The sequence below is a fragment of the Pseudomonas sp. B37(2017) genome, assembly GCF_002112885.1.
In the GTDB taxonomy this organism is placed as follows: domain Bacteria; phylum Pseudomonadota; class Gammaproteobacteria; order Pseudomonadales; family Pseudomonadaceae; genus Aquipseudomonas; species Aquipseudomonas paraglycinae.
The window spans coordinates 57,672-113,537 of record NZ_NEIX01000005.1 but is presented as its reverse complement, the minus strand read 5'-3'; the positions used below and the strand labels follow the sequence as shown (position 1 = coordinate 113,537).

Below are 55,866 nucleotides of genomic sequence, written 5' to 3'. Positions count from 1 at the left end.
CGGTGTAGAGAGTTTGCATGATGTGAGCCTCATTAAGTGTGTATGTTGCGCTAATTGTTTGCGCGCTAACTAGGTGCGAGGTAAATGTACTTCGCTAATATTTAGCGCGCAAGATAAATTTTTGAAGAAGTCGGTAATCGGCATTTGGATCAGGACGAGCTGTGAACCCAAGTTTTTGATATAGAAGGTTTTTTTAAGGAAAAAACGAGAGGAAATTTTTTTGCGGGGATTAGCAGCGAACGGGCGATACGCCCGCAGGCGCAAGGCTGCGCCCACAGGGAAGGGGGAGTCTTAAGCGAGGCTGTCCTGCAAATGACCGCGCAAGGCCTGCAACTCGGCTTGCAGATTTTGCAGGCGCTCCAGCGTGAAGCCACTGGCACCGAGGATGCATTGCGGAACGGTTCGGGCCTTGTCTTCCAAGGCGCGGCCCTGTTCGGTCAATTCGACGATCACCACCCGCTCATCCTCGCGGCTGCGGGTTCGGCTGAGCAAACCTTCACCTTCCAGCCGCTTGAGCAGCGGGGTCAGCGAGCCCGGATCGGTCAGCAGACGCGTGCTGATTTCTCCGACGGTCAAACCATCCTTCTCCCACAGCACCATCATCGCCAGGTATTGCGGATACGTCAGGCCAAGCGCTTGCAACAGTGGCTTGTAGACCTTGGTCATCATCAGCGAAGTGGAATGCAGGGCGAAGCAGGCCTGATTGTCGAGCAGCAGGTCTTCGCAGTGATCGGTGGTGTCGCGGGTGGTGGTCATGTCGGTGCCTTGAACGGTAATGCAGATGAATCTAGCGCTCGAATCTTTAATGCGCCAGACAATTGTGCCCGGTGGCGAGTCGGTCAGTGCCGGCCCAGTTCCCGTTGCAGGGCCAGATCCCACGGCGGTACGGGGCTGAACCGGGTCTTGAGGTATTCCAGCAGCAGGCGGCTGCGGGAACTGGCCTGTTGCTCCAGTCGCAAAGCATAGATGCCGGTGCTTTCCGGTTTTGGAAGGCCGTTTTCACAGAACAGCGGCAGCAATTCGCCGCGTAACAAGTATTCGCTCGCCAGCCAGGTCGGCAGATGCGCGATCCCGAGTCCTGCGAGCGCACCGCAAACCAGCGCCTCAGCATTGTTCGCGCTCATGCGTACCCGCGCCGGGCGGTGCAATTGCATCTGCCCGTCCTGTTCGAAACGCCAGGCGAAGGGCGGGGCGAGGCCATCCCAATCCAGACCGTCATGTTCACTTAATTGCGCTGGCTCGCTCGGCACACCCCGGCGCTTGAGATAATCGGGGCTGGCGCAGGCGATGCGCACCATGCTCGCCAACGGTGTGGCCACCAACCGGGTGTCAGCCATTTGCCCGGCGCGCAACACCAGATCGACCTTGCCCAGGTTCGAACCGTCCATATCGACGAAGCTGTCGATCAGATGCAGTTGCACATCGAGGCCCGGATATAGCACCAGAAAATCGGCAATCACCGGCGCCAGATGCCGACGCCCGAACGCTGCCGGCGCATCGACCCGAATCAGACCTTCCGGCGCGCTGCTCAGGGACACCGCTTCAGCCCGTGCCAGTTGCAGTTCGGCAACGATCCGTCGCGCCCGTTCGGCAAACGCCAGGCCGGCCGGCGTGGCGCGCACCGCGTGAGTGCTGCGTATGAACAACTGGCTGCCGACCGCGCTTTCGAGACTGTCAATGCGCCGGGCAACGGCAGAGGGCGTCAGCGGATGCCGGCGCGAAGCCGCAGAAAAGCTGCCGCTCTCGAGTACATCGAGAAACAACCCCAGTTGGTCGGTCAATTGATTGGGATTCATAAATCAGCTCAGTGCCTATGCGGATTTGGCACAGCCATTGTGCGTTGCTGTGCGTTTCCGTGCCAGCGCCGACTGCGTAGGATGAGTCGCCTGACGTATGAGGAATTCTGCTGTGATCGAGTTTTTGCTGTACCTGTTGTTTGGCGCCGCCCTCGGCACGCTGGGTGGGATCTTCGGCATCGGTGGTGGCTTGATCGCCATTCCGCTGCTGGGCGTGTGGTTCGGGCTCGATCAGCAGATAGCCCAAGGCACGGCGCTGGTGATGGTGGTGCCGAACGTGATGCTGGCGCTGTGGCGTTATCATCAGCGCAACCGCATCGAACTCCGCCATGCGTTGCCGCTGGCAGTGATGGGATTCTGTTTCGCGTGGATCGGCTCGATCTGGGCCGTGGGCATCGACGCGCAAACCATGCGCATCGGGTTTGTCGCGTTCCTCGTGGCGTTGTCGGCCTACAACCTGGTGCGCATGTTTGGCGCGCGTCCGGCAGCGACTTCCGAGATGCGTTATTCGTGGCCGTGGCTGGGCGTGCTCGGCGCGGCGTCGGGCACCATGGGCGGCTTGTTCGGTGTCGGCGGGGCGGTGGTGGCGACGCCGGTGCTGACCAGTCTGTTCGGCACCACTCAGGTGGTCGCTCAGGGGCTGTCGCTGGCATTGGCGCTGCCGAGTACCGGCGTCACGCTGGTGACGTACGCGGTGCACCACGAAGTGGACTGGATGATCGGCCTGCCGCTGGCCATCGGCGGTCTGGCCAGCATCAGCTGGGGCGTGAAAGTGGCCCACGCGATGCCGGAAAAACTCCTGCGCGGGCTGTTCTGCGGGTTCCTGGTACTGTGCGCGGTGATGCTCGCCTTTAAAGTTTGAAGCCTTCGACGATGTGCTCGGCCAGGCATTCAGTGATCGGCGACGGATTGTTGAGATTGCGGATCAGCATGATGCTGGCCTCGGGCAACAGCGGCAGATCTTCGGCGGCGCCGAGAATCCGCAGGTCCGGGGTGATCAGGCTTTCCAGTTGTGCGGTGATCGCCAGACCCGCGCTCACCACCGCCATCAACGCCGACAGGCTGGTGCTGTTGTAGGCGATCCGGTATTCGCGGCCCATCGCGTCCAGCGCATTGCAGGCCCACAAGCGGCAGAAACAATCACTGTTGAACATCGCCAGCGGCAACGGCGTCTGCTCGTGGGCGCTGAAATTCTGCGCCTCGGCCCAGACGAAACGCTCTTTGCGCAGCAGTTGGCCGATTTCATTGCCCGGTTCGCGGGTGACGATCGACAGATCCAGATCCGTGCGCTGCAGCAACTGTTTGGTCGACTCGCAGTGCACTTCAATCTGGATCAGCGGATAGAACTGGGCGAAGCGCGACAGGATCCCCGGCAGGAACCGCATCACGTAATCGTCCGGCGTGCCGATCCGCACCGTGCCGACCATGTGCGGCTCGCGCAGGGTGTTGAACACTTCGCTGTGCAATTTCAGGATGCGCCGCGCATAGCCGAGTAACACCTGGCCCTCGGCGGTCAGGCGCACCTGACGCCCGTCGCGCTCGAACAACTGGCGCTGCAACACGTCCTCTTCCAGACGCTTCATCTGCATGCTCACCGCCGATTGGGTACGGTTGACCATTTCGCCGGCGCGGGTGAAACCGCCCTGATCGGCAATCGCGACAAAGGTGCGCAGGACATCGGTATCGATACTCGGGTAAGCCGACAATTGATGAATCTCCGTGATGCATGCCATCAGAAACATTCGTTGGATTGATCGTAGCCCCGGCGCGAGACTTGAGCCATCCCTAAAGGAGGGCAACACGATGAAAGGTCAAAAACTGTATGTGAGCGATGAAAGAGTGCCGGTCCATCTGATTTCCGATCTGCTGCACAAGTTTAGCCGCTGGTACGAACTTCACCGCGAACGCGAGTTGCTTGCCAGTCTGAGCGACGAAGCGTTGAAGGACATCGGGGTCAGCCGTGCCGATGTCGAGCACGAAGCGATTCGGCCGTTCTGGGACGATCCGATGCATAAATGATGAGGCCATCGCTACACAAACCCCTTTGTAGTGAGGTAGGTTGCGAGCAGACATGGAGGTACACATGCCCGCGACATTGTCCTTTTCCCTTAAACAGGCTCGACGTCTGGCACTGGCTGCCCAAGGGTTTCACGGGCGCCAGCCGCCGGCTGTCAAGGCGATGCACGTCAACCGGCTGATCGAACGTCTCGGCCTGTTGCAGATCGACTCCGTCAACGCCGTGGTGCGCTCGCACTACCTGCCGCTGTTCTCCCGTCTCGGTTCCTATTCTGCTGACTTGCTCGACCAGGCTGCCTGGAGTTCGGGGCGACGTCGTTCGCTGTTCGAATACTGGGGCCATGAGGCGTCGTTGCTGCCGCTGTCGATGTACCCGTTGATGGGCTGGCGCATGCAGCGGGCCAGGCGCGGTGAGGACATCTATCAGCAACTGGCGCGGTTCGGCCGGGAGCAACAGGACACCATTCGCCGGGTGCTGGCGTCGGTCGAAGAGCAGGGCGCATTGGGCGCTGGCAGCCTGTCGACCCGCGAGGAAAAGGCCGGGCCATGGTGGGACTGGAGCGCGGAAAAGCACGCACTGGAATGGCTGTTCGCCGCCGGCGAAGTCACCGTCGCCGGACGGCGTGGCTTCGAGCGTTTGTATGACTTGCCGGAACGGGTGATTCCGGTTTCCGTGCTGCAACAGCCATTGCCCGATGAAGCCGAGGCGCAGCGCGGTTTGCTGCTGCATGCAGCGCAGGCGCTGGGTGTCGGCACGGAAAAAGACCTGCGTGATTATTTCCGACTGAATCCTTCCGATGCCCGCCCGCGTCTGGCCGAACTGGTCGAGGACGGACAACTGCTGACCTGCGAAGTCGCCGGTTGGCGCCAGATCGCCTATTGCCTGCCCGAGCCGAAAATCCCGCGCAAGGTCGAGGCCAGTGCATTGCTATCGCCGTTCGACTCACTGATCTGGGAACGCAGCCGGACCGAGCGACTGTTCGATTTCCGCTATCGGCTGGAGATTTATACGCCGCAGGATAAACGCGTTTACGGCTATTACGTGCTGCCGTTCCTGCACAACGAACGGATTGCCGCGCGAGTTGACCTGCGCGCCGAACGGGCGGCGGGGCGACTGGCAGTGCATGCGGTGCACGAGGAAGAAACCGGACTGGATGACGCGGGGATGTTGGCGCTGGCGCTGAACCTGCGGCGCATGGCGGACTGGTTGGGGCTTGAGCAGGTGCAGCTCAATTGCCAGCGGGAAAGTGCAGGGAGGTTGCGGATGGCCCTGGCCCAGTTCGGCGTTGACTGAACTGGCCTCATCGCCAGCAGGCTGGCTCCCACATCGAATCTGTGCCGTACACGAGTGGGAGCTAGCCTGCTAGCGATAGGGGCGACGCGAATTAGCGCCGAACCTGTTTCAGGGTTTCAGCAATCAAGAACGCCAGTTCCAGCGACTGATCGGCATTCATCCGTGGGTCGCAGTGGGTGTGATAGCGATCCGACAAGCCATCTTCAGTGATCGGCCGCGCACCACCAATGCATTCGGTGACGTTCTGCCCGGTCATCTCGATGTGAATGCCGCCGGCGTAGCTGCCTTCCGCTTCGTGAACCTGGAAGAACTGCTTCACCTCGCCAAGGATCTGCGCGAAGTCGCGGGTCTTGTAGCCGCTGCTGGCCTTGATGGTGTTGCCGTGCATCGGGTCGGAGCTCCACAGCACCTGCTTGCCTTCACGCTGCACCGCGCGAATCAGCGCCGGCAGGTGATCGCCGACCTTGTTCGCGCCCATTCGCGCGATCAGGTTCAGACGGCCCGGATCGTTGTCCGGGTTGAGCACGTCGATCAGGCGGATCAGGTCGTCGGGGTTCATGCTCGGGCCGACTTTCACCCCGATCGGGTTGTTCACCCCGCGCAGGAATTCGACGTGGGCGCCGTCGAGCTGACGGGTGCGGTCGCCGATCCACAGCATGTGCGCCGAGCAATCGTAGTAATCGTTGGTCAGGCTGTCGCGGCGCACGAAGGCTTCTTCGTAGTTCAGCAGCAGCGCTTCGTGGGCCGTGAAGAAACTGGTCTCGCGCAGTTGCGGCGAGCTGTCCATGCCGCAGGCGCGCATGAAGGCCAGGGTTTCATCGATGCGGTCGGCGAGGTGGCTGTACTTTTCGGCCAGCGCCGAGTTGGCGATGAAGTCCAGGTTCCACTTGTGCACCTGATGCAGGTCGGCAAAGCCGCCCTGGGCGAAGGCGCGCAGCAGGTTGAGGGTGGCGGTGGACTGGTGATACGACTGCAGCAGACGCTCCGGATCCGGTACGCGGCTGGCCGAGTCGAAACCGATGCCGTTGACGATGTCGCCCCGGTAGGCCGGCAGGGTCACACCGTCGATGGTCTCGTCGTTGGCCGAGCGCGGCTTGGCGAACTGACCGGCCATACGCCCGACCTTGACCACCGGGCAGCCGGCGGCGAAGGTCATGACGATCGCCATTTGCAGCAACACTTTAAAGGTGTCGCGAATCTTTGCGGCAGAGAACTCGGCGAAGCTTTCCGCGCAGTCGCCGCCCTGCAGCAGGAACGCCCGGCCCTGGGTGACTTCGGCAAACTGACGACGCAGCTCGCGCGCTTCGCCGGCAAACACCAGCGGCGGATAGCTGGCCAGCGTCTGCTCGACCTGGCGCAGATGCGCAGCGTCGGGGTATTGGGGTTGTTGCTGGATCGGCAGGGCGCGCCAGCTGTCAGGGCTCCAGGGTTGGCTCATCACGGTCTCTAAGGTTCTACGCACGGACGGCCATGTTAGCAGCAATTAGTGCGTGACCTGCTCCCGCCGCTTCGCCGACAATCGCCGCTTTGCCACGGCACCACAGCGGTGCCATCGCGTCACCGCGCCCGGTGACCACCAGGAGACGAAATGACTGAGGAGCGCGTCGAGCTGTTGCTCGCCGAGGTACAGGATGAGTTCGGCGTGATTCGCGTGCTGGAAGTGGCCGACTACCGCTTTCTGGAGTTCGGCGATGCCATCGAGCAAAGCTGCGTGTTTACCGCCGACCCGAGCTGGCTGGAGTACGACTACACCCGGGCGATGCTGATCGGCGCGCTATGCCACGAGCAACCGGAGAGCGCACTGTTTCTCGGGCTGGGCGCGGGAACGCTGACCCAGGCCTGCCTCAAGTTCCTGCCGCTGGAAGACGTCGAAGCCATCGAGCTGCGCCCGGATGTACCGCGTCTGGCCATCGAATACCTCGGGCTGGATGACGATCCACGGCTATACATCCGCGTTGGCGATGCCCTCGAACTGCTGCCGACCGCTGAACCTGCGGATCTGATCTTCGTTGACCTGTACACCGATGTCGGCCCCGGTGCCGGGCACCTTGCGTGGAATTTCCTCGGTGACTGTCAGAAGCGTCTGAATCCTGGCGGCTGGCTGGTGATCAACCAATGGGCCACCGATGACGGTAAACCCTTGGGCGCGGCGCTGCTGCGTGGCCTCTATCACCGGCATTACTGGGAACTGCCGGTGAAGGAGGGCAACGTGATTCTGATCGTGCCGGCGGATCTCGATCAGGTGCTGGACATGCAGGCGCTGACCGCCCGGGCTGAAGCGCTGGCGCCGAAGCTCGGTTACTCGTTGCAGACGCTGATCAACTGCATCCGTCCAGCGACCTGATCTTCAAAGACCTTTGAAAACCCCCGGTCTGCGCTCCACCAGCGAGCGCACACCTTCCTTGGCGTCTTCAGTGGCCAGCAACTTCTTCACCAGCGGCGGCAAGCTTTGCGCCGCTGCGGTCTCGCCTTCATAGCGCGCCTGACGCGCCGACATCAGTGTCGCCTGCACGCCCAGCGGCGCCTGTCGGGCAATCCGTTCGGCCAGTTCGATGGCACGCGGCAGCAGATCCTCGCTGGCCATGACTTCCTGCACCAGGCCCAGGCGTAGCGCATCATGGGCATCGAACTCGTCACCGGTCAGGAGCCAGCGCATCGCGTTGCCCCAACCGGCGATCTGATGAAACCGCAATGTCGCACCGCCGAACGGAAAGATCCCGCGCTGTACTTCCATCTGCGCAAATCGAGTGTTGCTCGCGCACAGGTTGATGTCGGCAGCGAGCATCAATTCGATTCCGATGGTCAGGCAATAACCCTGCGCCGCCACGATCACCGGTTTGCTGACCCGTGGCCCGACGAACACGCCCCAGGGATCGCAACCACCGGGGGGAACCTGCCAGCCCTGGGCGAGGGCAGAACTGGCATTGACCAGATCGAGCCCGGCGGTGAAATGCTCGCCATGCCCGAACACCACCGCTACCCGCGCGTCACTGTCGGCCTCGAATTCGCCGTAGGCCAGGGCCAGGTCGTTGAGCAGGTCGAGGTCGAAGGCATTGCGCTTGGCGGCGCGGTCCAGGCCGATCAAATGCACGTGACCGTGGCGCGCACGGCTCACGCGGCCGGGGCAGGGCTGATTCATGGGTGTTTCCTCGCGGGGAAGAAAGGGTGCAGCGACCAGATGCCGCACGTCGGTGAATCGTTTAAGCGCCATCGCCCGCAGGGCCGGGGTCTTTGAAAAATAGACCTTTGCCCGATTATCCGCAAAACCCCGTTACACAGCGGTGACAACTGTATTTCGCCGATAAAAAAAGCTCCCTTTTTGGGCAAATTCCGGTATAGTGCGCGCCGGCCTTTAACCGGGCCGCGTTTAGGTAGCGCAATTCCCCGAAGTCAGCTTCGGCTGCACGTCCGCACTGCGGGCTCTTCCTTGACGATTCTTTTTCATTCATTCGTTTTCGCAAATCCCCGCCGACAAAGCTGCCAGGGCGACTCTTGAGTCTCAACACGGCATGTGCAGCTTTGGAGCATGGGTCTTTGCGGATGCACTTAGAGGCAGACCCATGACCCAGGAAATCGGCGGCTTCGCCGCTCTTGAACTTCATCCCAATATTGTCGCTGCAGTAGTCGCTACCGGCTATGAAGAGCCTTCGGCCATTCAGCAGCAGTCGATCCCGATCATCCTCGCCGGTCACGATATGATTGGTCAGGCGCAAACCGGTACCGGTAAAACCGCTGCCTTTGCCCTGCCTATCCTGCACCGCATTGATCCGTCCAAGCGCGAGCCGCAAGCTCTGATCCTGGCCCCAACTCGTGAGTTGGCGCTGCAAGTTGCAACCGCTTTCGAAACCTACGCCAAGCAAATGCCGGGCGTGACTGTTGTGGCTGTCTACGGCGGCGCGCCGATGGGCCCACAATTGAAAGCAATCCGTAATGGCGCACAGATCGTTGTCGCCACTCCGGGCCGTCTGTGCGACCACCTGCGTCGCGACGAAAAAGTGCTGCAGACCGTGAACCACCTGGTTCTCGACGAAGCAGACGAAATGCTCAAACTGGGCTTCATGGACGACCTCGAAGTCATCTTCAAGGCCATGCCGGAAACCCGTCAGACCGTATTGTTCTCGGCGACCCTGCCGCAATCGATCCGTGCCATCGCCGAGCGTCACCTGCGCGATCCAAAGCACGTGAAGATCCAGAGCAAGACCCAGACCGTTACCGCGATCGAACAGGCTCACCTGTTGGTTCACGCTGACCAGAAGACTTCTGCCGTTCTCAGCTTGCTGGAAGTGGAAGATTTCGACGCTCTGATCATGTTCGTGCGCACCAAGCAAGCGACCCTGGATCTGGCCAGCGCCCTCGACGCCAAAGGCTACAAAGCCGCAGCGTTGAACGGCGACATCGCCCAGAACCAGCGTGAGCGCGTCATCGACTCGCTGAAAGATGGCCGTCTGGACATCGTTGTAGCGACCGACGTAGCCGCCCGTGGTCTGGACGTTCCGCGCATCACCCACGTGTTCAACGTGGACATGCCGTACGATCCGGAATCCTACGTGCACCGTATCGGCCGTACCGGCCGTGCCGGTCGCGAAGGCCGCGCGCTGCTGCTGGTGACTCCGCGTGAGCGCCGCATGCTGCAAGTGATCGAGCGTGTGACCGGTCAGAAAGTTGCCGAAGTGCGTCTGCCGGACGCCCAGGCCGTTCTCGATGCCCGCATCAAGAAACTGACCAACAGCCTGTCGCCACTGGTGGCTGACGCCGAATCGACTCACGGTGATCTGCTGGATCGCCTGACCGCCGACATCGGTTGCACCCCGCGTGCCCTGGCTGCCGCACTGCTGCGCAAGGCCACCAATGGTCAGGCGCTGAACCTGGCAGCGATCGAGAAGGAACGTCCACTGGTGCCGAACAGCGCTCCACGTGGCGACCGTCCTGAGCGTTCCGGTGATCGTCCGGACCGTGGTGACCGCGAGCGTCGTGCTCCGATGCCATTGGGCGAAGGCCGTGCCCGTTGCCGTACCGCGCTGGGCGCGCGTGACGGTATCGCGGCGAAAAACCTGCTGGGCGCCATCCTCAACGAAGGTGGTCTGGCACGTGAAGCCATCGGTCGCATCCAGGTGCGTGACAGCTTCAGCCTCGTCGAGCTGCCGGAAGATGGTCTGGACAAACTCCTGACCAAGCTGAAGGACACTCGCGTTGCCGGCAAGCAGCTGAAACTGCGTCGCTACCGCGAAGATTGATCCGCCTCTGGGCTGATTGATCGAACATAAAAAATCCCCGACTGGTTCGGGGATTTTTTTTGCCTGCGATTTAGGCATCAGCCGAAGCGATAGATGTCCATGCCCAGCGCGCCCATAGTGAAACCTTGATGCGCAATGCTGAATTCACCGCCAGCGCCGCGGGCGAAGTACAGCGGCAACAGGTGCTCGTCACTCGGATGGCTGCGTACGGCGTTCGGTGCCTGCTGGCGGTAATCGTGCAGGGCGGCTCCGTCGTTGGCGGCGAGCTTGTCGACTATCCAGTCGCGGAAATCCCGGGCCCACGGCTCGACGCTTTCCGGGCCGGCGTGCCAGTCCAGTTCCCGCAGGTTGTGGGTGATGCTGCCGGAGCCGATCAACAGAATGCCCTGTTCGCGCAGACTGGCCAGCGCTTGACCGACGCGGTTCTGCAACGCCGGGCCGCCACGGCTGGGCAGGGAAACCTGGACCACCGGGATGTCGGCTTGCGGGTACATCAGCGAGAGCGGAACCCACACGCCGTGATCGAACGGTCGTTGTGGATCGAGACGTGCGGGCAGGTCGTTGGCGGTCAGCAGGTCGGCAACCTCGCGGGCCAGTTGCGGATTGCCCGGTGCCGGGTACTGAACTTCAAACAGCGCACGGGGGAAGCCACCGAAGTCATGCCAGGTTTCCGGTTGCGCATGGCTGCTGACCAGCAGCTCATGGCTTTCCCAATGGGCGGAAACGATGACGATGGCTTTCGGGCGTGGCAGTTCGGCCGCCAGCCGCGCCAGGGCCGGGCCGCTGGCGCCGGGCTCCAGCGCCAGCATGGGCGAGCCGTGAGAGATAAACAGGCTGGGAAACATGGAAGGGTTCCTGAGCGTTAAGATGGCTCATCTTCAGTCAGTTCATTGATCTAATTCCAATATAAGTTTTAACGCCTTTTGATCGAATTCTTAGGAGGATGCATGCAGCCGGAGTTTTGGCACAAGAAGTGGGAATCGAACCAGATCGGCTTTCACCAGCCTGAGGTGAACCCGTATTTGCAGCGGCACTGGCCCGATCTGGCCATCCCGGCGCAAGCGCGTGTGCTGGTGCCGTTGTGCGGTAAAAGTCTGGATCTGCTGTGGCTTGCCGGCCTTGGTCATCAGGTGCTCGGCGTCGAGCTGTCGGAAAAGGCCGTGGAAGACTTCTTTCTTGAGCAGCAATTGCAGGCGCAGGTGAGCGAGCAGGGCGACTTCAAGGTTTATCGCGCTGGCGCGATCGAGTTGTGGTGCGGGGATTTCTTTTCGCTGACGGCGGCTGATGTGGCCGGTTGCACCGCGCTGTATGACCGGGCGGCAGTGATTGCCTTGCCGCCAGCGATGCGCGAGCGTTATGCGGCGCACTTGCAGGGACTTTTGCCGATATGCCGAGGGCTGTTGGTGACGCTGAATTATGACCAGTCGCAGATGCCCGGGCCGCCATTTTCCGTAGACGATGCCGAAGTGCAGCGTTTGCTGGGCAGTACCTGGCGCGTCGAGATGCTGGAAGAGCAGGATGTACTCGGTGACAGCTGGAAGTTCGTGCAGGCCGGCGTTACGCGGCTGGAGGAACGGGTTTACCGGATTTCCGGACAGTAATCGACAGGCAAAAAAAAGGCCCGCATCACTGCGGGCCTTTTGGTTGGTGCGCCGGTTTGATCAACCGCGACGACGCAGGGCGTCGATACGCTCTTCCAGCGGCGGGTGGCTCATGAACATGCGGGCGAACCCTTGTTTGATGCCACCGTTGATGCCGAAGGCGTTCAGGGTGTCAGGCATGTGCACCGGCAGGCCCTGTTCGGCGCGCAGACGTTGCAATGCGTTGATCATCGCGCCCGTACCGGCCAGGCGTGCACCGGCATCGTCAGCACGGAACTCACGTTTACGCGAGAACCACATCACGATCGCGCTGGCCAGAATACCCAGCACCAGCTCGGCGAAGATGGTCGCGATGTAGTAGGCCATGCCCTGGCCTTCTTCGTTCTTGAAGATCACCTTGTCGACGAAGTTGCCGATGATTCGTGCAAAGAACATCACGAAGGTGTTCACCACGCCCTGGATCAGCGCCAGGGTGACCATGTCGCCGTTGGCCACGTGACCGATCTCGTGGGCCAGCACGGCCCGCACTTCATCTTCCTTGAAACGTTCGAGCAAGCCCTGGCTGACCGCGACCAGTGCGTCGTTCTTGTTCCAGCCGGTAGCGAAGGCGTTGGCTTCGTAGGCCGGGAAAATCCCGACTTCAGGCATCTTGATCCCGGCTTCCCGGGACAGTTGCTCGACGGTTTGCAGCAGCCATTGTTCGTGGCGGGTGCGTGGCTGGGTGATGATCTGGGTGCTGGTGCTCATCTTCGCCATCCACTTGGAGATGAACAGCGAGAACAGGGAGCCGGCGAAACCAAAGACTGCACAGAAGACCAGCAGCTGACTGAGGTTGAGATCAACCCCGTTGGCCGCCATGAACCCGTTGAAGCCGAAAAGGCTCAGGGTGATGCTGGCTATCAGCACGACCGCCAGGTTAGTGGCCAAAAACAGCAGGATGCGCATCATGGTTGTAGAAATCTCCTCAAGCTAAAGATGTAGCGTACTGCGGGGTATATAAGGTGCGGCACCTGGCGATTCAACCGAGTGACTATTTCAAACTGTGTCCTACACCGGATTCGTCGGGCATGGGACATTTCCCACCGCCGGATCCGCTATGGATGACAGGCACGCGGCACCCGGTCTCATTGCGTCAGGCACGCATGATTCGTATGAGTCGAAAGTGTAGAAGGTGCTGGAGGAGGGGCGGAGCAGAAGTGTTGCTGAATCAGACAGTGCGCAACGTTCGGGCCGTTGCGCACTGAGCGCCGGTTACTGGCGGTAGGACTTGAGGAAGTTGCCGATGCGACCGATGGCCATGTCCAGGTCATCGACCCGCGGCAGGGTGACCACGCGGAAGTGGTCAGGCCACGGCCAGTTGAACGCCGTGCCTTGCACCACCAGCAGCTTCTCGGAGAGCAGCAGGTCGAGCACGAACTTCTCGTCGTTGTGGATCGGGCAGACTTTCGGGTCGATCTTCGGGAACGCGTACAGCGCGCCCATCGGCTTCACGCAGCTCACGCCGGGAATGTCGTTGAGCAATTCCCAGGTACGGTTGCGTTGTTCCAGTAGGCGACCTTGCGGCAGCACCAGATCATTGATGCTCTGATAGCCACCCAGAGCGGTCTGAATCGCATGCTGGCTCGGCACGTTTGCGCACAGGCGCATGTTGGCCAGCATGTCGATGCCTTCGATGTAGCTGTGGGCGTTGTGTTTCGGCCCGGAAATGGCGATCCAGCCGGAACGGAAACCGGCCACGCGATACGATTTGGACAGACCGTTGAAGGTCAGGCACAGCAGATCCGGGGCCAGCGAAGCGGTGCAGATGTGCACGGCGTCGTCGTAGAGGATCTTGTCGTAGATCTCGTCGGAGAACACCACCAGGTTGTGCTGACGGGCCAGTTCCAGCATGCCGAGCAGCACTTCCTTCGAATACACCGCGCCGGTCGGGTTGTTCGGGTTGATGATCACCATCGCCTTGGTGTTCGGGGTGATCTTGGCCTTGATGTCGGCCAGGTCCGGGAACCAGTCGGCGCCCTCATCGCACAGGTAATGCACCGCGTTACCGCCGGCCAGGCTCACGGCAGCGGTCCACAGCGGGTAGTCCGGCGCCGGCACCAGCACTTCGTCGCCGTTGTTGAGCAGTGCCTGCAGCGACATCACGATCAGCTCGGACACGCCGTTGCCCAGGTAGATGTCTTCGATGCCGACACCTTCGACCTGCTTTTGCTGGTAGTACTGCATCACCGCCTTGCGCGCGCTGAACAGGCCTTTGGAATCGCTGTAGCCCTGGGCGGTCGGCAGGTTGCGGATCACATCCTGGAGAATTTCGTCCGGCGCTTCGAAACCAAAGGGCGCCGGGTTGCCGATGTTCAGCTTGAGGATGCGATGGCCCTCCTCTTCCAGGCGTTTGGCGTGCTTGAGCACCGGGCCGCGAATGTCGTAGCAGACGTTGGCGAGCTTGTTCGATTTGCTGAACTGCATGGCGATGTGATCCCGAAAATGAACGATCCAGGCGGCGGGTGGACAACCGTGCTGGGAATCCTGCGTCTTCACACAGGCAAGTGTCTCGAGCGGCGGTTTCCAACAATCCGTTTGAATGCGCAGGAACCCGCTGCCAGACTGGCGTGTGACGAGGCGCAATCATACGTGCCGCCCGATCCGTGGAAAAGGTACAGATCGGGCTTTTTCAGCCGCTGAGGTGTGATGATGGAAAAGATTGAAAAGACCCTGGAAGAATGGCGGGCGATGCTCGACCCCGAGCAATACAACGTGTGCCGTCTCAGTGCTACCGAGCGACCGTTCTCCGGTAAATACAACGCCACCAAGACTGACGGTGTCTATCACTGCGTCTGCTGCAACGAGCCATTGTTTGATTCCAAGACCAAATTCGATTCCGGTTGCGGCTGGCCAAGCTTCTACGCGCCGATCGGCGAGAGCGCCATGACCGAAATCCGTGACACCAGCCACGGCATGATCCGCACCGAAGTGAAATGCGCCAAGTGCGATGCGCACCTGGGCCACGTATTCCCTGACGGTCCGCCGCCGACCGGCCTGCGTTACTGCATCAACTCGGTGTGCCTGGACCTGGTGCCGCGCGAGTAACCGATACGGGCGATCCATGGGTCGCCTTTCGAATAATTAAATTGCACACAATTCAATTGCTCGCTATTTTTGCCGTCTACCCATTTTTCAAGAGTGCGCACCATGAGCGATAACCTGCTGAACATTCCGTGCACCACCATCAAAGGCGAGCAGAAGACCCTCGCCGATTTCGCCGGCAAGGCAGTGCTGGTGGTCAACACCGCCAGCAAATGCGGTTTCACGCCGCAGTACAAAGGCCTTGAGGAACTGTGGCAGACCTACAAGGATCAGGGCCTGGTGGTGCTGGGCTTCCCGTGCAATCAGTTCGGCAAGCAGGAGCCGGGCAACGAGGGCGCCATCAGCGAGTTCTGCGAGCTGAACTACGGTGTCAGCTTCCCGCTGTTCAAGAAGATCGAAGTCAATGGTAACGGCGCGCATCCACTGTTCGTGCAGTTGAAGAAACGCGCGCCAGGCGTGCTGGGCTCTCAGGGCATCAAGTGGAATTTCACCAAGTTCCTGATCGGCAAGGACGGCCAGTTGGTCAAGCGCTTCGCCCCGGCCACCAAGCCGCAGGATCTGAGCCGCGAGATCGAAGCCCTGCTCAAATGAACAGCCTGTCCGCCGATTCGCTGAAGCTCGACAGTCAGCTGTGCTTCAAGTTGTATGCCGCATCGCGGGCGGTGATCCGTGCCTACAAACCGATGCTCGATCAGCTTGGCCTGACCTACCCGCAATACCTGGCGATGCTGGTGTTGTGGGAATGGCAGCAAACCGCGCCGGAGCAACCGACGGTCAAGGCGCTGGGTGAGCGTCTGGCACTGGATTCCGGCACGCTGACGCCGTTGCTCAAGCGTCTGGAGCAACTGCAACTGGTCCAGCGTCAGCGCTCGGCCCGTGACGAGCGTGAGGTTCATCTGAGCCTAACGCCGCAAGGGCAGACGCTGCGTGAACAGGTCGGGCCGTTGAAGGCGCGGCTGTTGTGCGACAGCGGGGTGGATCTGGACCGGCTCAATGACTTGCGCGACGGTCTCGATCACCTGCTGGGGCAGATCAAAGCACTGTCGTAGTCGGAATCCACTGGTCCAGCAGCGCCGCCAGCTCTTCACGGCGGAACGGCTTGGCCAGGTAGTCGCTCATGCCCGCCGCCCGGCAACGTTCGCGTTCCTCGGACATGGCGTTGGCGGTCAGGGCGACGATCGGCAGATGCGGCCAGCGTCCGCTTTGGCGGATCTGGCGGCTGGCTTCGTAGCCGTCCATCACCGGCATATTGCAGTCCATCAGCACCAGATCGAATTCGTCGTGTTCCAGCTGATCCAGCGCTTCCACGCCATGGGCGGCGACTACAACGTCGCAGCCGAGTTTGCCCAGCATGCCCTTGGCCACCAACTGGTTGACCGGGTTGTCCTCCACCAACAGCACCCGACCGCGCCGCTGCGACGGCACGTTTTCGAGGCGTGCGCGGTCGATGGTGGTGAGGTCCGGCAACAGTGTCCGGCGCAGATTCTGATACAGCGCGTTGCGAGCCAGCGGTCGGGCCTGCTGCTGCAACGGGGCGAGGGCGGTGGCTTCTTCACCCGGCATGAAGCTGCCATAAGCGGTCACCAGCAGAATCGGTGCCGTCATCGCCGGGCGCAGGCCGAAAAGGCATTCCGGGCAGTCGGTGATGATGACGTCGGGGGACAGGCCGAGCAGTGGGTCGTCGAGGGTTCGTTGTTCGTAGGTCAGCCCCCAGACCGGCAGCAGACTTTCCAGCAGCTCCGCCAGCCCGCTGACCGCGTTGGTGATCGCCAGCACCTTGCCGTGCAACGGTGGCGGAATCACCGCGCGGGTGTGGCAGGGCAGTGGCAGTTCGGCGCAGAACTGACTGCCGAAACCCACTTCGGAGCTGATGGTCAGGCGCCCCTGCATCGCTTCGCAAAGGTTGTAGGTCAATGCCAGCCCGAGCCCGGTGCCGCCGTATTGGCGGGTGATGCCGGCACCCGCCTGGGTGAACGGCTGGAATATCTTCACCTGCGCTTCCTGGGCGATACCGATGCCGGTGTCGCAGACTTCGATCCGGACGCCGTCCTTCCAGGTGGACAAGCGCACATCGACCCGACCGAAACGGGTGAATTTCAGCGCATTGGACAGAAGGTTGCTGACGATCTGCCTGACCCGGGTCGGATCGCCGAGTACCAGCGCCGGGAAGTACGGATCGATCAGGCAAGTCAGTTCAACGCTCGGCGCTGCGTTCTGCGACAGCAGGTTGGCGGTGTCTTCGATCAGCGAGCCGAGATCGAACGGAATGTGTTCGAGTTCCAGTTGCCCGGCATCGAATTTCGACAGGTCGAGAATATCGTTGAGCAGCTCTACCAGCACTTTGCCCGAGTCGTGGGCGATCGACAGTTGTTGCTGCTGTTCGGCGTTGAGCGGGCCGTCGAGCGACAGGGCGATCATCCCGAGCAGGCCGTTGAGCGGGGTGCGGATCTCGTGGCTCATGTTGGCGAGAAAGGCCGAACGCGCTTCGGCCATGTCCAGTGCCGTGCTGCGGGCCACTTCGAGTTCCTGGTTGGACTGGCTGAGCCGCGCGTTGATCGCCTTGAGCTCGGCGGTACGCGCGGACACGATGTCTTCGAGTTGCGCGAGGTAGTCGGTGAGGCGGTTTTCCGCATTGCGCCGCTGCTGGATTTCCGTGGCGATGTTTTCGAACTGCTGGTTGGCAACTTTGACCAGCACGCCGATCTCGTCGTTGGCGTGCCCCCCCGGACATTCCAGGGTGGTCGGCTCGGCGCTGCGCGGGTCGCGGCCGCTGAGTTCGCGAATCACCCGCACCAGCGGTTTGGTCAGCATCACGTAGAACAGCGCGAGCAGGATCCCGGTGAGAATCAGGCTGCGGGCAAACCCGTTGAGCAGCGTGACCTCGGCCCGGCGCAGGAAGCGGCTGCCGAACGCGTAGGTGTCGACTTCCAGGCGCAGGGTGCCGAGGGATTCGTTGGGCAAGTGATCGAGGTAGAGGCGGTCTTCGAACTGGCGTTTGGCGCCGAACAGGAAGTCGCTGATCATCCGGTAGCCGCTTTGCAGCTCCGGGCGTTTGACGTTGGCCAGCACCGTCTGATTGTTGTCGGTCAGTTGTGCGGAAATGATCGCCGGCGAGCGCAGCAGGCCCAGGGTCAGTTCCTGCGCCAGTTCGGCATCGATGTTGTAGGCGATGCGCGAGGCCGGGTTATGGCTGATTTCCAGCAAAGACAGGATTTCACGGTTGATGGACGCGTCTTCACTGGCATAATCGATGCCGATTTGCAGCAGGCTGAGCAGCGTGCCCAGAATGAACCCGACCAGCACGGTAAGCCGGGCCTGTTTGTACGACAGCCGGTGGGTGAATTTGATATCCATGGGGTGTTGAACCACTTCCGTTTCCCTTCGCTGCTCAAGCATAGTCGATCATGCACGGATTCCGGGGTTCCCGAAGCGCCTTGTAACAAGGCCCGGGACAGGTTTCGGACGCTGTCTGTCGTCGCTGCACCGCCATCATCACTGTGAACGAGCCCGAGGAGAAGACGTGGATTCCCGATTGAATGCTTTTCTTGAGCGCGCCGAGTCGGTTCTGGCGCGAATCGAACCACTGCTGCCGGCTCCACGCCCGGTCATCGACTGGGGTACCTGCCTGGCCGCACGCTGGCAGCGTGACGGTCGCAGCGGTTATTTGCTGCCGCTGGAAGTCAGCCTCGACATGCGCCTGTCGGACCTGATCGGCGTCGACCGCCAGCTGGAGCAACTGGGCCGCAACACTCAGCAATTCCTCGATGGCATGCCGGCCAACCATGCGCTGCTGTGGGGTTCGCGCGGTACCGGTAAATCGTCGCTGGTCCGCGCGCTGCTGGCAGAGCATGCCAAGGCCGGTTTGCGCCTGATCGAAATCGAACGCGATCACCTGGCAGACCTGCCACGGGTGGTGGAGCAGATCGCCAAGCTGCCGCAGCGTTTTGTGCTGTTCTGCGACGACCTGTCGTTCGAGTCCGGCGAAGGCGACTATCGCGTGCTGAAAAGCGTGCTGGACGGTTCGCTCGAACAGGCGCCGGACAACGTGTTGCTGTACGCCACTTCCAACCGTCGCCATCTGGTGCCGGAAAAGGAAAGCGACAACGAAAACTGGAAGCGCGTCGATGGCGAGCTGCATCCGAGCGAGGCGGTTGAAGACAAGATCGCGCTCTCGGATCGCTTCGGCCTGTGGCTGTCGTTCTATCCGTTTACCCAGGAACATTTCCTAAACGTCGTCGAACACTGGATCGGCCAGTTGGCCGCCAAGGCCGGCCTGAGCTGGGAGCGCGACGAACAACTGGACATTCTCGCCGTGCGCTGGGCAACCGGCCGTGGCAACCGCAACGGACGTTGCGCGTACCAATTCGCCCGTTACTGGGTGGGACTGAAATTGTTGGAGCACAAGGCATGATTGATTTGCAACAGAGCGGCCAGGGCCTCGAAGGCTATGGCATGTTGGCCGCGCAACTGGAATCGCTGCTGGCGGACGAGCGCGATTTCATCGCCAACGCCGCGCAGTTTTCGGCGTTCCTGTTCAACCAGCTCGATGACCTGAACTGGGCCGGTTTCTACCTCAATCGCAACGAAGAGCTGGTGCTCGGCCCGTTCCAGGGCCAGATCGCCTGCGTGCGCATTCCGTTCGGTCGCGGTGTGTGCGGCGCGGCGGCTGCCAGCCTGCAGACGCAACGGGTCGAGGACGTTCACGCGTTTCCTGGCCATATCGCTTGCGACAGCGCGTCGAACAGCGAGCTGGTCGTGCCATTGGTCAAGGACGGTCGCCTGATCGGCGTGCTCGACCTCGACAGCCCGAAGCTTGCGCGTTTCGGTGCCGACGATCAGGCCGGGATCGAACAACTGGCGGCGATCTTCCTGCGTCTGACCGACTGCTGATCACGCCGTAAGGCCTGCCTTGAGCAGCACGGCCGCCGGGTCCACGGCATCGATCTGCCGTGGATCGAGAAACCGCGTGGCGTACTGCAAATACACGCCATCGCGGATGAACAGTCCGAACAGCTCGGCATCGATGTGCGCTTCACGGCACATGGTGGCCATGATCCCCAGCGCTTCACTGAGGGACTTGGCTTTTTTGTACGGGCGGTCGGCGGCGGTCAGGGCTTCGAAAATATCGGCAATCGCCATCATGCGCGCCGGAAGGCTCATGTCCTCGCGTTTCAGGCGCTTGGGATAGCCGGTGCCATCCATCTTTTCGTGATGCCCGCCGGCGATTTCCGCGACGCTGTTCAGATGCCCGGGGAAGGGCAGGTGGCTGAGCATCAGGATCGTCTGCACCATGTGATGGTTGATGATGTAGCGTTCTTCGCGGGTCAGGGTGCCCCGGGGAATGCTCAGGTTGTACAGCTCGCCGCGATTGTATTTGTACGGCGGGACGTCGAGCTTGAAGCCCCACGGATTGTCCTCGGGAATCAACTCGCCCTCGGCGCGCTCCAGCAGATGCTCCGGCTTGTCTGCCAGCAACGTTTCGGTGACCGGTAAGGTCGGTGCCAGGGTGCGTGACTGACGCCGGTTCTCTTCCCATGACAGGCCCAGCCGATCATCCAGCGTACGCGTCCATGGGCGTTGCGCGATGCCTTGCAGGCGTTGCAGGTCGGCCTCGGCCATCGCTTCACTGCCCAGATTGCAGTGGGCGACGAATGCAAAATCATCATCCAGTGCCGTCAGGGTTGCGTCGCGCAGCTCGGCCAGTTGCCGCTCTTCGCCGCCCATGGCCAGGGCTTGCCAGTAGCTGACCCAGGCATCGCGCTTGAGCACTTCGAAGCGGGTGCGGATTTCGTGCAGGCGATCGTTCAGGGTTTCCAGTTTGGTGGCTTTGTCGACCACGTATTCCGGGGTCGTGACCTTGCCGCAATCGTGCAGCCAGGCGGCGATGTGCAGGGCCTCCCATTCGTCTTCGTTCGGCTGATAATCGCTGAAGGCGGGCGCCTCACTGGCTGCGGCGGCATGGGCGAGCATCAGGGTCAGCTCCGGCACGCGCTGGCAATGCCCGCCGGTATAAGGACTCTTGGCATCGATGGCGCCGGCCAGCAGTTGAATGAACGCATCCAGCAGTTGCTTCTGCCGGGCTTGCAGGCGCTGGCTTTCGATACTCACCGCCGCTGCCCCGGACACCGCTTGCAGGAAGGCAATGCGGTCGGGCCGCAGCTTTTCCAGATCACTCGCCGTGCCGCTGTCATTGATCAGCAGCACCAGCAGGCCGACGGTCTCGTTGTGCCGGTTATGCAGGCGGATACCGATCAGATGAACCCTCGGCGACTCCATGGCCAGCAGCACTTTCTGCAGGTCGGTGGCCTGTTCGAAACCCAGATTGCTCACGACGGTGTTGGCGTTCGCCAGTTCCCGAAACCATTCGGGGCCCTGAGTAGCGTCAAGATTGCGCCCCTGAATATCGAACGCGGCCAGGGCTTGTGACGCGCCATCCACCACCAGTCCGTAGGGCTCCATCCGGTTGCCATCATTTTCGCGAAGATAAATCAGGCCCGCCTGGGCCTGGGCGATCTGCGCGGTCTCGAACAGGACTCGTTGCAGCAACGGGGCGAAGCGGGTTTCGGCGGTCAGGCTGTCGGTGATCCGGAAGAAACTGGCCAGCGTGTCTTTCATGCGGGCCATCGACAGACTCAACTGGTCGACCTCCAGCACCGGTGATCGACGGGTCACGGGAAAATTGAAATCGAAACTGCGAATCGCATCGGCCTCCTTGACCAGCGCATGCAGCGGCTTGACCAGAATCCGCGAGATCAGCCACCCGAGCGGCAGGCACAACAGCAGGGTGGCCAAGGTGATCAGCGCGCCTTGCCAGCGCATGCGATAGGCGTCGACCAGCAACTCGTCCTCCGGCACCAGCAACGCCATCTGCAAACCTTTCGGCCCGCCTTCCTGCAACTGGCTGCGGGCGACGATCCATAGTCGGCCGTCGGCCTTGAGCCGATTGCCCTGATGGCCGGACAACAAGGCGCCAAGGGCGGGGCTCAAGTCGGCAGCCTTGGCCAGACGCGCCGTACGGTCATCGACGATCAGCCGGCTGCTGTCGGGGTAGGCCACGGCGTTGCCTTCGGCGTCGAACAGGACGATTTCCGTGGCCGGTGTCACCACGTGTTTGATCAGGGTTGCGGAGAGTGCGTCGAGGGTCAGGTCGGCGCCGATCACCGCGTCATCACCGCTGCGTCGGGCCAGCGTCGTGCCGACGTTGTGGGTGGAGAAAAAGACGTAGGGTTCGGTGGTGATCTGTTCGGTCTGTTGCCGCGCGTTGATGTACCAGGCGCGGCTGCGAGGATCATAAGGATCGTCGGGGTTGTCCTGCCGGCCGACCGGAGACAGTGCCTGGTCGAAGAACAGCGACTGCGAATGCGCCTGACCGCTGGCGTCGTGTTCGATGCTCCAGACCTGAAACGCCGCGGCGTCCGGTGCCTTGAGCAGGGTTTTCAGCGCCGGCGTGCGCAAAGGACGAACCATGAAAAAATCGCCGTTGCCATAACCCAGGTACAGCGAGGCCAGATCCGGGTTGTCCGTCAGGGACTGGCTGAACGGCTTTAGCAGCGCCAGGCGCTGTTCGAGGCCGGAAGAGCGGGCGGCGGGGGGCTCCGCCAGCAGGCTCAGCAGGTGTCGAATCGGTTCATAAGTGGCCTGCAGATCAAGGCGCACATCCTGTTCGATGCGGTTGAACAGTTTTTCGCTGCTCGACAGGATGATCTGTGTGGTCTGTCGATAGTTGAACAGACCCAGCACCACCCCGGTGAGCAACAGCAGAAAAGTGAACATGACGCTGATGTGCACATGCAGCGGAAACCGGCGTTGTTCCGGGCGCAGTGGGCTGGGCATTGCGGACTCTCCGTGTAGGTAAGCACACTGCTCAGCGTCCAAGCATAGTTAAGCCCCGGTCACTTTGCTCTCGCTGATCCGGTTCAGTTGCTGTTCCAGTGCCTGCTCCAGTTCCAGGATGGCGAGACGGCTGGCCTGGCAGCGACGCTCGATCTCATCCCCCGGCTGCGCTTGCAGGCACGCCAGCTCAAGTGCATCGCAGCTGTCGATCAGGCGCGAGGCCTGGGCAATGCGCGCGGCGCCCTTGATCTTGTGGGCGATGACGGCCAGCGCGGGAGGATCCCGGGTGAGGGACAGGGCCTGCAATTCCTGCCGGTCAAGACGACTGCTGTTGAGCAGTTCTGCCAGCAAGCGGTGAGTCTGGGACGGGTTGCCACCGGTCAGCAGCGTGAACCCTTGCAGATTGAACACCGGCGCACGGAACAGCGGCTGAATACTGTCGACCCATTGGCTCAGGCTGTTCAGGCTCAGGGGTTTGAACAGACACTCGTTCATGCCGGCCTGTTTGCAGCGCAGGATCTCCTCCGGCTGGGCATTGGCGGTGAACCCCAGCACCGTGCAGGCCGGACGACGGGTGATTTTTTCGTGCTGACGAATCGCCCGGGTCAGCTCGTAACCGTTCATGACGGGCATGTTGCAATCGGCGATGACCAGATCGAATTCGCCATTTTTCCATTGTTCCAGCCCGCGCAAACCATCTTCGGCGATACAGAAACGATGGCCGAGGTATTCAAGCTGTTGGCACATCAGCAGCCGGTTGGCCGGGTGGTCATCGACCACCAGAACCGTCAACGGAATGAGGGGGGCCTGAATCTGTGGTTCCTCTTCAGCTCTCGCCACTTGCGCAGGCAGGATCGCCACCGGCAGAGAAACAGTGACCTGAGTGCCGATTCCGGGGAGGCTGCTCAACCGCAGTTTTCCACCCATCATCTCGCACAGGTTGCGGCTGATGACCAGCCCCAGTCCCGCACCACCGACGGTTCGCTGCCCGCCGTTGCCGGCCTGGGCGAAGGGTTCGAACAGGCGCGACTGATCCTGCGTCGTGATCCCGATGCCGCTGTCCTGTACGGTCAACTGCATCACCGAGCGTTCGGGGTCATCCGTGGGTAGAAGATCCAGCGTGATTCTGATGTGTCCTGCTTCGGTGAACTTGATGGCATTGCTGATCAGGTTCGACAGCACCTGCTTGAAGCGCAGCGGGTCGAGGTGTACATCGACATTCAGTTCAGGGGGAGAGACGGACACGGTCAGTGAGAGCTGTTTTTGCCGGGCGAGACCTTCGAAGATTCTGACCACCGAGCCGACGGTATCGATCAGGTTGATTCGTTCGGGGTTCAGGCTCAGCCGCCCGGATTCGATGCGCGCAATGTCCAGGATGTCGCCGATAAGGCCCAGCAAGTCCTTGGCGGAGTGGTAGGCCGTTTCGATGCCCGAGCGATCCGGATGAGCCTGATCCATGCGCTTGAGCGTCAACTCGAGCATGCCGATCACGGCGTTCATCGGGGTGCGGATCTCGTGGCTCATGGTCGCCAGAAACGTACTCTTGGCCCGGTTGGCATCGTCTGCCCGTTCCTTGGCTGCGCGAAGTTCGTCGAGCAGTTCGCGGCGCTCACTGATGTCGATCCAGCCGCCGATGATTCCCTGGACTTCACCGCTGGAGTCCCGGTACGGCAGGATCCAGTGATAGATCGTCAGGTGCCGGTTGCCGATCTGCAAGGGCCGGTCGAGCACCAGCGGTTTACCCTCGGCCACTACCCGCTGATAGTCGGCCTGATACGTCAGGGCCTCGAAAGCATTGTTCAATGCACCCTGCATCACGCTTTTGCCAATGACCTCTTCGCGCCGGGCATTGAACGCCTGGAGATAGCTGTCATTGCAACTTTGCAGGACGCCCTGGCGGTCACGCACGTAGATGGGGTGGGGTGTGCCGTTGACCAGTGAGCCCATGAATTCCAGCTGGTCATTCAAGGCCCGTTCGGCCGCCTTGCGTTGTCTGATCTGGCGGCGCATGTAGGCATTCCACAACAGCGACAGCAGCAACAGCAGGCAGGCGCCGCCGATCACTTGATAGAAAAAACGCTGGTATTGGCGCCAGGTGCCTTGTGAAACGCCCGAGTATCCCCGCCAGCGCCCGTTGATGATGCCCAGTTCTTCGGGGGTGATGCTCATCAGCGTCTTGTCGATGATCGAGCCCAGCTCCGTGTTGTCCCGGGCGGTTGCCAGCGAGAAAGCCGCCTGACGTGTGCCGATGGTGGTGGTGATCTGCAGTGGCTGTTCAAAGATGCGGGAAGTAATGAAGTAGTTGGCGATGACCAGCGAGTTCACGGCGCCCTCGACCTGACCTTCGTCGAGCAGTGCCACGGCGCTGAAGGTGTCCGGCGTTTCGATCAGCTGAATACGCGGAAATTCGGTGCGCAGATATTCGATCATCGGATTGCCTTGGGCAATCGCCAGCCGCTTGCGTTTGAGCTGGCCCAGGTGTGTCGGGCTGTCGGCCGCTTTTCGGGTCAACAGCACGTAGGAGTTTTCCAGGTAGGGACGGCTGAAGGTCAGGGTTTCTTCGCGTTGGGTGGTGGGCAGCAGGGCGGCAATCAGGTCGGCCTGGTGATTTTCAATCTGCTTGATCATCTCGGCATCGCTGCGGCTGCGGCGTATTTCGAAACGCAGACCGGTGCGCAGGCGAATGAGTTCGAGCAGGTCGGCACTGATGCCGCGAAAGTTGCCTTCACTGTCGAAGAACGTCAGCGGAGCGAAGGCCTCGTTGACGACAACACTTACGACCGGATGCTTTTTCAGCCATTGTTCTTCGCGTCGGGTCAGTTGCAGCTTCTGGTCGGTGAGCAGTGTGTCGCTGCCGACGCTCCAGCGTTTGGCGATGTTTTCGCGCTCGCTGCCCGGGACAGCCTTGAGCACGGTGTCGATGATGCCGGTCAGTTGCGCGTTGTTGCGATGCACGGCGAAGCTGAAACCGTGGGCCTCGTGCTTGCCGAAATTGGCCATGCGAATGTTGTTCAGGTAACCCTTGCTGATCATGTAGTGGGTGGAGATGGTGTCGCCGAGAAATACGTCCGCCTGATCGAATGCGACCGCGTTGATTGCGTTCTGGTAGGACGGATAGGACGTGATGAGGGCTTTGGGATACATCGCCTTGACCTCATCCAGCGGCAGGTAGTGATAGAGCATGCTCAGCCGCAGACCGGCCAGGCCTTCGGTCAGCGAGCGGGTTTCGCCTTCGCGGGTCACCAGCACCGGCTGGTCGACTGCATAGGGTCGTGACAACACGATGTCAGGGTTCTCCGCTTCGAAACCGTTGGACGTACCCAGGATGTCGATGCTGCCGTCGATCAATGCCCGGATCGCGGCTTCTCGCGAGGCGAAGCGCCTGACCTTGACCGGCAGTCCGGTCGCCTGGCCAATCAGTCCGGCGTAATCCGCCGTGAACCCCTCGAAGTCGTGACCGCTGGTGGTCATGTCGAAGGGCGGATAGTCGGGAGCTGAGGCTCCCAGAATCAACTCTTTGCGAGTGTGCAGCCACGCCGCTTGTGATGGCTCGAACAAGACCGGTAGCGATCGATCGGTCGAGCGCGCGAGCAGGGCAAAGTCCTGAAAACCAGGCGATGCAACTGTGACAGGCGCGCTGAGACTCAGGCATGCACTCAATGCAATCAGAAAATTCTTTAAGCGACGGGGCATGTTGGCTCTCACACGAGTGCGTTACGTTTGGCCATTTCGATAAGTTCTACAAGGGACTTGGCTTTCAGTTTTTGCATCAGGCGTTTTTTATAAGTGCTGACGGTTTTATTGCTGAGAAACATGCCTTTGGCAATTTCCTTGTTGGTGCGCCCTTGGGCAAACAGTTGCAGGACCATCAGTTCCCGGTCATTGACGGATTTGAAAAGTTCAAGTTCTACATAGCGCACATCATCGTGACGAACAGGATTCAAAGCCTGGCTGGGAAAGTAGTTGTAACCGGACAGCACAGCTTTGATTGCACTGACCAGTTCACTCAAGTCTTCCTGTTTACACACATACCCCGACGCACCTGACTGCATGCAGCGGATGCCGAACAGGGTCGGGCATTGTGCGGTCAGCACCAGCGTCTTGAACGGCGAACTCATGGAGTTGAAGCGGGCCAGGACCTCCAGGCCGTCGAGCTTGGGAATGCTGATGTCGAGGATGATCAAGTCGGGCATGCATTCGCGAACCATCTGCATGGCATCGACACCATTATCGGTTTCTCCGACGACTTTATAACCTTCATGCTCCAGCAGCATTCGAACGGCGAGGCGGATGACCGGGTGATCGTCGACAATAAAAACGGAGTTCATAATCAAATCCCATACGAGCGCAAATAAAGGGCGAACCTTAGCTCAGATGAATGAACGCACGCATGAACTGACAGGGCGTCAGCGGCAATCAAGGAGAAGTCCTACAAATAAAGAGGAATCAGACTACGTGTTAACTAGGTTTGACGTAGGTAGAGGCGTGAGATGTTCCAGCGTTGTACTTGATTAATTTGGCAGATGCGCAGGAAAAGTTTGTGCGGTCAAGGTTGAAGCTATTATTCGTTGTTTGTTTCTGTCTTCTTGAAACTATAAAAAAGGAAGACTTGTCTTTTCGCCGCTACTGCACCAGACCCGACCGATCCATTGCAGATCGGTCGGGCGGCAGGCGTCAATGACTGGAACGTCCGGTCATTTCCAGCGCCATGTCGCTGGCGTAGCTGTCGGTCATGCCGGCGATGAAGTCGATCATGCGCAGGAACGACGCGTGCAAGGGGCCGTGCGGATCCGGCGCATTGTTGCCCAGCAGATCGAGGATCCGGCGGCTCTTGAACGACGGCGTGCGGCCGTTGTGCTGTTCCAGGGCCGCACCGCAGAAGGCGTTGAGCAAAATCTCCAGGGTCGTGTAGGCGCCGATTTCGTGCAGGGTCTTGCGCTTGTCCTGGAAGATTTTCTTGCGGGCGATGTCCTTGGCGTTCAGCACGCAACGCTTGGCCGGACCGTGCATGTGTTCCACCAGATCCCCAGGCAGTGTACCGGCCAGCAGTGCGTCCTGTTGTTCGACGAAGGCGCGGGCCGCAGCGTTGGTCAGGTGCTCGATGGCCTTGCCGCGCAGGATTGCCAGTTTGCGCCGGCGCGAATCCTGCGGGCCGAGCTGGCGATAGGTTTCAGGCAGGTCATCGCCGACCAGACCGAGCAGCAGCGACTCGACTTCGGCGTAATCCAGCAGCTCCATTTCCAGGCCATCTTCCAGATCGATCAAGGCGTAGCAGATGTCGTCCGCCGCCTCCATCAGATACACCAGCGGATGGCGCGCCCAGCGCTGTTCTTCGAGTTGCGGCAGACCCAGCTTGTGGGCGATCTGTTCGAGCAATGGCAGTTCGCTCTGGTAGCAACCGAACTTGTGCTTTTTGTAACCGAGGGAGTCGGCGTGACGCGCGGTCCACGGGTACTTCAGGTAAGTGCCGAGGGTGGCGTAGGTCAGCCGGGTGCCGCCGTCGAACTGGTGATACTCCAGTTGCGTGAGCACCCGGAAGCCCTGGGCATTGCCTTCGAAGTTCAGGAAGTCGCCGCGCTCGGCATCACTCATCGCGTCCAACCAGCCGCGCCCGGCAGCCTGCTGGAACCAGTGTCGGATCGCGTCTTCGCCGGAGTGGCCGAATGGCGGGTTGCCGATGTCGTGCGCCAGGCAGGCCGACTGCACCACCATGCCCAGATCGCTCGGCTCGCACCATTCGGGCAGGGCGCGGCGCAGGGTTTCGCCGACACGCATGCCCAGCGAACGGCCGACGCAACTGACTTCCAGCGAGTGGGTCAGGCGCGTGTGAATGTGGTCGTTGCTCGACACCGGATGCACCTGGGTCTTGCGCCCCAGGCGGCGGAAGGCGCCGGAGAAGATGATGCGGTCATGGTCTTTATGGAACGGGCTGCGGCCAAGTTCCTGCGGGCTGTGCAACGGTTTGCCGAGACGTTCGCGGTTGAGCAGGGTATGCCAATCCAAGGCTGATTCTCTCCGTCTGGTGACTGATTCCCTAGCTTCCCGGTTCAGGCTGGCATCTGCAAGCGCAACTACAAGCCCGCCGCATCGATGTCGATCAGCAGCAGGCGCTCGCCGTTATCGAAAAACTGTCCGGCGGTCAGGCAATACTGGTTGCTGGTGGCGTCGCGATAGGTGTTGGAAAGGGTCAGGCGTCGTTCTTCCCAGCCTTCGGCCAGCAGGTGATAGAAGTACGGACGCCATGACCAGTTGTGGCCCAGGTAGCGGTTGTCGGCCACCCAGCCGCTTTGTCGCCATTCCAGGTTTGGCGTCAGCTGGGTGCCGTGACGGTCGCACTGATAAAAGCGCAGCAGCCAGGGAAAGGCGTCGAGCTGTGGCAGAGCGCTGAGTGGAGCGCGGGCCTGGGCCCAGGTTTGCAGGATGGTCATGAGTTCGCTGAGCTGCTGGCGCATGAACATCAGTTTGCTGCGTTCGGCCAGCTTCTGGCGCACATAGGACTGGCGCAGCTCGGCGAAGCGTTCAACGAAGTCATCCGTACCAAAAAGCGCCTCCTGCGCGCGGGCGAACAGAAAACCCTGCACGTAACGCGATCCGCACTCCAGCGCGAAATTCAGTTGCGCCGCGGTTTCCACGCCTTCGGCAATGATCCAGCAGCCAGTCTTTTCGGCCATTTGCGCGAGGGCCTTGACCACGTCACTGCTCGGTCCGCCAAGTGCGGCGGCCTGGAACAGGCGCATGTCGAGTTTGAGAATGTCCGGTTGCAGCGCCAGCACGCGATCGAGCTGGGAATAACCAGCGCCGAAATCGTCGATGGCGATCCGTGCGCCGGCATCGCGATAGCGCGCTACGACTTCGCTCAGGCGCTGGCTGTTACCGCCAAGCTCGGTGATTTCGAAAACTATCCTTTGCGGGTCGATGCCATGCCGGGCGAGCTGTTTCAGGCTCGGCAGTGCCTGGTCGGCACGCAAGCGGCTGATCCAGCGCGGTGACATGTTCAGGCTGAGAAACCAGTCCGGCGGTGCCTCGTGCAGTCGACTTAGCGCGTTATCGCGAATCTGCCGGTCCATTCGGCGCAGCGCGATGGCCGGGGTGCGCGGGTCGGCGAACAGCGGTCCGACCGACGCCAGTTGGCCATCGGCCTGGCGCAGACGACCCAGTGCCTCGACCCCTGCAATGCGTCCGGTGGCGGTATCGATGAAAGGTTGAAAGCAGGCGAGCGGTTGCCCGTCGATCACGGGGCCTCCTTGTCGTTCTTGTTCTGGTCGAATTCTGCCGGCCGGATAGGCAAGCGGGATTGAACCTCCGGATAAGAGATTCAATCCCGCCGGTATTGCAAGAATGCAGCCAGATGCGAGGGATCAGCGCTTGCTCGAACTCTGCATGACCAGTTTGATCAGCGGAGCGAGGCTGGTGCCCAGGCGGATCAGTCGGGTCAAGCCGCCGACACCTCCGCTCTTGGCCCCTTTTCCCGTGATGAAACCCAGCAGCGTCACGGCCGCCACGCCCCACAACGGCGCGTGCTTGATGCCGAACCCGCCCTGCAGGTTTTGCGTCATGCCACGCATGCGCTGCAGAGGTTGCAGGACCTGGCCGGTTTCGTGGCGGATTTCCTGACGATGCATTTCCATGCGCAGACGGATCAGTGCCTTGCGCATTTCCCGGCGAGAGCTGTTGTGCGGAAGTTCAGGCAGGCTCATGGCAGCAGGCGCTCCCGGTCATTGGCCAGTTCTTCCAGCGTGCCGTGGAAGGGCGAGGATTCATCGAAGATCGCGGCCTTGAGACGCAGCGCGCAAAAGATTGCCGCCAGGGTATAGAACACGCACAGGCCAATGATTGCGGCCAAGCGATAGGTGTCCCAGAACACGATCAGTACAAGCGTCGACAGGCCGACCAGCAACAGTAGCGCAAACACCAGCGCCAGGCCGGCGAACAGCAACAGGCTGACGGTGCGTGCTTTCTGTTCCTGCAGTTCGATGCCGAACAGTTCGACGTGGCTGTGCAGCAAACCGAGAACGGCAGCACCCAGACGGCGTGTGGAGGAGGCGGTGCCCGAGTCCGGGCCGGATTCACCGATCGACATGATCAGCGCCGCGTGGCCAGCAGGCCGATCAGAAACCCTACGCCGGCGGCGATGCCCACCGATTGCCAAGGGTTGGCCGAGACATATTCTTCGGTGGCGGTGACCGCAGCCTGACCGCGCTCGCGCAGGGTGTCTTCGGTCAGCTTCAGGGTTTCCCGTGCGCGCAGCAGGCTTTCGTGGATCTGTTCGCGCAGCTCGTCAGCCTGATCACCGGCCAGCGTGGCGGTGTGTTCCAGCAAGCGTTCAGTGTCGCTGACCAGAGTCTGGAAGTCGTTCATCAGGATTTCTTGAGCAGTCTTTGCCTTGATGCTGGCCATGGGGGATCTCCGTAAGTGGCGTTCTGAAGCGGTGTTCTGAAGCGTTCGAGTATGAGCCAAGTGTGAAGGTTCAGTGCAAATGGCTGGTACAACTTTTGCTGTGTCGTGGTGCGTCGATCGGTGGCAGTGCGCTGTTGCCGGGCGCGAAACCGGGCAAAGCAACGCCCGGATGATGAGGGTTCATGTCAGCCCATCGACCTTGTGCGCCAAAGCGGTTCACCGGACCACCGGATCAGTGACCGCACAGTCGCAACTTGGTGCATGAAATGTGCGCATGAACCGCTTTGGTGCCTTTTTTCAGCCTTGGGTCTGCCTCCTCATGGAAAATCTGCAAAGCGCTGTGGACACGCTGGTTCACAGTTCCAACACATTGTTCATTCTGATCGGTGCGGTCATGGTGCTGGCCATGCACGCCGGGTTCGCGTTTCTGGAGGTCGGAACGGTTCGCCAGAAAAACCAGGTCAATGCGCTGTCGAAGATTCTCAGCGACTTTGCGGTGTCGACCCTGGCCTATTTCTTTATAGGCTACTGGCTTTCGTACGGGGTGACCTTCCTGCAACCAGCGGCGGTGCTCAGTGCCGATCATGGTTATGGGCTGGTGAAGTTTTTCTTCCTGCTGACCTTTGCGGCGGCGATTCCGGCGATCATCTCTGGCGGCATCGCCGAGCGCGCGCGGTTTGTGCCGCAACTGTGCGCCACGGCGCTGATCGTGGCGTTCATCTACCCGTTTTTCGAAGGCATGATCTGGAACGGCAACTACGGTCTGCAAGCCTGGCTGACCGCGCAGTTCGGTGCCCCTTTCCATGATTTTGCCGGTTCGGTGGTAGTGCATGCCATGGGCGGCTGGCTGGCGCTGGCGGCGGTGTTGCTGCTCGGGCCGCGCAACGGGCGCTATCGCGATGGCAGGCTGGTGGCGTTCGCGCCGTCGAGCATTCCTTTTCTGGCGTTGGGTTCGTGGATCCTGATCGTCGGCTGGTTTGGCTTCAACGTGATGAGCGCGCAGACCCTGCAAGGGGTCAGCGGACTGGTGGCGGTCAACTCGCTGATGGCGATGGTCGGCGGCACGGTGGCGGCGTTGATCGTCGGGCGCAACGACCCGGGCTTTCTGCACAACGGCCCGCTTGCCGGGCTGGTGGCTGTGTGTGCCGGTTCCGACCTGATGCATCCGGTCGGCGCGCTGGTGACCGGCGCGATTGCCGGCGCCCTGTTTGTCTGGTGCTTCACGGCGGCACAGGTCAAATGGCGCATCGATGACGTGCTGGGTGTGTGGCCGTTGCACGGTCTGTGTGGCGTGTGGGGCGGCATCGCGTGCGGGATCTTTGGATCGACCGCGTTGGGCGGGCTCGGTGGCGTCAGCCTGATCAGCCAGTTGATCGGCAGCGCCCTCGGTGTGACGGTGGCGCTGATCGGCGGTTTCGCCATCTACGGTTCGATCAAGGCGCTGCATGGTCTGCGCCTGAGCCAGGAACAGGAGTACTACGGCGCTGACCTGTCGCTGCACAAGATCGGCGCGGTGAGCCAGGACTAGGTCTCCTCATCGTCGGCTCCGGGGTAAAAGCCGTGAAGCAGGCGATAACGATCGATGCGCACCTGATCGACTTTCTCCTGCACCCGGTGCGCAGGAAACCCCAGCATTATCAGGGCATGGGAGCCGAGCATCAGGCTCGACTCCAGCAGTTCCGGCACCACTTCGCTGGCGCCGGCTGCTTTCAGCTCGGCCGACTGGCTGTCGTCCCGGGTGCGCACCAGGATCGGCACTGTCGGGTTGAGGCGTCTGGCCTCCTTGAGAACCCGCAAGGCCACATCGGCTTGATCCACGGCAATCACCAGCAACCTGGCGCGCAGCAAACCGACGGCGGTGAGCAGATCGCCGCGGGTTGAATCGCCGTAGTGGACGTCGCGTTCTGCGGTAGCGGCCTCCTGAATCCGCACCGGATCGTTGTCCAGCGCGACGTAGGATTGCCCGGCATTGCGCATGAAGCGCCCGATCGACTGACCGACACGGCCGTAGCCACAGATCACCACATGCCCGTCGAACCCGGCATTGAGGGCGCTGATTTCCTCGATCTGCGCTTCCTGATTGGGCTTGCGGTGCAGGGCGGCGGCGATGCGCGGTGCGGCGCGTAACAGCAGGGGCGTCAGCAGCATCGAGCAGAAGGTGGCGGCGAGCAGCAGGGCACCGAGCTCGGCGGGGAGCAGCCGGCTCTGCTGCATCTGCGCCATCAGGGCGAAGCAGAATTCACCGCCCTGGGCGAGCGCGAGGCCGCTGCGCCAGGCCGTTTCACTGTCGCTGCCGCGCCATTTCACCAATAGCGCCACCACCAGGCCTTTGATCACCAGCAAACCCAGGGTCATGCCGATAATCAGCAGGCTGTGGCTGGCGAACAGTTGCAGGTCGATCAACATTCCGATGCTGACGAAAAACAGTCCCAGCAGAATGTCGCGAAACGGCCGGATATCGGCCTCTATCTGATGCCGGTAATGGCTCTCGCCCAGCAGCATGCCCGCGAGGAACGCGCCGAGGGCCGGAGAAAGACCCAGCAGGTGGGTCAGCCAGGCTGTCAGCAACACGATCACCAGCGCCAGCAGCACGAACAACTCTGCGGAACGGGATGCCGCGACTTCCTGAAACAGGCGGGGCAGCAGCCAGCGGCTGGCCAGCAACAAACCGAAAAACAGCAATACGGTCTTCAACAAGGTCAGGGGCAACGCCCAGTACCAGGCCTGATCACTGCTGCCGGCGAACACCGGTACCAACGTCAGCAGCAACACGGCCACCACGTCCTGGAACAACAGGACGCCCACCGCGTTCTGGCCATGGCTGCTGAAGATTTCGCCGAGACTGCCCAGCTCCTTGGTCACAATCGCCGTGGATGACAGCGACAGGCCGGCGCCCATCAGCAAGGCCGGTGTAGTGGGCATGCCCAACAGCATCAGCACGCCTCCCAGCAGGAATGTGGTGATCAGTACTTGCTGGCTGCCCAGACGGAAAACCACCTGGCGCAGGGCAATCATTTTCGACAGGGAAAACTCCAGCCCCAGGGAAAACAGCAGAAACACCACGCCCAGTTCGGCAAGATCCGGCAGATGTTCGCTTTCATTGATCCAGTCGAATGCCTTCGGCCCGACCATCAAGCCCACGCACAGGTAGCCCAGCACAGGCGGCAGGCGCAGGCGACGGAACAGGGCAATCATCACCAGGGACGACGCCAGAATGATCAGCAGATTGGCAAACACGAGGCACTCCAGAACAGGTCAGGCTCTTCAAGCGTAGAGGTAAAAAACACCGGAGCATCGCGTAAATGGCGATTTTGTGGGCTGATTTACATCAGGGTTTTACGAGGCGCGGGATCGAACCCGGTGGGTGGGTCGACGGGCTTTGCGGGCAGGCCTAGAATGATCACTCGATTTTTGGGGTTGAGCGCACATGCTTCCTGAATGCCAGTTGTTCGGCACCCTGGGGTGCCATTTGTGTGAAGTCGCGGAGGCCGAGCTGATGCCTTTTGTCGAGCATGGTCTGCTGGTGGAACTGGTGGATATTGCTGACGATGAATCGTGGTTCGAGGCCTACAGCCTGCGTATCCCGGTCTTGCGAAGGGTCGATACCGGCGCGGAACTGGGGTGGCCGTTCAGCGCCGATCAGGTGGTGGCATTCCTGCGTTAACGGCCCTTTCTCTTTCGCGTTGGTGGCGCTCGTCACCTTCGCTCAATCACGGCTTGGCACTTTTCGGGTAATTCGGTTACTGTATGCGCATACAGTAATTGGGTTGGCCTGCCATGCCGTTTCCGGGCATTCGTCAGGGCAAGCCGGATGTCAGAGGGAGCCACCGTGGTCAATGTCGAACAGTTGAAAAGCAGCGTGAACGGGATGTCGGTTGACGTGGTGCGCGAGGCCGTCCACGAATTGCGCCTGGACGGTCTGGTCACGGAAGGCAAGACTCCCTTCAACAAGCTGCATTTCAACACCTGCTTTGCCGAGATCGAGGCCTTGTTCCAGCGTGCCGGCTATCACAAGCAACTGGATGTGGTCGGATATCAGGGGCTTTTGTACGCCTTGTACGATCCGGGCCGTTGGGACGCCGTGGATGTGTTGCGCTGGCTCAAGGAATTCACCGAGGCGGCGGCGCTCAAATCGATCCCCGCCTGATTCCGCGCTAGGTCTGCCGCGTCCGGTGTTGGATAATGCCTCTCTGCTTTGAAGGTTAGAGTTTTCCGTATGTCCAGCACGTCAACGTTTTCCGCCGCACAGAATCAGGCCAGCACGCTGTATCTGCCCCCCGGTAGCTGGCGGACAGTGCTCGACTGCCTGTGTGAGCATTTCAGTGCCATCGGGCGCGATCAATGGCTGGATCGAATCGCCCGGGGCCGGGTGCTGGATGGTCAGGGGCAGCCGATTGCGCTGGACTTGCCCTACAAGGAAGGGCTGCGCATTCACTATTTTCGTGAAGTGCCGGATGAAAAGCCGATCCCGGTGGTCGAGTCGATCCTGTATGCGGACGAGCATCTGGTGGTGGCAGACAAGCCGCATTTCCTTCCGGTGACCCCGGCCGGCGAGTACGTCGATCAGACCCTGCTTCGCCGATTGATCCGGCGCCTGGACAATCCCCATCTCGTGCCGCTGCACCGGATTGACCGGCATACGGCCGGGCTGGTGATTTTCTCTGCCAATCCACAGACGCGGTCGGTGTATCAGTCACTGTTCCCGACTCGGCAGATCGAAAAACGCTATGAAGCCATTGCGGCCGCGCTGCCCGAGTTGGACTTCCCGTTGGTGCACAAGAGCCGCATGATCGACGGTGAACCGTTTTTCCGCATGCAGGAAGGGCCGGGTGTGAGTAACACCGAAACGGCGGTGGAGGTTCGTGAAAAGAACGGCGAGCTCTGGCGCTACGGCCTGTATCCGGTAACCGGCAAGAAGCATCAGCTACGGGTGCACATGACGGCGCTGGGGGCGAGCATCTGCAATGATCCGTTTTACCCCGAAGTGCTCAAAGACGTTGAAGATGACTATGCCAATCCGCTCAAACTGCTGGCGCAGGGGTTGCGATTCATCGATCCGGTCACGGGGCAGGTGCGGGAGTTTGAAAGCCGGATCACGCTGGACTGGTGATCCCGGGTATCAACCCTTTTTTGCCAGACACGAAAAAGCCCGCAATATGCGGGCTTTTCTGTATCCGCTGTCGAACTGAAGACTTACAGCTCTTTGACAGTGCGGATCTGATCCTTGTTGATGCGGGTGTGCTTGCCGTCCAGCTGTTCGAACTCGTAGAAGCCCGAATCTTCATCATACTTAGGGGCGTCGACAGCCTGGATTTCGCGACCGTCATTCAAGGTGATCACTGTTGGCGAAGCGCAACCGGCGAGGGTGGCGAGGCCCAGTGCGAGCATGAAAGTGGCGAGGGTCCGTTGAGTCATGAGTGTGTCTCCGAAGGGAAATTCTTTTGGTTACTGAGCTTGAGACGTATACAAGGCGTGCAAGTTCCTTGAATGCTGTCAGTCTGACACAGTGTTGTGCGAACTCAACAGTTCAGGGGTGTTGAGATTGGCCAGGCGTGGATCGTTGTCAGGGCAAACCAGGGCCTGGGCATCAAGATTGCGCATCACTCGGCCGGGGCTGCGTTCTCCAGCGTTCCAGGCGTTTTCGAATGCCGGCAGGAGTGCCACCGGGATCACGCAAAGCAGCGGTTCCCAGTGATCGTCATGTCGCAACATTAAAGGTTTTTCAGAATTCAGGCTGGCCGCCTCACGCATGCTGTGCAGCAATGCAGGATCGATGCGCGGAACATCGCAGGGCAGAACCAGCAGGTGGGTGTGGCGCGCGGCTTTCAAGCCGGCACGAATGCCAGCCAACGGTCCGGGAAAGTCCTCCTCGTCATCGCTCACCAACTGGTCGGCGAACGGCGCGTAGCGTTCACGATTGCGGTTGCAGGAGATGATCAGGTCATCCGTCAACGGCCGAACCTTGCGATGCAGATGTGCGATCAGCGGTTCACCGTGCCATTCCACCAGTCCCTTGTCCTGGCCGCCCATCCGCTGGCCGCGCCCACCGGCCAGCAACAGAATAGAGCAGGGTGGTAATGGCGTGTTCGAAGTCATGGCAGCTCTCCGCAGGGGCGGCGAAAAAAGGGGGCGCTGTGATATAACACCGGGCTGTTTCTCCTACAACTGGACGAGCCTATGAAAGCCAAGGCTGATGTACCTTTCGTGCCGCTCAATATCGCGGTGCTGACGGTCAGCGACACCCGAACCCTGGAAACCGATACCTCCGGCCAGGTCTTCGTCGACCGGCTGACGGCCGCGGGCCACCATCTGGCGCAGCGAGTGCTGCTCAAAGATGACCTTTACAAGATCCGTGCGCAAGTCGCCCACTGGATTGCCGAAGACGTCGTGCAAGTCGTGCTGATTACTGGCGGTACCGGTTTTACCGGCCGCGACAGCACCCCGGAAGCGGTCGCTTGCCTGCTGGACAAGCAGGTCGATGGTTTTGGTGAGCTGTTCCGCCAGATCTCGGTGGCCGACATCGGCACCTCCACCGTGCAATCCCGGGCCTTGGCGGGACTGGCCAATGGCACGCTGGTCTGCTGCCTGCCAGGCTCGACCAACGCAGTGCGCACCGGTTGGGATGGCATCCTCGCCGAGCAACTGGACTCACGCCACCGCCCGTGCAATTTCGTCACTCATTTGAAACAGGCGGCGCCTTGTGAATCCCGTGGGTAAGCCGGGCAAGACCGGTAGCCTGATGCCCGTCGAAGATGCATTGGCGCGATTGCTGGAAATGGCCGGGAGCTCGCGGATTGTCGAGTGCGAGTTTTTGCCCCTGGCGCAGGTTCAGGGGCGGGTGCTGGCGCAGGATCTGATTTCCACGCTGGATCTGCCGCCGTGGCCGAACAGCGCCATGGACGGTTATGCCTTGAATCTGGCCGACTGGACCGGCGAACCGTTGCCGGTCAGTCAGAAAGTCTTCGCCGGGCAGGCACCGGAACCCTTGAAGTCAGGCACCTGCGCGCGGATCTTTACCGGTGCGCCGGTACCTGCCGGTGCTGATTGTGTCGAGATGCAGGAAAACGCCGAGGTTCATGCCGATGAGCGCGTGAGCTTCATCGAGGCGATGGTGGCCGGGCAGAACATTCGCCCGCAAGGCCAGGAAACGACAGTCGGTGAGTTGGTCCTTGCCGCTGGAACCCGGCTCGGTCCGATCGAACAGGGGTTGGCTGCATCGCTGGGTTGCGCAGGGCTCGAGGTGGTTCGCCGGGTTCGTGTGGCGGTGTTGTCCACGGGGGATGAGCTGGTCGAACCGGGGATAGCATTGGGACCGGGACAGATCTACAACAGCAACCGGGTGTTGTTGTGCAGCTGGTTGCAGCGCCTGGGATGTGAAGTGGTGGATGCCGGTATTCTGCCTGATGACCTGCCCACCACCCGTGCGCGACTCGGGGAGCTTCAGGATGTAGACCTGATTCTTTCAACCGGTGGCGTATCGGTCGGGGAAGCGGATTTCCTCGGCATCGCGTTGAGGGAAGAAGGCGAGCTGACACTCTGGAAGCTCGCAATCAAACCCGGCAAGCCGCTGACGGTCGGGCATTTCCGTGGTGTACCGGTGATTGGATTGCCGGGGAATCCTGCCTCGACACTGGTGACCTTTGCCTTGCTGACCCGGCCATATCTGTTGCGTCGCCAGGGCGTGCAGGATGTCGAGCCGCTGAAGTTTTCGGTGCCCGCAGGATTTGTCTGGCCTCAGGCCGGTAACCGCCGTGAGTTTCTGCGCGGACGCCTGGAGCAGGGGCAAGCTATTATCTACCGTAACCAGAGTTCGGGCGTTCTGCGCAGCGCTGCCTGGGCCGAGGGGCTGGTGGAAGTGCAGGAGGGGCGAGTCCTGGTCAAGGGTGATCAGGTGCCATTCATTCCGCTCAGCGAGCTGCTCGGTTGATTGCAGGCATTTGAAAGGCAGGCATAGTCGCAAAACGATGCCTGCCTTTTCAGCGGGTCAACGGCTGAGCAATGAGACGAGCTGATCGAACCGGCTGTTGGCAATCCAGCCCAACAGCCCGAGCACCATCGCTGTCGCCCCTGCCGAGTAGGCAAGGCGATGCTTGATGGCTTTGACGTCCCCTCTGACTTCGTCCATATCGCGTCGAATGTACTTGAGGTGGGTTTCCAGCTCGGTGACACGCGGTTCCATATCGGTTTCTCCAGTGTTTCTAGCGCTGCATTTGAATTCGTCTTTAAGACTGGCGCGACTTTCGGAGAGAGAGGCAACCGGACTCACGGATAATCTTGCTTCATGGCTTTGCATGGAAACGCCCGCCTGCGGCCATTGGGGGCAGTTGGCAAATGCCGGAATGCAAAGTATCGAAAGTCCTGAAACTGTATCCACTCATTACATGCACATCCTTGTGTAATTGAATTGAAGATCGCTAACGCCGACACACGTTGTACCAACGACCGGGCTGGGTCAATTGAGCCGATTCCTTACGTTCTGTACGAAAAATTACCGATATGTAGGACGGACCAGACGGGCAGCAGGAATTAATCAGAAGGCGTGCGACTTTTTTGCCGGTCTTGAGGGTCAAGATGTCCCGTACTGATTCAATTCCGGGAGTAACCGCAATGAGTGAACGCAAGGCATTGTTGATTCTGCATGGCAAGCAGGCACTCAACGAGGCGGTTCGTGCCGCTGTCGAGAACAAGCGTCAGCAGGGCTGGGAACTGGCGGTGCGCCTGACCTGGGAGGCCGGGGATGCCCAGCGACTGGTGGAGGAAGCGCTGGCGGCGGGATACCGTCAGATCATTGCCGGTGGCGGAGATGGCACCCTGCGTGACATCGCCGAAGCACTGGCGGCGCAGCCGGGCAAGGCCAGTCTGGTGCTGTTGCCGCTGGGAACCGCCAACGATTTTTCCCGCGCGGCGGCTATTCCCCTGGAGCCGGCCGAAGCACTCGAATTGCTTGAGGCCCCCGCCCATGACATTGATCTGGGCGAGGTCGGCGGGCAGATTTTCCTGAACATGGCCACCGGCGGATTCGGCAGCCAGGTGACGGCCAACACGTCGGAAGATTTGAAAAAAGTGCTGGGCGGCGCGGCCTATCTGTTCACCGGTTTATCGCGGTTCAGTGAGCTGCATGCCGCTTACGGCGAATTGCAGGGGCCGGATTTTCACTGGCAGGGCGAGCTGCTGGCGCTGGGGATCGGCAATGGACGTCAGGCGGGTGGCGGGCATGTGTTGTGCCCGGAAGCGCTGGTGGACGACGGTCTTCTGGATATCAGCATTCTGCCAGCCCCGCAGGAGCTGGTTGGCACGCTGAAAAATCTGCTCAGCGACGGGTTCGGCATCGACAACATGTTCGTGCGCACGCGTTTGCCGTGGGTTGAAATCAAGGTCGCCGAAGGGCTTTGCATCAATCTCGACGGTGAGCCACTGGAGGGCGACAGTCTGCGGTTTGCGGCGCGTCCCGGAGCTTTGCGTGTGCATTTGCCCAAGGACTCGCCGCTGTTGAGTGCATCACCTCGGCTCAGTCGTCCAGACTGATGATCTGTTCCCGCACGGCGAACAGCACCAGGCCCGCCACATCGTAGATCTGCAGGCGTTTCATGATCTGCGACCGGTGGGTTTCGACCGTCTTGATGCTCAAGCCCAGGCCATTGGCGATTTCCCGCGTGGACTTGCCGCGCACGATCAAGCGCAGGATTTCCAACTGGCGTGCCGTGAGGTTGTGCGACTCGGCGACTTCCGGCTGCTGCTTGAGGTTACGGGTCAGCGCCTGATTGATCACGGTGTGGGCGATGGCAGGGCTGAGATAGCGTTCGTTGTTGCGCAGCGCTTCCAGTGCATGTTCGAGCTCGGTGGCCGTGGTGTCCTTGAGCAGGTAACCGTGCGCACCGGACTCCAGCGCCTGCATGATGAGCGCGGGGTCGGTGTGCATCGACAGAATCAGCACTTTGGCGTGCGGGCGTACGCGTCTGAGCCGCTGCAGGGCTTCCAGACCGCCGGTTTCTTTCATGGAAATGTCCAGCAATACGATATCGGGAGACAGCAGCTCGACCATCTCGAGCAACTGCGAGCCGTCATTGGCCTCGCCGATAACCGCATAACCGGGAATATCCAGCACCAGGGCGCGCACGCCGGCCCTGATCAGCGAGTGGTCATCCACCAGAAGTAAGTTACAAGTCAACGCATAACCTTATTCGTACTGGCCCGCTCGAGTGCACGGGGCGCCCAGGGGAATAGTGCTTCGATTTGAGTACCTTTGCCCGGCTCGCTGGTCACGCTCAGTGTGCCGCCCAGTTGCTCGATGCGTTCGGCCATCCCGGCCATGCCCCGCTGTCCTTCACGACCCGGATTCGCCGCCGGGGAAAAGCCCAGGCCATCATCGCTGATCAGCAGGGTCAGGCCCTGTGGCAGGCGTTGCACGCGGATCAACAGGTTTTTGGCCTGCGCATGGCGAAGGATGTTGGTCACCGCTTCCTGAGTGATACGAAAGGCGGCGACGGCCATTTCTTCGGGAATTCCATTCAGGCGCTGCTGGCAGTCCAGACTCCAGTGCACCGAAGTGTTGGTCAACACCTTGAGCAGGTGCGCACGCAGGCTTGCTTCCAGGCCAAGGCTGGTCAGTTGCCGCGGGTTGAGAATGGCCGAAACGTCGCGAACCTTGTTGAGGGTTTCTTCGAGGGTCTCGCAAAGTACTGAACAGTGTTCCTGCATGTCCGCGGGCAAGCGACGCTTGAGCCATTCGCTTTGCAGCTTGGCGGCGGTCAGCAGTTGGCCGATATCGTCATGCAGTTCACGGCTCAGGCGATGGCGCTCGTTTTCCTGGACTTCCAGCAAACGGTCGGCCAGTTCCTGTGGCTGGAACTTGATGGATTTGCGCGACAGACGATGTTGTGTCCAGACGCAACCGGCAGCCGCCACGTTGATCAGCAGCAGGCCGAGCGACATCGGCGCAGAGACGCCATAGCTCAACAGACTGCCCAAGGCCGAAGCCGTGCACAGCAGGAGTGTGAACCTGCGGGCATTTTCTCGGGAGGGAGGCCATGTGGTGATTGACTTGAGGCTGGCGTACATAGCGGATGGAGCCAATGGATGTTCGCTGCGGGCAGACCGGTCAGAAGGGCTGGCGGTCTCTGTCTGGAAAACTGTCATTCAGGTTGTTGATTTCAAAACGGTTCTGTGATCGATAATTGAGCGCCAACTTCGGTAGAGGCCGCTCATTGAAGTCACAATGCCATTAACTGAAACAACTAACGGGCGGCATAATACCACTTAACATACCGTTGGTCGCGTTTGCCCTATATGTCCAAAGAGTCAGGAAACAGGCCATGTTGGACGGGGGTTCCATAATGGAAAAGTTGAAGTACCTGACTCGATAATTATCGATGCAACCGCAAGTTTTCTTTTACACAGGAAAACCCTGACATCCGCAGAGGATAGTCTGCATTCATCGCTCGTAATTATTTATTGGAAGGTGTCGCAGGCAGGCATGAACTATTCAATTACGACATTCGAGGGCGAGAACTGACGGGCCCGAACAGCCCACTGTGTGCCCGGTTACGCTTGGCGCTCCGACCAGGAGACGAGGGACATCGGCTTGCCATTGAGCGGCATTTGAAAGTGAGTCTGTCCGACCTGGCAGGCAAAGGCTTCGATCAGCGACACCTGCTCGCTTTCATCGAGGCCCAATTGGCCGGTGCTTGGGTCAACCAGTTCCAGTTGCCAGGCCATCAGGGTGAAGCAGTCTTTCAGTGCTTCCAGGGCCTGCGCATGCAAATCCACGTGATCCTGGACCTGAGTGAGCAGGCCATGCAGGTGCAGGGAGAATTCGGACACCGCCTCCAGCGCCAGGGCATCAGCCTTGTTCGCCAGCTTGAGGAGGGTGCTGAGCATGCAGTCGATGGCGTCCTTGTCATTGCTGATCAGCTGCAAGTGGCTGAGGCATTCTTCAGACTTGGCCAGGAGCGTTTCAGCCTCGACAAGGAATTCGGGGAACCGCTGCGCCCAGTCACTACGGTCGTTCGGCATGCTTATCTCCACCACGTCATGTCTGATGAGGGAATGCCGTGTGTGTCGACGATCATGAACCGTCGCGAGACCGCGCCCCGGCGTGCATTGGCACAGACCTGAGGTTTCAAGAGGATGTGTTTCCACTGAACTGCGATCGCACACAATAGCCTGACTCCGTTCATGCAATGAGAATGGCGTCACATTAATGGCTATTGGATATCGCGAATATCAGGTTGGGCCTGATTGTTACTAGGGGATTCCCTTAGGCACGGGAACCTGTCGCGCAAAACGAGGTCGCGCCGAAGAGAATGTAGCAGATGATTTCACCGGGCCAGTAAAGCATGATGTTAATGTGACATCAATGCCTGCTCATGGCATTTTGTTGGTGATTTGTGACGGGATCAAGATCCGCCAGATTCAGCCGATAACCCCCAATAGTGAATTCATCAGAACAAGCCCAGGAGTCATTGATGGCCGGCATTCTCGACACGGTAGACCAACGCACGCAACTGGTGGGTGAGAATCGCCTGGAAATTCTCATGTTTCGACTGGCCGGACGCCAATTGTTCGCGATCAACGTGTTCAAGGTTCAGGAAGTCCTGCAGTTGCCGAAACTGACCCTGATGCCCCAGCGTCACCCGTTTGTCTGCGGTGTGGTCAATCTGCGCGGCCAGACGCTGCCGGTGATCGACCTGTCCCAGGCGATCGGCATGCGCCCGCTGGTGCCGGGCCCGAACAGCACGATCATCGTCACCGAGTACAACCGTTCGGTGCAGGCGTTCCTCGTTGGCGGCGTGGACCGCATTGTCAACATGAACTGGGAAGCTATCCTGCCGCCGCCGACCAGCGCCGGTCGCCAGCATTACCTGACGGCCATCAGCAAGGTCGACGATCAGTTGGTGGAAATCATCGACGTCGAGAAAGTCCTCGCCGAAATCGTGCCGTACAACGCCAAGGTTTCGCGCGACAAACTGGACGATCCGGTTCTGGAGCGCGCCCGTGGCCGTGAAGTGTTGCTGGTGGACGACTCCAACGTGGCGCTCTCGCAATTGCGCGACACCCTCGGCCAGTTGGGCGTGAAGATGCATATCGCCAGCGACGGCCTGAAAGCGCTGAACATGCTCAAGGCCTGGGCGGACACCGGGGTGAACATGACTGACAAACTGCTGATGGTGTTCACCGACGCGGAAATGCCGGAAATGGACGGCTATCGCCTGACCACCGAAATCCGCAACGACCCGCGCCTGCGTGGCCTGTACGTGGTGTTGCACACTTCGTTGTCCGGTAGTTTTAACGACTCGATGGTGAAGAAGGTCGGGTGCGACAACTTCCTCTCCAAGTTCCAGCCGGACAAGCTGGTCGATGTTGTGCGCCAGCGTCTGATGCTCGACGAAGTGCCGGCCTGATCAACCTGTCGAGGCTGACCCTGCGCCAGCCTTTGATTCGCTGACAAAGCTCGTATAGGGTGGCGTTTTTGACCCACCAGGGAGCTGGCCATGCTGCGTCTGAGCGCGCTTTATCGTTACCCGTTGAAATCCGCCAAGGGCGAGGTCCTGCAAGGGATCGGCCTGGACAAACTGGGGCTAGAGGGTGACCGACGCTGGATGCTGGTGGACGAGGCAAGCGGGCGATTCCTGACCCAGCGTGCCGAAGCGAAAATGAGCCAGCTGTCGGCGCTGTGGAATGCCGCTGGTGGCCTGACGCTCAGCGCGCCGGGGCATTCGGCAATCGATGTTGCCTTGCCCGGCAGTGACGACGATCTGCGCGGCGTAACCATCTGGCGCGATACCTTGCGCGTACCGGATGCCGGTGAAGAGGCGGCCCGCTGGGTTAGCGATTTCATCGGTAAGCCGACCCGACTGGTGCAAGTGCCGCTGGATCGTGCCCGGACAACCCAGGCCGGGTACGGCAACGATGACGACCAAGTGGCGTTCGCCGATGGTTTCCCGCTGCTGCTGATTGGTGAGGCCTCGCTGCAACACCTGTCGCAGGAAGTCGGGCGTCCGCTGGAAATGCTGCGGTTCCGGCCGAATCTGGTGATCGAAGGCAGTGATGCTTACGCCGAGGATGGCTGGAAACGGATTCGTATCGGCGATGTCGAGTTCCGCGTGGTCAAGTCTTGCTCTCGGTGCATTCTCACCACGATCGACCCGAAGACCGGTGAGCGCAGCGCCGATCGTGAGCCGCTGGCGACCTTGCAGAAGACCCGTGCCCAGGCCGACGGTGCGATGTTCGGCCAGAACCTGGTCAACGACGGCAACGGCCGGCTCGAAGTCGGCATGCCGGTGGAAATCCTCGAATAACCCGCCCTGAAACGAAAAATGCCCGTGTCCTTGGACACGGGCATTTTTTATGACCGCCGAAAACCGTGGGTTCAGCCGCGGTATTCGCACAGGTAAGCGGTGTCGACGGCCACTTTCAGCTGGAACTTGCTGTTGGCTGGCACGTTGAACTGGCTGCCGGCGGCGAAGGTTTCCCAGTCGCTGCTGTCCGGCAGTTTGACGGTCAGTGCGCCCGAAACCACGTGCATGATTTCACGCTGGCTGGTGCCGAATTCGTATTCGCCCGGGGCCATGACGCCGATGGTCGCAGGGCCTTCAGCGGTGCCAAAAGCGATCGACTTGACGGTGCCGTCGAAGTACTCGTTGACTTTAAACATGGGCGATTCCTCTCGAAAAGGGCTTAAAAAGGGTCAAAAAGGTCGGCCAGTATGCACAAGGCTCATGGCGCCGTCACCTGCGCTAGAGCGGCAGCACCAACGGCAATAATCGGGCGGTATTGCGCGCATCTTCCAGCGCCCGGTGTTGTTGACCGGTGAATTGCATGCCCGCCAGTTGCAACGCGCCATTGAGGCCCAGCGGCCGTTCGAGGCGTCGGGCCTTGGCAAAGCGCTGTTTGAGGTTCATGTGCGGCACCCGGCTCAGGACGCTGTCGAGTTGCAGCCGCTGCCATTCCTGAAGCAACTGCTTGCGGTCGTAATCGCCCCAGCTGGCCCAGCCTTCAAGGCGTGTCTGGTGCTGACCAAGCCAGCGCTCGAACGCAGGCCACACTTCGCTCAACGGCTGCGCCGCGTCGATGTTGGCCTGGGTGATGTGCGTGAGTTCGCGGCAAAACGGCGTCAACAAGGGCCGCCGCGTCGGTTTGACGAAGCGCTGAAAGTGATCCTGCTCGCGACCGGCGCGATCCACCAGGGTCGCGCCGATTTCGATGATCTCCATCTCCGTAACCGGCCAGCCACCCTCATCGGTGGTGGCTTCCAGATCTATGACCAGCCAATGGGGCATCGCAGGGTTCCTGATTTCCGCGTCCTGATTATTCAGAGCGTAGTCAAACCTTGCGGATGCGCGCGGCGACTACTCGACCTGCAACAGAACCTGACGATTTTTTACCTGATCGCCGACCTTGACCTGCACCCGCTTGAGCACGCCGTCGATGCCGGCCTTGAGCGGGTGCTCCATTTTCATTGCCTCCAGCACCACCAGCAGCTGACCCTTGCTGACCGGGCTGCCTTCGCAGACAAGCACATCGATGATGGCGCCATCCATCGGGGCTTTCAACGTGCCGGAACTGACGCTGGTCTGACTGTCGATCACCGCGTGAGTTCGATCCACCAGGTGCAGGCTGCCGGGGTGGGTGAACAGCCAGAGCTGCTCGTCGCGCAGGCGATAGGCGTGGCGCTGGCGCAGGCCGTCGATTTCCAGTGTGACGGCCCCGGCGGTATGTTCGAAGAGTTTGAGTTCGATGACGCGCTCCGCGACCTGCACTTCAAACGTGTTGTCCGGGCTGGCGCGCAGTTGCACGTTCCAGTCGCGGGCGTCGAGGCCGATGCGATAAAGCAACGGCGCACCGACGTTGTTACGCCATCCTGACAGCGGGGCGCGATGTTGCTGCGCGGCGGCTTGGTAAAAAATCACCGCCGCGATGGCCAGCTCTTCGGCACTGGGCAAATAGGCGCGAAGGCAGTCGTGATCGGCGAAGTGCTGCGGGATGAAGCCAGTGCCGAACTCCCCGCTGATGAACTGCGGATGCTGCAACAGGCTGGCGAGCAACCGCTGATTGCTCTGCACGCCAAGCAAGACGCTGTCCTGCACCGCGCACAGCAGTTTGCGCCGGGCTTCTTCGCGGGTTGCGCCGTGGGCGATCAGTTTGCCGAGCATCGGGTCGTAGAAAGGTGAGATTGACTGCCCTTCGATCAGGCCGTGATCAATCCGCGAACCGCGATCCAGCGCCGGCACCCAGGCTTCGACACGCCCGGTCTGCGGAAGAAAACCCTGGGCGGGATCTTCGGCGTAGAGGCGCACTTCCATCGCGTGGCCATCGAGTTTCACCTGCGCCTGGGTCAGCGGTAGCGGCTGGCCCTCGGCGACCGACAGTTGCCACGCCACCAGATCCAGCCCGGTAATCAGTTCAGTCACCGGATGCTCGACCTGCAACCGGGTGTTCATCTCCAGAAAGTAAAACCCGCCATCAGCATCAAGCAAAAACTCCACGGTGCCGGCGCCGACGTAGTTCACCGCACGCCCGGCCTTGAGCGCCGCTTCGCCCATCGCCTGGCGCAGTTCTTCGGTCATCACCGGGCACGGTGCTTCTTCGATGACTTTCTGGTGGCGGCGCTGAATCGAGCAATCGCGCTCGCCGAGGTAAATCAGGTTGCCGTGGTGATCGCCGAACAGCTGCACTTCGACATGGCGCGGTTCGATCAGCGCCTGTTCGAGGATCAGTTCATCGCTGCCGAAACCGTTCAAGGCTTCGGAGCGCGCCGTGCGCAACTGCGCCGGCAGTTCCTCGGCGCTGTGCACCAGACGCATGCCGCGTCCGCCGCCGCCAGCGCTGGCCTTGATCATCAACGGATAGCCGATGCGTTCGGCTTCACGGGCCAGGGTTGCGTCGTCCTGCTCGGCGCCTTGATAGCCGGCGATGCACGGCACACCGGCGGCGAGCATGGCGATTTTCGACTGGCGTTTGCTGCCCATCAGTTCGATGGCTTCGACGCTGGGGCCGATGAAGGTCAGGCCGGCCTGTTCGCAAGCGCGGGCGAATTCGGCATTTTCCGAAAGGAAACCGTAGCCGGGATGGATCGCGTCGGCACCGCTGCGCCGGGCGGCGTCGAGGATCGCCGGGATGTTCAGATAGGACTGCTGCACGGGTGCCGGGCCGATGTTTACTGCTTGATCGGCCATCTGCATGTGCAGGGCGTCAGCGTCGGCGTCGCTGAAAACTGCGACCGTGCGATAGCCGAGGGCCTGGGCGGTGCGCTGGATGCGGCAGGCGATTTCACCGCGGTTGGCGATCAGGATTTTGTGGATGGCGGGCATGATAATTTTCCTGAGTTTTTGGCGGTGAATTGAAGGGCCTCTTCGCGGGCAAGCCCGCTCCCACAGGTTTTGTGAATGTCATCGAACTCTGTGGGAGCGAGCTCGCTCGCGAAGTTTTTAAGGGGCCCACCTCGGTTTGCGCTTTTGCACAAACGCCATCGTGCCTTCGATCCCTTCGGCACCGGTCACCGCGGCGCTGAACCACTGCGCCGCTTCGTCCAGCAGCTCAATCGGCAGTTGACCTGCACTAGCCAGCAGCAGTTTTTTCGTCACGGCATTCGCCTCGGGGGCGCAACACAAGACGTGATCGAGCACTTCATCCAGCCGCTCGGCGAGCGCCTGTGGATCCTGCTCGACAAAATGCACCAACCCCAGGCGTCGGGCCTGATGGCCGTCGAAGCGGGCGGCGGTCAGGGCCAGGCGTCGGGTCTCGGTGAGGCCGATGCGCTGCACCACAAACGGCGCGATCTGCGCCGGCAACAGGCCGAGGCTGGTTTCCGGCAAACCGAATTGCGCCTGATGATCGGCGATGGCGATATCGCTGACACACGCCAGTCCGAAGCCACCCCCGAGCACCGCGCCCTGCAACACCGTGATCAGCACTTGCGGCGCGTGCTGCGCTTCTTCCAGCAATGATCCGAAGGCACGGTTCAGATCGCGATAGGCATCGCTGCCCTGAGCGCGGGCATTGGCCATGTCCTTGATGTCGCCGCCGGCACAAAAATGCCCGCCGGCACCGCTGAGCACCAGCGCGCGAACGCTGCGGTCATCGCGCACCTCTGCCAGCACGGCGCGTAACTCGGCGACCATTTGCAGGCTCATGGCGTTGCGGCTTTCCGGGCGATTGAGGGTGATGTGCAACACGCCGTTGTGCCGTTCCAGCAGCAGCGTCTGGCAATCGGGCAGGGCGCTCATTTCTTTTTCCCCGGCAGGATGCCCATCAGTTTGCAGATGATCCCGAGCATGATTTCGTCGGCGCCGCCGCCAATCGACACCAGCCGCACGTCGCGGTAGGCGCGGGCCACCGGGTTGTCCCACATGAAGCCCATGCCGCCCCAGTATTGCAGGCAACTGTCGCTGACTTCACGGCCGAGACGCCCGGCCTTGAGTTTGGCCATCGAGGCCAGTCGGGTGACGTCCTGGCCTTTCACGTATTGCTCGGTGGCCTGATAGACCAGCGCCCGCAGGCACTCGATTTCGGTCTGAAGTTCGGCGAGGCGGAAGTGGATCACCTGGTTGTCGATCAGCGCGTTGCCGAAGGTCTTGCGCTCCTTGCAGTACTCGATGGTGCTGTCGACGCAGTATTCCAGGCCCTTGATCATGTTGGCCGCGCCGAACAGGCGTTCCTCCTGGAATTGCAGCATCTGCATCATGAACCCGGCGCCTTCATGGCCGATGCGATTGCGCTGGGGCACGCGCACGTTGTCGAAAAACACCTGGGCGGTTTCCGAACTGCGCATACCGAGCTTGTCCAGGTGCGAACTGAGGCTGATGCCCGGCGTGTTCATCGGCACCATGATCAGCGATTTGTTGATGTGCGGCTTGTCGTCCGAGGTGTTGGCCAGCAGGCAGATGAAGTCGGCACTCGGCGAGTTGGTGATCCACATCTTGCTGCCGTTGATCACATAGTCGTCGCCGTCCTTGCGTGCGGTGGTCTTGAGCCCGGCTACGTCGGAGCCGGCGCCGACTTCCGAGACGCCGATGCAACCGACCTGCTCGCCAGTGATGGCCGGGCGCAGGAATTCTTCGCGCAACTCATCGGAGCCGAAGCGGGCGAGGGCCGGGGTGCACATGTCGGTCTGCACGCCAATCGACATCGGAATGCCGCCGCAATGGATGGTGCCGAACTCTTCGGCGGCGACGATCGAATAGCTGTAATCCAGGCCCATGCCGCCGAATTTTTCCGGTTTGGAAATCCCCAGCAGACCGAGGTCGCCGGCCTTGCGGAAAATCTCGTGGATTGGAAAGCGCCCGGCCTTTTCCCATTCATCGACATGCGGGTTGATCTCGTGCTCGACGAACTGGCGGACGGTGCGGCGCAGGGCTTCGTGTTCCGGGGTGAAGATCATTTTTATTGTTCTCCTTTAGTCCGTGGCGATCAGAACCGGCTGACGCCGAAGCTGTTGGGTTGCAACGTGCGGATGTCGGCTTCGTGGCAGATGTCCAGCAGGTAACCGAGCAGGGTGCGGGTGTCGCGCGGATCGATAAGCCCGTCGTCCCACAGGTTGGCGCTGCCGTAGAGGGCGGTGGACTGGCTGTCGAGTTTCTGCGCGGTGACCTGCTCCAGCATGTCGAGCATTTTCGGGTCAGGCACCAGACCGTCCTTGAGCTGTTTGGCTTCGGTGACGATGCGCAACACCTTGCCGGCCTGGGCGCCGCCCATCACGGCGGTGCGGCTGTTGGGCCAGGCGAAGATGAAGCGCGGATCGAGCCCGCGTCCGCACATCGCGTAGTTGCCTGCGCCGTAGGAGCCGCCGACCACGATCGTCAGTTTCGGCACCCGCGCATTGGCCACGGCCTGGATCAGTTTTGAGCCGTGCTTGATCACGCCGTGCTGTTCCGATTCGGTGCCGACCATGAACCCGGTGGTGTTGTGGAAAAACAGCAGCGGTGTCTGGCTCTGGTCGCACAGTTGAATGAACTGCGCCGCCTTGCTCGCGCCGTTGGGCGTGATCGGGCCGTTGTTGCCGATGAAACCGCAGGCGCGCCCCTGAATCTTCAGGTGACCGCAAACGGTCTGCTGATCGAACTCGCCCTTGAACTCCAGGAAGCGCGATTCGTCGGCGATCCGCGCAATGATTTCGCGCACGTCGTAGGGCTTTTTCGGGTCGTCCGGGATCAGCCCGAGCAGTTCGTCGATGGGGTACAGCGGCTCCTTGAATTGCGGCTCGGGCAGCCACGGTATTTGCTCGTTCCAGTTCAGCAGGCTGACGATTTCCCGCGCCTGACGCACGCCGTCGGCATCGTTTTCGGCCAGGTATTCGGCGGTGCCGGCGACTTGCGCGTGCATCTCGGCGCCACCCAGTTCTTCGTCGGTGGCGACTTCACCGGTCGCTGCTTTAAGCAACGGAGGGCCGGCAAGAAACAGCTTGGCCTTGCCGCGCACCACCACCACGTAATCCGACAGCCCCGGCTGATACGCGCCGCCGGCTGTGGCCGAACCGTGTACCACGGTGATCTGCGGCAGCCCCATGGCCGACATGCGCGCCTGATTGGCAAAGCTGCGTGCGCCTTCGACGAAAATTTCCGCCGCGTAATTGAGGTTGGCGCCGCCGCTTTCGGCGAGAGTGATGACCGGCAGTTTGTTTTCCTGGGCGATCTGTTGCAGGCGCAGGGATTTTTTCAGGCCCGACGGGGAAATCGTCCCGCCCTTGATCGCGCTGTTGTTCGCCACGATCAAGGCGCGAACGCCGGACACGTAGCCGATGCCGGCGATCAAGCCGCCACCGGCCGAGCTGCCGTCTTTGTCGTCGTGGAGTTTATAGCCGGCCAGGCTCGCCAGTTCGAGGAATGGCGCGCCGGGGTCGAGCAACAAATTCAGGCGCTCACGGGGCAGCAATTGTCCGCGCTTGTCGAATTTCGGTTTGGCTTCGGCAGCCTTGTTCAGCAGGTTCTGTTCGAGCTGCTGGACTTGCTCGATGGCGGCGAGCATCGCTGCGCGGTTGCGGGCGAAGGCTTCGCTGTGCGGGTCGAGCTGAGATTGAATGACCGGCATGGCTTACTCCTTGTCCTTCAAAACGTCCGGCATATAGGCCCGGTGAAAACCGTTGAACGATTCGCTGTGGCTCGCCTTGTGCAACGGCCATGCGCGGCTGCCCAGGCTTGCCGCGCCGTCGATGCGCAAGGTGCTGCCGCTGATGAACGCGGCAGCGGGGCTGAGCAGAAACATGATCGCTGCGCTGACCTCCGATTCGGTGCCGATGCGCTTGAGCGGCACGTGTTCGCGCAAGGTCGGGATCACGGCCTTGAACGCGCCTTCGTAAGTGTCCATGCCGCTGGAAGCGATCCAGCCCGGGGCTACCGCATTCACCCGAACACCGGCATAACCCCATTCGAACGCCGCCGTCTTGGTGAAGTTGTCCATGCCCGAGCGCGCGGCGCCGGAGTGGCCCATGCCGGGCATACCGCCCCACATGTCGGCGAGCATGTTGACGATGCTGCCGCCGTGTTTGCTCATCGACTGGTTGAACACTTCGCGGGCCATCAGGAAACCGCCGACCAGATTGGTGCGCAGCACGGTTTCGAAACCTTTCTGATTGATCGAGGCCAAGGGCGACGGATACTGGCCGCCGGCATTGTTGACCAGCCCGTGGATCGGCCCGTGTTCGCGGATCAGTTCGCTGACCAGCGCCTTCACCGCCTCTTCATCACGGATATCGCAGGCCTTCCAGTGAGCGCGACCGCCATCCTCGGCAATTTCAGCGGCGACGGTTTGCAGCTTTTCCGGCTTGCGCCCGACCAGCACCACGGTTGCCCCGAGCGCCGCCAGTTCATGGGCGGTGCAACGCCCGATGCCACTGCCGCCGCCGGTGACGATGACGGTCTGGCCGCTGAACAGATCAGCCCTGAAAATCGATTCGAACGCCATGGTGCCAATCCTCTAGTCGAACTGTTCGGCGATGCTCTGCGGCACCGGGATCTGGATTTCCAGTAGTTGTTGGGCGAAGGCCTTGCCTTGCGGGTCGATGCGCAGACTCGCCACGCCGCCGCCACCGAGGGCGTTTTCCAGCAGGAAGTTGAGGCTGTGGGTGCCGGGTAGATACCAGCGTTCGACCCGGCCGTGAATCGGATCGAGGACATGGCTCATCCAGTCGACGATCACCGCCGGGGTCAGCGCCTCGGCGATCCACGGCAGGTATTCGGGACGGCGCGGCATGACGCCGATGTTGCTGTGGTTGCCCTTGTCGCCGGAGCGCGCCACCGCCAGTTTCACCAACGGCACGCTGGCATCGGCGCGGCCTTGGGGGTTGGGTGTTTCGTGGGGCAGGGGCAGATCCTGACTGTCGAGGGTGGCGTGGGCGGGCAGGGCGAACGGGTGAGATTCGCCGGCGATGTCGATCTGCAATGTGCAGGCGCTTTTGTCGATCAGGAACGAGAACAGCCGGATCAGCGGATACACCGTCGGCCGCCCGCCGACGATGCCGGTCAGACCCGGCGCCATGCCGGTGGCGGCCTGGGCGATCTCGCGGGAAAACAGGATCAGCGCCTGTTTGTTCGGGTGGCGCACGGCGAGTTTGATCACCACTTCGCGGCTGTCCCGGCGCTGGCCGTGAGGGCCGTAGGTAGCTTCGCTGCCGAGCAGTTCGACGTGGGTTTCGGTGTAGGGACCGAGGCCTTTCTGGTCGAGCATTTCCGAGGTCTTGTCGAGGATCGCCTGGCTGACGCGCCGGGCTTTTTCCACCGCATCGATGCCGGCGATCAGGCAGCTGGCGGTACAACGGAAGCCGTCCGGATATGTTGCGCTGACCTTGTAATGGTCGCTGGGCGGCAGTCCTTTGGCACCGTGGACCCGGACGGCGTTTTTGCCTTGTTGCTGGAGTTTGACCTGGCTGAAATCGCAGACCACATCGGGCAACAGATAGGCCTGAGGGTCACCGATTTCGTAGAGCATCTGCTCGCCGACCGTCAGTGGCGTGACCAGCCCGCCGGAGCCTTCGGGTTTGCTGACGATGAACTGGCCGTCGGCGCTGACTTCGACAATCGGGAAACCGATGTGTTCGTAATCCGGCACGTCGCGCCAGTCGGTGAAGTTACCGCCGGTGCACTGCGCGCCGCATTCGATGATGTGCCCGGCCAGAGCGGCTTGCGCGAGTTTGTCGTAGTCGTGCCATGACCAGCCGAATTCGTGCACCAGCGCAGCGCTGACCACTGCGCTGTCGACCACCCGGCCGGTGATGACGATGTCGGCGCCCAGACGCAGTGCTTCGACAATGCCCGGTGCACCGAGGTAGGCGTTGGTCGAAACACACATCGGCGGCAGCGGGGCGCCGCTGAACATTTCCGTGATGCCTTGGGAGGCGAGTTTTTTGAAGTGGGGTTGCAGGTCATCGCCCGACAGCACGGCGATTTTCAACGATACGCCGGCCTTGTCGCAGGCCGCTTGCAGGGCGGCGGCACAGGCTTTTGGATTGACTCCGCCGGCATTGCTGATGACGCGAATGTTCTGTTCGGCCAGTTGCGGCAGCAGGGGGGCGAGGACTTCGATGAAGTCTCCCGCGAACCCGGCCTGCGGGTCCTTCATGCGCGCGCCGGCCATGATCGACATGGTGATTTCGGCCAGATAGTCGAAGACCAGATAATCCAGCTGTCCGCCCGCCACAAGCTGCGCGGCGGCGGTCGAGGTGTCTCCCCAGAATGCGCTGGCGCATCCGATGCGAACCGTGGTGGGCATTTTGATCTCCGACTCAGCAACCTGTGACAGAAGTGCATCGAGACTACCAAGCAAGCGCTTGGTTTGTAAACGCCTGGAATTATCTTCTGCCCAAGCGCTTGCTTGGTCACCGCCGGCGGCTTAAATTGCCCGCGCAACCCCGCCGTTTCTGCGGCGTACGGCGCATTTGACTGATCGACTGTAGGAGAGAACGGGTGGACGAGCAAAAAGCCCTGAGGGTCATGCGTGAACTGGTCGATGCCGGCCAGTTGACCGATCCGGACAGCGCTCGCGGCAAACTGCTGCAAGTGGCGGCCCACCTGTTCCGCAACAAAGGCTATGAACGCACCACGGTGCGCGATCTGGCCGGTGCCGTGGGGATTCAGTCCGGCAGCATCTTTCATCACTTCAAGAGCAAGGATGAAATCCTGCGGGCGGTGATGGAAGAAACCATCCGCTACAACACTGCGCTGATGCGCGCAGCCCTGGCCGATGCGACCGATGTGCGCGAGCGGGTGCTGGCGCTGATCCGCTGCGAACTGCAGTCGATCATGGGCGGCAGCGGCGAGGCGATGGCGGTGCTGGTGTATGAATGGCGCTCGCTGTCCGAAGACGGCCAGGCCAAAGTGCTGGCGCTGCGCGACATCTACGAAGACCTCTGGCTGCAAGTGCTGGGCGAAGCCAAAGAGGCGGGGTTCATTCGTGGCGATGTGTTCATTACCCGACGTTTTCTCACGGGCGCGTTGTCCTGGACCACCACCTGGTTCCGTGCCGGCGGTAGCCTGAGCCTGGATCAATTGGCCGAAGAAGCGCTGATTCTGGTGCTCGAAGAGCGCTAGGCGCTTTCTATCGGGCCGGGAAACTGGCTAACTGGGCGAAACCGCCTAGCTTGAATGCAATGATCGGTACTTTTTCGGGGAGTGGGGTGTTTTGAA

The 55,866-nt window shown here is 61.0% G+C and carries 54 protein-coding genes and 2 pseudogenes (2 of these 56 running past the window's edge); 22 read left to right on the top strand and 34 right to left on the bottom strand.

Annotation, left to right across the window (positions count from 1 at the left end; translation table 11 throughout):
* From CAF90_RS14770 to CAF90_RS14760, 3 genes are all read right to left on the bottom strand, one after another.
* Window positions 1–19: the start of an organic hydroperoxide resistance protein gene (locus CAF90_RS14770; RefSeq protein WP_034155242.1), read on the bottom strand. Its footprint begins 401 nt before the window's first position; 19 of the gene's 420 nt are visible here — the first part of the coding sequence; the start codon lies at window positions 17–19; its stop codon lies off the left edge, out of view.
* Between the two features lie 272 nt (window positions 20–291).
* Entirely contained in the window at window positions 292–756 is a 465-nt protein-coding gene (locus CAF90_RS14765; protein WP_085607154.1) for a MarR family winged helix-turn-helix transcriptional regulator, read from the bottom strand.
* Window positions 757–839: 83 nt separating this feature from the next.
* Window positions 840–1,796, bottom strand: a complete 957-nt coding sequence (locus tag CAF90_RS14760) for a LysR family transcriptional regulator (protein ID WP_085607152.1) — start codon at window positions 1,794–1,796, stop codon at window positions 840–842.
* A 112-nt stretch (window positions 1,797–1,908) separates the two neighbouring features.
* On the opposite strand from CAF90_RS14760, the gene CAF90_RS14755 reads away from it, so the two are divergent.
* Window positions 1,909–2,658, top strand: coding sequence for a sulfite exporter TauE/SafE family protein (locus CAF90_RS14755; protein WP_085744971.1), 750 nt, complete (start codon window positions 1,909–1,911; stop codon window positions 2,656–2,658).
* Here the strand turns inward: CAF90_RS14755 and CAF90_RS14750 are convergent.
* Window positions 2,648–3,502, bottom strand: coding sequence for a LysR substrate-binding domain-containing protein (locus CAF90_RS14750; RefSeq protein WP_007955701.1), 855 nt, complete (start codon window positions 3,500–3,502; stop codon window positions 2,648–2,650). The two genes, CAF90_RS14755 and CAF90_RS14750, sit on opposite strands and share 11 nt — an antisense overlap.
* A 97-nt stretch (window positions 3,503–3,599) precedes the next feature.
* On the opposite strand from CAF90_RS14750, the gene CAF90_RS14745 reads away from it, so the two are divergent.
* Both CAF90_RS14745 and CAF90_RS14740 read left to right on the top strand, forming a co-directional pair.
* Entirely contained in the window at window positions 3,600–3,815 is a 216-nt protein-coding gene (locus CAF90_RS14745) for a DUF1127 domain-containing protein (RefSeq protein WP_085607148.1), read from the top strand.
* Window positions 3,816–3,879: 64 nt separating this feature from the next.
* Window positions 3,880–5,106, top strand: coding sequence for a winged helix-turn-helix domain-containing protein (locus CAF90_RS14740; RefSeq protein WP_085607146.1), 1,227 nt, complete (start codon window positions 3,880–3,882; stop codon window positions 5,104–5,106).
* 91 nt (window positions 5,107–5,197) lie between these two features.
* Here CAF90_RS14740 and CAF90_RS14735 read toward each other — a convergent pair whose 3' ends face one another.
* The gene (locus CAF90_RS14735; protein ID WP_064383296.1) at window positions 5,198–6,544 is read right to left on the bottom strand and encodes a class II 3-deoxy-7-phosphoheptulonate synthase; all 1,347 of its coding nucleotides are present in this window, start codon (window positions 6,542–6,544) and stop codon (window positions 5,198–5,200) included.
* Between the two features lie 150 nt (window positions 6,545–6,694).
* On the opposite strand from CAF90_RS14735, the gene CAF90_RS14730 reads away from it, so the two are divergent.
* Window positions 6,695–7,450: a spermidine synthase gene (locus CAF90_RS14730; RefSeq protein WP_007955705.1), complete on the top strand. Its 756-nt coding sequence runs from the start codon at window positions 6,695–6,697 to the stop codon at window positions 7,448–7,450.
* A 3-nt stretch (window positions 7,451–7,453) separates the two neighbouring features.
* Here the strand turns inward: CAF90_RS14730 and CAF90_RS14725 are convergent, their stop codons facing one another.
* Complete coding sequence (locus tag CAF90_RS14725) at window positions 7,454–8,245, bottom strand: crotonase/enoyl-CoA hydratase family protein (RefSeq protein ID WP_085607144.1); 792 nt, start codon at window positions 8,243–8,245, stop codon at window positions 7,454–7,456.
* A 421-nt stretch (window positions 8,246–8,666) separates the two neighbouring features.
* Between CAF90_RS14725 and CAF90_RS14715 the strand changes: the two genes are divergently transcribed.
* Window positions 8,667–10,340 carry a DEAD/DEAH box helicase gene (locus tag CAF90_RS14715; protein WP_007955707.1) on the top strand — a complete coding sequence of 558 codons (1,674 nt, stop codon included), beginning with the start codon at window positions 8,667–8,669 and terminating at the stop codon, window positions 10,338–10,340.
* A 77-nt stretch (window positions 10,341–10,417) separates the two neighbouring features.
* Here the strand turns inward: CAF90_RS14715 and CAF90_RS14710 are convergent, their stop codons facing one another.
* Entirely contained in the window at window positions 10,418–11,185 is a 768-nt protein-coding gene (locus CAF90_RS14710) for a class III extradiol ring-cleavage dioxygenase (RefSeq protein ID WP_085607142.1), read from the bottom strand.
* Between the two features lie 102 nt (window positions 11,186–11,287).
* Between CAF90_RS14710 and CAF90_RS14705 the strand changes: the two genes are divergently transcribed.
* A complete protein-coding gene (locus CAF90_RS14705; protein WP_085607140.1) occupies window positions 11,288–11,941 on the top strand; it encodes a thiopurine S-methyltransferase in 654 nt (217 codons plus the stop codon).
* 60 nt (window positions 11,942–12,001) lie between these two features.
* On the opposite strand, the gene htpX is transcribed toward CAF90_RS14705, so the two are convergent.
* Window positions 12,002–12,889 (bottom strand): protease HtpX, encoded by an 888-nt coding sequence (htpX, locus tag CAF90_RS14700; RefSeq protein WP_007955710.1) that lies wholly within the window; start codon window positions 12,887–12,889, stop codon window positions 12,002–12,004.
* A 303-nt stretch (window positions 12,890–13,192) separates the two neighbouring features.
* A complete protein-coding gene (locus CAF90_RS14695) occupies window positions 13,193–14,404 on the bottom strand; it encodes a pyridoxal phosphate-dependent aminotransferase (protein ID WP_007955711.1) in 1,212 nt (403 codons plus the stop codon).
* A 225-nt stretch (window positions 14,405–14,629) separates the two neighbouring features.
* Between CAF90_RS14695 and msrB the strand changes: the two genes are divergently transcribed.
* The 3 genes from msrB to CAF90_RS14680 all read left to right on the top strand — a co-directional run bounded on the left by msrB (window position 14,630) and on the right by CAF90_RS14680 (window position 16,071).
* Window positions 14,630–15,025 (top strand): peptide-methionine (R)-S-oxide reductase MsrB, encoded by a 396-nt coding sequence (gene msrB / locus CAF90_RS14690; protein ID WP_064383288.1) that lies wholly within the window; start codon window positions 14,630–14,632, stop codon window positions 15,023–15,025.
* Between the two features lie 102 nt (window positions 15,026–15,127).
* On the top strand, window positions 15,128–15,613 hold the full coding sequence (locus CAF90_RS14685; RefSeq protein ID WP_085607138.1) for a glutathione peroxidase: 486 nt from the start codon (window positions 15,128–15,130) through the stop codon (window positions 15,611–15,613).
* The gene (locus tag CAF90_RS14680) at window positions 15,610–16,071 is read left to right on the top strand and encodes a MarR family winged helix-turn-helix transcriptional regulator (RefSeq protein WP_085607136.1); all 462 of its coding nucleotides are present in this window, start codon (window positions 15,610–15,612) and stop codon (window positions 16,069–16,071) included. Before CAF90_RS14685 ends, CAF90_RS14680 begins: the two co-directional genes overlap by 4 nt.
* On the opposite strand, the gene CAF90_RS14675 is transcribed toward CAF90_RS14680, so the two are convergent.
* Window positions 16,055–18,418 carry a response regulator gene (locus tag CAF90_RS14675; RefSeq protein ID WP_371915869.1) on the bottom strand — a complete coding sequence of 788 codons (2,364 nt, stop codon included), beginning with the start codon at window positions 18,416–18,418 and terminating at the stop codon, window positions 16,055–16,057. The genes CAF90_RS14680 and CAF90_RS14675 overlap by 17 nt on opposite strands.
* Window positions 18,419–18,542: 124 nt before the next feature.
* Between CAF90_RS14675 and CAF90_RS14670 the strand changes: the two genes are divergently transcribed.
* A complete protein-coding gene (locus CAF90_RS14670; RefSeq protein WP_007955716.1) occupies window positions 18,543–19,433 on the top strand; it encodes an ATP-binding protein in 891 nt (296 codons plus the stop codon).
* Window positions 19,430–19,912: a GAF domain-containing protein gene (locus CAF90_RS14665; RefSeq protein WP_011335287.1), complete on the top strand. Its 483-nt coding sequence runs from the start codon at window positions 19,430–19,432 to the stop codon at window positions 19,910–19,912. The genes CAF90_RS14670 and CAF90_RS14665 overlap by 4 nt, the downstream gene beginning before the upstream one ends.
* On the opposite strand, the gene CAF90_RS14660 is transcribed toward CAF90_RS14665, so the two are convergent.
* The 8 genes from CAF90_RS14660 to CAF90_RS14625 form a co-directional block, all read right to left on the bottom strand.
* Window positions 19,913–22,855 carry an HD domain-containing phosphohydrolase gene (locus CAF90_RS14660; protein ID WP_085607132.1) on the bottom strand — a complete coding sequence of 981 codons (2,943 nt, stop codon included), beginning with the start codon at window positions 22,853–22,855 and terminating at the stop codon, window positions 19,913–19,915. It lies immediately after the preceding gene.
* Window positions 22,856–22,903: 48 nt separating this feature from the next.
* The gene (locus CAF90_RS14655) at window positions 22,904–26,548 is read right to left on the bottom strand and encodes a transporter substrate-binding domain-containing protein (protein ID WP_085607129.1); all 3,645 of its coding nucleotides are present in this window, start codon (window positions 26,546–26,548) and stop codon (window positions 22,904–22,906) included.
* Between the two features lie 8 nt (window positions 26,549–26,556).
* On the bottom strand, window positions 26,557–27,183 hold the full coding sequence (locus tag CAF90_RS14650; protein WP_007955724.1) for a response regulator transcription factor: 627 nt from the start codon (window positions 27,181–27,183) through the stop codon (window positions 26,557–26,559).
* Between the two features lie 346 nt (window positions 27,184–27,529).
* A complete protein-coding gene (locus CAF90_RS14645) occupies window positions 27,530–28,858 on the bottom strand; it encodes a deoxyguanosinetriphosphate triphosphohydrolase (RefSeq protein ID WP_085607127.1) in 1,329 nt (442 codons plus the stop codon).
* Between the two features lie 68 nt (window positions 28,859–28,926).
* Window positions 28,927–30,090: an EAL domain-containing protein gene (locus tag CAF90_RS14640; protein ID WP_085607125.1), complete on the bottom strand. Its 1,164-nt coding sequence runs from the start codon at window positions 30,088–30,090 to the stop codon at window positions 28,927–28,929.
* A 123-nt stretch (window positions 30,091–30,213) separates the two neighbouring features.
* Complete coding sequence (locus CAF90_RS14635) at window positions 30,214–30,552, bottom strand: hypothetical protein (RefSeq protein ID WP_064598290.1); 339 nt, start codon at window positions 30,550–30,552, stop codon at window positions 30,214–30,216.
* On the bottom strand, window positions 30,549–30,935 hold the full coding sequence (locus tag CAF90_RS14630; protein ID WP_007955728.1) for a phage holin family protein: 387 nt from the start codon (window positions 30,933–30,935) through the stop codon (window positions 30,549–30,551). Before CAF90_RS14630 ends, CAF90_RS14635 begins: the two co-directional genes overlap by 4 nt.
* A gap of 2 nt (window positions 30,936–30,937) precedes the next feature.
* The gene (locus CAF90_RS14625; protein ID WP_007955729.1) at window positions 30,938–31,252 is read right to left on the bottom strand and encodes a YqjD family protein; all 315 of its coding nucleotides are present in this window, start codon (window positions 31,250–31,252) and stop codon (window positions 30,938–30,940) included.
* 319 nt (window positions 31,253–31,571) lie between these two features.
* Here CAF90_RS14625 and CAF90_RS14620 point away from each other — a divergent pair, with 319 nt between their 5' ends.
* Window positions 31,572–32,780 (top strand): ammonium transporter, encoded by a 1,209-nt coding sequence (locus CAF90_RS14620; protein ID WP_085607466.1) that lies wholly within the window; start codon window positions 31,572–31,574, stop codon window positions 32,778–32,780.
* Here CAF90_RS14620 and CAF90_RS14615 read toward each other — a convergent pair.
* Complete coding sequence (locus CAF90_RS14615; protein WP_085607123.1) at window positions 32,777–34,489, bottom strand: monovalent cation:proton antiporter-2 (CPA2) family protein; 1,713 nt, start codon at window positions 34,487–34,489, stop codon at window positions 32,777–32,779. The two genes, CAF90_RS14620 and CAF90_RS14615, sit on opposite strands and share 4 nt — an antisense overlap.
* Window positions 34,490–34,679: 190 nt before the next feature.
* Here CAF90_RS14615 and CAF90_RS14610 point away from each other — a divergent pair, with 190 nt between their 5' ends.
* From CAF90_RS14610 to CAF90_RS14600, 3 genes are all read left to right on the top strand, one after another.
* Window positions 34,680–34,916: a glutaredoxin family protein gene (locus tag CAF90_RS14610; protein ID WP_007955734.1), complete on the top strand. Its 237-nt coding sequence runs from the start codon at window positions 34,680–34,682 to the stop codon at window positions 34,914–34,916.
* Window positions 34,917–35,081: 165 nt separating this feature from the next.
* Complete coding sequence (locus CAF90_RS14605; protein WP_007955735.1) at window positions 35,082–35,399, top strand: hypothetical protein; 318 nt, start codon at window positions 35,082–35,084, stop codon at window positions 35,397–35,399.
* A 69-nt stretch (window positions 35,400–35,468) separates the two neighbouring features.
* Window positions 35,469–36,362 carry a pseudouridine synthase gene (locus tag CAF90_RS14600; RefSeq protein ID WP_085607121.1) on the top strand — a complete coding sequence of 298 codons (894 nt, stop codon included), beginning with the start codon at window positions 35,469–35,471 and terminating at the stop codon, window positions 36,360–36,362.
* A gap of 83 nt (window positions 36,363–36,445) precedes the next feature.
* Here the strand turns inward: CAF90_RS14600 and CAF90_RS14595 are convergent, their stop codons facing one another.
* Both CAF90_RS14595 and mobA read right to left on the bottom strand, forming a co-directional pair.
* Window positions 36,446–36,667 (bottom strand): YgdI/YgdR family lipoprotein, encoded by a 222-nt coding sequence (locus CAF90_RS14595; protein WP_007955739.1) that lies wholly within the window; start codon window positions 36,665–36,667, stop codon window positions 36,446–36,448.
* A gap of 78 nt (window positions 36,668–36,745) precedes the next feature.
* Window positions 36,746–37,348: a molybdenum cofactor guanylyltransferase MobA gene (gene mobA / locus CAF90_RS14590; RefSeq protein WP_085607119.1), complete on the bottom strand. Its 603-nt coding sequence runs from the start codon at window positions 37,346–37,348 to the stop codon at window positions 36,746–36,748.
* 81 nt (window positions 37,349–37,429) lie between these two features.
* On the opposite strand from mobA, the gene moaB reads away from it, so the two are divergent.
* Together moaB and glp are read left to right on the top strand one after the other, a co-directional pair.
* Window positions 37,430–37,969 (top strand): molybdenum cofactor biosynthesis protein B, encoded by a 540-nt coding sequence (gene moaB, locus CAF90_RS14585; RefSeq protein WP_007955742.1) that lies wholly within the window; start codon window positions 37,430–37,432, stop codon window positions 37,967–37,969.
* Window positions 37,953–39,179 (top strand): gephyrin-like molybdotransferase Glp, encoded by a 1,227-nt coding sequence (gene glp / locus CAF90_RS14580; RefSeq protein ID WP_085607117.1) that lies wholly within the window; start codon window positions 37,953–37,955, stop codon window positions 39,177–39,179. Before moaB ends, glp begins: the two co-directional genes overlap by 17 nt.
* 57 nt (window positions 39,180–39,236) lie before the next feature.
* Here glp and CAF90_RS29575 read toward each other — a convergent pair whose 3' ends face one another.
* Window positions 39,237–39,545 carry a hypothetical protein gene (locus CAF90_RS29575; RefSeq protein WP_170929389.1) on the bottom strand — a complete coding sequence of 103 codons (309 nt, stop codon included), beginning with the start codon at window positions 39,543–39,545 and terminating at the stop codon, window positions 39,237–39,239.
* 314 nt (window positions 39,546–39,859) lie between these two features.
* Between CAF90_RS29575 and yegS the strand changes: the two genes are divergently transcribed.
* Window positions 39,860–40,777, top strand: a complete 918-nt coding sequence (gene yegS, locus CAF90_RS14570) for a lipid kinase YegS (RefSeq protein ID WP_085607115.1) — start codon at window positions 39,860–39,862, stop codon at window positions 40,775–40,777.
* On the opposite strand, the gene CAF90_RS14565 is transcribed toward yegS, so the two are convergent.
* The 3 genes from CAF90_RS14565 to CAF90_RS14555 all read right to left on the bottom strand — a co-directional run bounded on the left by CAF90_RS14565 (window position 40,761) and on the right by CAF90_RS14555 (window position 43,264).
* Window positions 40,761–41,420, bottom strand: coding sequence for a response regulator transcription factor (locus tag CAF90_RS14565; RefSeq protein WP_007955750.1), 660 nt, complete (start codon window positions 41,418–41,420; stop codon window positions 40,761–40,763). The genes yegS and CAF90_RS14565 overlap by 17 nt on opposite strands.
* The gene (locus tag CAF90_RS14560) at window positions 41,417–42,310 is read right to left on the bottom strand and encodes a sensor histidine kinase (RefSeq protein WP_085607113.1); all 894 of its coding nucleotides are present in this window, start codon (window positions 42,308–42,310) and stop codon (window positions 41,417–41,419) included. Before CAF90_RS14560 ends, CAF90_RS14565 begins: the two co-directional genes overlap by 4 nt.
* 483 nt (window positions 42,311–42,793) lie before the next feature.
* A complete protein-coding gene (locus CAF90_RS14555) occupies window positions 42,794–43,264 on the bottom strand; it encodes a hypothetical protein (RefSeq protein ID WP_007955754.1) in 471 nt (156 codons plus the stop codon).
* Between the two features lie 452 nt (window positions 43,265–43,716).
* Here CAF90_RS14555 and CAF90_RS14550 point away from each other — a divergent pair, with 452 nt between their 5' ends.
* A complete protein-coding gene (locus CAF90_RS14550; protein WP_003226705.1) occupies window positions 43,717–44,652 on the top strand; it encodes a chemotaxis protein CheV in 936 nt (311 codons plus the stop codon).
* A gap of 90 nt (window positions 44,653–44,742) precedes the next feature.
* Window positions 44,743–45,549 carry an MOSC domain-containing protein gene (locus CAF90_RS14545; protein ID WP_085607111.1) on the top strand — a complete coding sequence of 269 codons (807 nt, stop codon included), beginning with the start codon at window positions 44,743–44,745 and terminating at the stop codon, window positions 45,547–45,549.
* A 71-nt stretch (window positions 45,550–45,620) separates the two neighbouring features.
* On the opposite strand, the gene CAF90_RS14540 is transcribed toward CAF90_RS14545, so the two are convergent.
* From CAF90_RS14540 to CAF90_RS14505, 9 genes and pseudogenes are all read right to left on the bottom strand, one after another.
* Window positions 45,621–45,905 carry a pyrimidine/purine nucleoside phosphorylase gene (locus CAF90_RS14540; RefSeq protein ID WP_007940055.1) on the bottom strand — a complete coding sequence of 95 codons (285 nt, stop codon included), beginning with the start codon at window positions 45,903–45,905 and terminating at the stop codon, window positions 45,621–45,623.
* Between the two features lie 82 nt (window positions 45,906–45,987).
* Entirely contained in the window at window positions 45,988–46,530 is a 543-nt protein-coding gene (locus tag CAF90_RS14535) for an exonuclease domain-containing protein (protein WP_007955759.1), read from the bottom strand.
* Between the two features lie 69 nt (window positions 46,531–46,599).
* Window positions 46,600–46,950: pseudogene (locus tag CAF90_RS29905) on the bottom strand (acetyl-CoA carboxylase biotin carboxyl carrier protein subunit); the annotation flags it as partial.
* A 128-nt stretch (window positions 46,951–47,078) separates the two neighbouring features.
* Window positions 47,079–48,561 (bottom strand): annotated as a pseudogene (locus tag CAF90_RS14530) (acetyl/propionyl/methylcrotonyl-CoA carboxylase subunit alpha); the annotation flags it as partial.
* A gap of 117 nt (window positions 48,562–48,678) precedes the next feature.
* Window positions 48,679–49,476: an enoyl-CoA hydratase/isomerase family protein gene (locus tag CAF90_RS14525; protein WP_085607107.1), complete on the bottom strand. Its 798-nt coding sequence runs from the start codon at window positions 49,474–49,476 to the stop codon at window positions 48,679–48,681.
* Window positions 49,473–50,630 carry a citronellyl-CoA dehydrogenase gene (gene atuD, locus CAF90_RS14520; RefSeq protein WP_007908685.1) on the bottom strand — a complete coding sequence of 386 codons (1,158 nt, stop codon included), beginning with the start codon at window positions 50,628–50,630 and terminating at the stop codon, window positions 49,473–49,475. Before atuD ends, CAF90_RS14525 begins: the two co-directional genes overlap by 4 nt.
* A gap of 29 nt (window positions 50,631–50,659) precedes the next feature.
* Window positions 50,660–52,276: a geranyl-CoA carboxylase subunit beta gene (gene atuC / locus CAF90_RS14515; protein WP_007955766.1), complete on the bottom strand. Its 1,617-nt coding sequence runs from the start codon at window positions 52,274–52,276 to the stop codon at window positions 50,660–50,662.
* Window positions 52,277–52,279: 3 nt separating this feature from the next.
* Entirely contained in the window at window positions 52,280–53,149 is an 870-nt protein-coding gene (locus CAF90_RS14510; protein WP_085607105.1) for an SDR family oxidoreductase, read from the bottom strand.
* Window positions 53,150–53,161: 12 nt separating this feature from the next.
* Entirely contained in the window at window positions 53,162–54,952 is a 1,791-nt protein-coding gene (locus CAF90_RS14505) for an acyclic terpene utilization AtuA family protein (RefSeq protein WP_085607103.1), read from the bottom strand.
* A gap of 194 nt (window positions 54,953–55,146) precedes the next feature.
* Here CAF90_RS14505 and CAF90_RS14500 point away from each other — a divergent pair, with 194 nt between their 5' ends.
* Together CAF90_RS14500 and CAF90_RS14495 are read left to right on the top strand one after the other, a co-directional pair.
* Complete coding sequence (locus CAF90_RS14500) at window positions 55,147–55,770, top strand: TetR/AcrR family transcriptional regulator (protein ID WP_085607101.1); 624 nt, start codon at window positions 55,147–55,149, stop codon at window positions 55,768–55,770.
* A 91-nt stretch (window positions 55,771–55,861) separates the two neighbouring features.
* Window positions 55,862–55,866 carry the 5' end (the start) of an ABC transporter substrate-binding protein gene (locus tag CAF90_RS14495; RefSeq protein WP_085607099.1) on the top strand. It continues 793 nt past the right edge of the window, so only the first 5 of its 798 coding nucleotides appear in the window; its start codon is at window positions 55,862–55,864; its stop codon lies beyond the right edge, outside the window.

Coding starts and splice junctions, on each gene's coding strand:
- CAF90_RS14765 (WP_085607154.1), bottom strand. CDS start 756: ATGACCACCACCCGCGACACCACCGATCACTGCGAAGACCTGCTGCTC.
- CAF90_RS14760 (WP_085607152.1), bottom strand. CDS start 1,796: ATGAATCCCAATCAATTGACCGACCAACTGGGGTTGTTTCTCGATGTA.
- CAF90_RS14745 (WP_085607148.1), top strand. CDS start 3,600: ATGAAAGGTCAAAAACTGTATGTGAGCGATGAAAGAGTGCCGGTCCAT.
- CAF90_RS14740 (WP_085607146.1), top strand. CDS start 3,880: ATGCCCGCGACATTGTCCTTTTCCCTTAAACAGGCTCGACGTCTGGCA.
- CAF90_RS14735 (WP_064383296.1), bottom strand. CDS start 6,544: ATGAGCCAACCCTGGAGCCCTGACAGCTGGCGCGCCCTGCCGATCCAG.
- CAF90_RS14730 (WP_007955705.1), top strand. CDS start 6,695: ATGACTGAGGAGCGCGTCGAGCTGTTGCTCGCCGAGGTACAGGATGAG.
- CAF90_RS14725 (WP_085607144.1), bottom strand. CDS start 8,245: ATGAATCAGCCCTGCCCCGGCCGCGTGAGCCGTGCGCGCCACGGTCAC.
- CAF90_RS14715 (WP_007955707.1), top strand. CDS start 8,667: ATGACCCAGGAAATCGGCGGCTTCGCCGCTCTTGAACTTCATCCCAAT.
- CAF90_RS14710 (WP_085607142.1), bottom strand. CDS start 11,185: ATGTTTCCCAGCCTGTTTATCTCTCACGGCTCGCCCATGCTGGCGCTG.
- CAF90_RS14705 (WP_085607140.1), top strand. CDS start 11,288: ATGCAGCCGGAGTTTTGGCACAAGAAGTGGGAATCGAACCAGATCGGC.
- htpX (WP_007955710.1), bottom strand. CDS start 12,889: ATGATGCGCATCCTGCTGTTTTTGGCCACTAACCTGGCGGTCGTGCTG.
- CAF90_RS14695 (WP_007955711.1), bottom strand. CDS start 14,404: ATGCAGTTCAGCAAATCGAACAAGCTCGCCAACGTCTGCTACGACATT.
- msrB (WP_064383288.1), top strand. CDS start 14,630: ATGGAAAAGATTGAAAAGACCCTGGAAGAATGGCGGGCGATGCTCGAC.
- CAF90_RS14685 (WP_085607138.1), top strand. CDS start 15,128: ATGAGCGATAACCTGCTGAACATTCCGTGCACCACCATCAAAGGCGAG.
- CAF90_RS14680 (WP_085607136.1), top strand. CDS start 15,610: ATGAACAGCCTGTCCGCCGATTCGCTGAAGCTCGACAGTCAGCTGTGC.
- CAF90_RS14675 (WP_371915869.1), bottom strand. CDS start 18,418: ATGCTTGAGCAGCGAAGGGAAACGGAAGTGGTTCAACACCCCATGGAT.
- CAF90_RS14665 (WP_011335287.1), top strand. CDS start 19,430: ATGATTGATTTGCAACAGAGCGGCCAGGGCCTCGAAGGCTATGGCATG.
- CAF90_RS14660 (WP_085607132.1), bottom strand. CDS start 22,855: ATGCCCAGCCCACTGCGCCCGGAACAACGCCGGTTTCCGCTGCATGTG.
- CAF90_RS14655 (WP_085607129.1), bottom strand. CDS start 26,548: ATGCCCCGTCGCTTAAAGAATTTTCTGATTGCATTGAGTGCATGCCTG.
- CAF90_RS14650 (WP_007955724.1), bottom strand. CDS start 27,183: ATGAACTCCGTTTTTATTGTCGACGATCACCCGGTCATCCGCCTCGCC.
- CAF90_RS14635 (WP_064598290.1), bottom strand. CDS start 30,552: ATGAGCCTGCCTGAACTTCCGCACAACAGCTCTCGCCGGGAAATGCGC.
- CAF90_RS14630 (WP_007955728.1), bottom strand. CDS start 30,935: ATGTCGATCGGTGAATCCGGCCCGGACTCGGGCACCGCCTCCTCCACA.
- CAF90_RS14625 (WP_007955729.1), bottom strand. CDS start 31,252: ATGGCCAGCATCAAGGCAAAGACTGCTCAAGAAATCCTGATGAACGAC.
- CAF90_RS14620 (WP_085607466.1), top strand. CDS start 31,572: ATGGAAAATCTGCAAAGCGCTGTGGACACGCTGGTTCACAGTTCCAAC.
- CAF90_RS14610 (WP_007955734.1), top strand. CDS start 34,680: ATGCTTCCTGAATGCCAGTTGTTCGGCACCCTGGGGTGCCATTTGTGT.
- CAF90_RS14600 (WP_085607121.1), top strand. CDS start 35,469: ATGTCCAGCACGTCAACGTTTTCCGCCGCACAGAATCAGGCCAGCACG.
- CAF90_RS14595 (WP_007955739.1), bottom strand. CDS start 36,667: ATGACTCAACGGACCCTCGCCACTTTCATGCTCGCACTGGGCCTCGCC.
- mobA (WP_085607119.1), bottom strand. CDS start 37,348: ATGACTTCGAACACGCCATTACCACCCTGCTCTATTCTGTTGCTGGCC.
- moaB (WP_007955742.1), top strand. CDS start 37,430: ATGAAAGCCAAGGCTGATGTACCTTTCGTGCCGCTCAATATCGCGGTG.
- CAF90_RS29575 (WP_170929389.1), bottom strand. CDS start 39,545: ATGCAAAGCCATGAAGCAAGATTATCCGTGAGTCCGGTTGCCTCTCTC.
- yegS (WP_085607115.1), top strand. CDS start 39,860: ATGAGTGAACGCAAGGCATTGTTGATTCTGCATGGCAAGCAGGCACTC.
- CAF90_RS14560 (WP_085607113.1), bottom strand. CDS start 42,310: ATGTACGCCAGCCTCAAGTCAATCACCACATGGCCTCCCTCCCGAGAA.
- CAF90_RS14555 (WP_007955754.1), bottom strand. CDS start 43,264: ATGCCGAACGACCGTAGTGACTGGGCGCAGCGGTTCCCCGAATTCCTT.
- CAF90_RS14550 (WP_003226705.1), top strand. CDS start 43,717: ATGGCCGGCATTCTCGACACGGTAGACCAACGCACGCAACTGGTGGGT.
- CAF90_RS14545 (WP_085607111.1), top strand. CDS start 44,743: ATGCTGCGTCTGAGCGCGCTTTATCGTTACCCGTTGAAATCCGCCAAG.
- CAF90_RS14540 (WP_007940055.1), bottom strand. CDS start 45,905: ATGTTTAAAGTCAACGAGTACTTCGACGGCACCGTCAAGTCGATCGCT.
- CAF90_RS14535 (WP_007955759.1), bottom strand. CDS start 46,530: ATGCCCCATTGGCTGGTCATAGATCTGGAAGCCACCACCGATGAGGGT.
- CAF90_RS14525 (WP_085607107.1), bottom strand. CDS start 49,476: ATGAGCGCCCTGCCCGATTGCCAGACGCTGCTGCTGGAACGGCACAAC.
- atuD (WP_007908685.1), bottom strand. CDS start 50,630: ATGATCTTCACCCCGGAACACGAAGCCCTGCGCCGCACCGTCCGCCAG.
- atuC (WP_007955766.1), bottom strand. CDS start 52,276: ATGCCGGTCATTCAATCTCAGCTCGACCCGCACAGCGAAGCCTTCGCC.
- CAF90_RS14510 (WP_085607105.1), bottom strand. CDS start 53,149: ATGGCGTTCGAATCGATTTTCAGGGCTGATCTGTTCAGCGGCCAGACC.
- CAF90_RS14505 (WP_085607103.1), bottom strand. CDS start 54,952: ATGCCCACCACGGTTCGCATCGGATGCGCCAGCGCATTCTGGGGAGAC.